Source organism: Anaerostipes sp. MSJ-23 (assembly GCF_018918155.1).
Lineage (GTDB): Bacteria > Bacillota > Clostridia > Lachnospirales > Lachnospiraceae > Anaerostipes.
On sequence record NZ_JAHLPY010000002.1, the window covers coordinates 173,015 to 230,685 of the forward strand.

A 57,671-nucleotide genomic window follows, 5' to 3' on the forward strand; every position below is an offset into this window, starting at 1 on the left:
ATAATCAGTGGGATGCAAAGAGAGCACAAAAAGCTTCTGCATTGGTATTAAAACAGTTGGAAAAAAAGCTTGATAAAGAAGTAAATTCTACTTCGGAAACTTCGTTTATTACAGATACATACAAAAAAATGAAAACAGTGAAAATCGGTGGATATGAATACATTGGTTATCTTTCGATTCCATCTGCAGGTTTAAATCTTCCAGTTATGTCAAAATGGAGTTATGCGGGCCTTAAAATTGCACCAGGAAGGTTTTCTGGTTCTGTTTATATGGACAATATGGTCATCGCAGGGCATAACTATGCAAGACATTTTAGTCCAATTAAATGGTTGGCTATTGGAAGCAGTGTATATTTCACGGATATGGAGCATGTTGTGTGGAAATATAAGGTTGTTACAAGAGAAACTTTGCAGCCAGTACAGGTAAAGGATATGACGATAAAAACGAAAAAAGATAGTTGGGATCTTACACTGTTTACCTGTAATACAGGAGGACAAACAAGATGTGCGGTACGATGCATTAGAATTCGTTAAAAAAAGTAGGCGTCAGAGTGCTTTATTTTAGTCGCTGGGTATCCTACTCTACGAAAAGCTTTTTATTAAAATAAGATAGGTTTGAAATTCTCCTATCGGATATATTGAAACCTTTCATATATTTTAGGTTACAACTATAAAATCAATCAATTTATGATTTCCCATGTTATGCATAAATTGCAATGTATAATAAGTATTCAGCAGTACTTTTTTCCTTTCATAATTGATGAGATAATTATGGTCGCAGTTGTGATCACAAACTGATTTTTATTTTATAGAAAAGAAAACATTTTTTGTTTTATCGTCAAGAACTCTGGTCAAAATCGTTTTCACCCCTCAAAAAACGTAGAGACTTGCGATATTTTTCGTAGAGGAGGATACTCAACGAAAAAATAGAATAGGAGTATAAGTATATCATAATATACTTGTTGTAAGGGATTAAAATGAAAAAAAATTTAATAGGGAAAAGATTTGGAAAACTTGTGGTAATAGAACCAACAGATCAAAGAAAAAACGGGTATATGATCTGGAAGTGTCACTGTGACTGTGGAAATGATATTCTCGTAGATTACCGTAAATTAATGTGTGGAACAGCCATGGATTGTGGATGTTCGTCAATAAAGGGTAAAGTTGATTTAAGAGGCAGACGGTTTGGAAAGCTTACGGCGATTGTACAAGCAAATAAGACAGATCCAAAAGATGGGTGGATTTGGATCTGTCGATGTGATTGCGGAGCAATAATAGAAATACCAACACGTCATTTGACCAATGGACGGCGTAAAAGTTGCGGCTGTCTTAGTAAACCACCATTAAAAAAGTATGTTGGAAAAAAATTTGGTAATTTAACGGTGCTTCACTATGCAGGAAAAAGAAAAGGTTCTCATTTTTGGCATTGTCGTTGTGATTGTGGAAATGAATTAGACGTTCAGCAGTCAAATCTGCAAAATGGACACACAACAAGTTGTGGATGCAACGTCGATATTAAGAAAAATATTCATTTTGTAAATGGAACGAGCGTGGAAGCAATTCGCTCAAAAAAATTAAATAAAAATAATAAGAGCGGTGTTCGTGGTGTCTATTGGAATAAGAAAACCCACAAATGGATAGCGCAAATAACATTCCAGGGAAAAACAAAGAGTCTTGGAAGTTATCAGACATTAGAAGAAGCTGCTGCTGTAAGAAAAGAAAAGGAGGATTTTTTGTTTGGCGAATTTCTAGAGTGGTATGATCGACAGGAAAAAAAGAAATAAAGGTAAAACTTAATCAGACATAAAGTTCTTTAAATAGTTTATTAAAATAATCATTTGTAATTTGTTACAAAAATAATTCTTTTCCATGTTTTATATTTATGCAGTATTTGGTATTTAACTTTGTGTTGCACAAAGCTGTATAATAAATCTAGATCGATCGATTTATTTAAAAAAACGCAGGGAAAAATAAATACAAATTTTGAAAGAGGTCAAAGGAGACAATACAAGAAAAGTTGTTTCTTTTGACCTTTTTTTGGAGGTAATGGATATGGAATTTTCAAGAGTTGATATTGTAACCAGTATGAGTAAATTATCTGGATTAAAAGAAGCACTGAATAAATTAAAAATCAGTGGGATGACGGTAATGCAGGTGATTGGCTGGGTGTAGAAAAAGGAACTTATGAGTATGAAAGCAAATAGAATGAGAAAATGGAATTGCTTCCGAAGCAACTCATAATGGTTATTGTTGAAAATAATAAAATTGAAGAACTGATTGAACTTGTAAAGAAAGAATTATATACAGGGCATATTGGAGATGGAAAAATATTTATATCTCCGATTTCTAATATTATCAGGGTACGTACTGGAGAGACAGGAAAAAATGCATTAGAGTAAGTGGGGAACGAAGAATGAATGAGAAGAAACTTGGATTTCCAAGTGTGTTAGCTGCTGGAGTAGGACTTATTGTGGCAACAAGCAGCCTGATGTCATTAGGACAAGGGGCAGGAACCATCGGAATGACGTTTGCGATTGCGATGGTGATTGCCTGCGGAATCAATATATGCAGTGTAATGTCTATTTCCGAATTAAATGCGATTATGCCAAATCTTACAGGTGGTTTGGCACAATATACCTTAGTAAGTATGGGACCGTTTGTAGCAATTGTATCCATGACTGGAGGATATTTGCTATGCAACATTATTTCTGCAAGTGTGGAATGTGCTATGTTTGGAAATTCTATTAATAGTGTTTTTCATACTGGAATTCCATCCAGTGTTTTATGCATTATTATGTTGGTCGTTATAACATTGGCAAATTTAAGAGGAATTGATATTTTTGCAAAAATCCAAAATGTTGTAGCTTATAGTTTGATAGGGTCGTTAATTTTGATTGGCTTCATTGGCTGTTTGAGGGCTGGAACTCAGACGGAAATAAATCAGGCGTGGGCTCTTAGTGAAAATCCATCGGATATTATGTCTATGGTAGGATTAGCTTTTTTCCTTTTTATTGGTTCTGAATATGTTATTCCAATTGCCAAAAGTGTCAAAAATGAAAAGAAAAACATTCCAGCAGGAATGATCGCAAGTTTGCTTGTTGTATGTTTCATGCAGTTCATTATTATGTTGGGGATGCATAATTACACACCATGGAATGAATTGGCAAATAACAGTTCACCACATATTTTCTATGGGACTTCAGTTTTAGGAAACGTAGGAACCGTGTGGATGATATTGGTTTCGGTTTTAGCTGTTGTTAGTACAACAAATTCTGTAATTAGCTCATTATCTTTTTTGTGCACTGGAATGGCAAAAATTGGATTATTACCACAGATTTTTTTAAAAAGAAATAAACATGGCGCACCATACATAGGAATTTTTACAATTAGTGGATTCATGATTTTGATTAATGTTTTAGGATTATCAACAGCAAAACAGATATCTTTTGTAATTTTAGTAGGGTGTGTTTATTATATGCTTTGTTATATTATATCGAACATAAATGTCCTGATATTTCGAAAAAGATTTCCTACTGTTCCAAGAAATTTTAAGACATCATTAGGTATAATAGTGCCGTTGATTGGAATCATTGGAAATATTTTTATGATTATGCATATAGATGGGAATGCAGATGTAAGACGGAAAATATATGGAGTTTGCATTATCTTGTTTGTAATTTTAAGTATATATGCTATTTTATGGATTAAAAAGGTTATGAAGAAAAAATTATTTGAAACATATGAAATAAAAGAGGTTATGGCAATGGAGCATGAGTTATATTTAGCAGCGCATAATTGCAACCAAAAAGAAAAGAATGTGTAGCGGTGCATATTCTTTCAAAATGTATATTTATATACTATAAGAGTGTGGATAAAAAGGTTGATAGGATACTTGCGACAAACAAAGGTAAATTGGCGCTTGTCAGTTTATAATAGGGTATGGTATCATATGAAATTGCAAGAAATATAAAATATATTAGTGTGATGAAAGAAAAGGACCTTAAATATAATGAAAGTAACATTAAAAAGAATACTGGCAATTGTAGTAGTTTTATGCGTGATGATAACACTGGTTTTATATCATGAGAGTAGAAGAACAAAAGAAAATATTCAAAAGCAAAATACTATTATGATAAGAAATACATCACCATTTGAGCTTAGAAATATCAAAGTGAAATTCAATCATACCTATGTGGAAAAAGTAGAGAAAATCAAACTAGGAGAAAGTATAAAAGTCAAAATTCCAGAAAACAGAGTTTATGTTGTAAATATTGAAATTAGTGGTGATACGGATCAAAACCGTTCATTTTCGAAACAACTTTGTGGAAGCATTGGCGATAATACTTGTATTACCGTGTCTCTTGGCGATGATATGAAACCTAGTATTTCATCGAACATTTTTAATAAGTAGGAGAGACAGTACAGTTTTTAGCTGTACTGTTTTTTGTGTATTAGGAAATATGTGATATACTTACGATAACAATAGTATTTAAAACGAAGGTATGAGGTAGAGTATATGTCAACAGTAGAGAAGAATCGTTTTAGTGAATTACTGGAACAACTGATCAATATGTCTGAGGTAAAAAATGCTTCTATTGCCAAAGCATTGCAGTATGATGCCAGTTATATCAGTAAATGGATTAGTGGACGTATGATGCCAGCAGAAAAGACAAAGAAAAAAGTTCTGACAGGGATCAGCCATGAGATTGTAAGACAGAGTACACAAGATGGGTTAGAAAATTTATATTCTAATTATCAGGTAACATTTCCAGAAGAACTTGAAAAGGTTATTTATGATAATCTAGAAATCGAATATGATTATGTAATGGATCTACAGAAAACGTGTGGTACATCGATTGCGCCAAAAGTTAATTTCTTTGTTGAGCTGAGTCCTGCTCAGTATATTACGAAAATGCGTCATCCAGTTTTGCGTAGAGTCAAAATGCTTCACATTATGGCAGAGATGGATCTATTGCTTTTGAATCATGAATATAGGCTTCAAATTATGCAGGGAGATATTCATAGAGAATTGCATCATACATATCCAGATGTGCATTTTTCACTGGTGATTGATTTATCGGAAGATAAAATTGATGATATTTATGATCCAATTTTTCTGATGAATATGCTTTCAGCGATGTCTCAGGTTGATTTTCATCTATATAAGAATATACAAGCATCTGGGAAAATGGTATTTACAGTGAAAGATGATTTTATGATTAGTGGCATGCTGGTAGATCCGAATAAATGTATGTCTGTTACGGTAAGTAGTGATTCAGCAAATTGTAATGCTATTTTTTATAATATTCGTGATCTTTGTATAAGAGAAGCACTTCTTTGCCGTAGAGAGACAATGGAAAAGATGATTGTACATTATGATTATATGCATTCGATGCTTTCCTTGAACCAAAGATGGGTTATTGGACATATGACAGAACATTTTCTGCCAGAAGATTTATTTGAAGAGCTGTTAGAAAAGGTAAAACAACAAAAAGGAAAAGAATTTCGTTATGAAAAGGAAATTCGTTATGTTCATACACTTACAAGGAAGGCGTTAGAAGAGGCCAGATTTGATATTTTAATTTACAGTCAGGCATTTTTAAATCTTGCTGTGGAAAGTGAGTTGGATTTCTTCGATTATAAAATTCGTCTGACATTACAGCAGAGAGAACGTTATATTGGACATTTGCTGAAGCTTTGTTCAGAGCAGAAAAATTTAAGGTTTAAATTAATCTATAAGCAGTTGATGCCGGATTTTCAATATCATGTGAATCAATGTGTATTCCTTTCGGATCAGTTTTCTTATTTAAGATTGAGTACATACAATGGACATAATAATCTTGCTGTTTTAAATCATCCAGACATGCAAAGGATTTTTGATCGCTTTTTTGATATTATGTGGGATGATAAAAATGAAGATATTCTGTCAGACTCTGATCAAATTTATTCCTTTATTTGCCATATGATTCAAAGAGTAAATATCATTTCTGAAATTTAAATAATACAGGATACAAAAAATCGGCTGTTTGTAAGGAATTCTCGTCTCTTTCAAACAGTTGATTCATTTTTGAGAATAAAAATCAATAAACGCTTTTTTTTTGTCAAGTTGATTCCACTGAGTTCCTGATTTTTTATGTTATACTTGCAGTCAGCGTATTTTGAATATAACAATGCGAACAATGGAAAAGTTAGAATAGGGGGAACTTTTATGAATCAGAAAATGACAGGAAAGCCAAGCGTTGACCGTCCGTGGATGCAATATTATCCAAAAGAGTTAATAGATGGACTTTCCATTCCAAAGGATACAATCTATGAATATTTAATGAAACGATGTCCAGGAGAGGATGTTGTTGCGATTCATTATTATGGAAGAGAAATTACATGGAAAGAAGTAAAAGAACAGACAGAAAAAGTAGCGCGTTCGTTGAGAGCCATTGGGTTTGGTGAAGGGGATGAAATCCCAATGTTTTTAAGATCCGCTCCTGAATTCATCTACCTTTTACTGGCAGCAGAGAAAATTGGGGCGTCTTTACTTTGCCGCGATAATACCATTGAAGAAAATGTAGAAGCCGTAAAAAAATCTGGAGCAAAGATGATTATTGCACACGATTTTCTTTCTCATGAAGATTTTAATCAGTATCGTTCTGGAGCAGGAGTTCGCGGAGCTGTTTTATTGAGTCCAATTCGCAGTGCAGATAGAACACAAATTCCGGATTACTGTTGGGATTATCTTGATTCTTTATATACAGATCATCCAGCTTATGGACCATGTACACTTTCTTGGGATGAATTTTTAGAGCTTGGAGAGAAATTTACAGGTAAAGTAGAAGCATCGAAGGATATTGATCGTCCATTATTCCGAGCATATACAAGTGGATCGACAGGACCATCCAAACAGGTGATTCATTCCGCACATACAATGATCGGAACGATCCATCAGATGAATTTTTATGGTGCTTCCGATGAATTCCGTCCAACATGGATGGTGACAATACTTCCACCAGCTTTGGTAGCTGTTGTGGTTTCTATGGTTTTGGTGCCGCTTGCATCGAATAAATTATTAATTTTATGTCCGTTTGTAAAGCCGGAAGATGTAGATCTTGAGATGATGCGTTATCGTCCAAATTGTTGGCCATTGATTCCAATGTTTGTTGAACTTATTATGAGAAATGGACGTGTACCGGATGATTATGATATGTCACATTTAATGGCGGCTGGAGTAGGGTGTGAAGCTTATAATAACAATCAGTTGGCAAGAGCACAGAAATTTTTGAATGATCATAATTGTAAGGCGCGTCTTACAACAGGTTATGGATGTAGTGAGGCAGGTTCTAATATGGCTCTTCCAATGATAACATCACATCCAGCTGGAAATGGAAATGTTGGGATTCCAATGCCATTGACAACCATTTCAGTTTTTAAACCAGATACAGATGAAGAGCTTACTTATGGAGAATTGGGAGAAATCTGTCAGTGTGGACCTGGAACAATGATTGGATATGACAATCCAAAGGAGACTGCAAAAGCAATTAGAATTCATTCGGATGGTAATCGTTGGCTCCATACAGGAGATATTGGATATATGAAGGAAGATGGAACGCTTTTTGCATTAACAAGAGGAGAAGCACCTCGTTATGGAGGTGGAGATTTGGCAACATTACCAATGGAAAATCTTTTAGCGGATGCGAAAATTCCAGGAATCGATGATGAATTTTTTGTAATTCTTCCAGATGAAGAGCATCATCGCTGCTTTGTTCCGTATTTATTTGTTGTTCTAAAAGATGGATATACATTGGATGATGTCAAAGAAGGAGTAAAAGATGCTCTGGAAAATTATATGCAGCCAGTGGATATTATTGTGTTACCAGAACGTCCATTCTTCCATTTTAAAACAAATCGTATTGGATTAACTCGAGATATCCAGGCAGGAAAGTTTAAAAAGGAATAAAAAATAATAATGTGTATTTTAAAGTGGGAGTTCTCTGTAATTTAATTACAGAGGGGCTCACAAGAAAAAAACTAGGGCTATCGTCTGAAACGCCAGGGATGCGGACATCTAAATTTGCATATTGGGGGAACATGTGAAGATATAAGAGATGAGACTGGTGCCTTTATGAAAAAATTTTAAGTATTATAAAGAAAAGTTCAGGCAGAATTTCTGCCTGAACTTTTTATTTTGCATACAATTTTACAAGTTCGATCATTATGTTAACGCTTTGATCCATGGCTTCGACGGTAATATGTTCATATGGGCCATGATAAGCGTGGCCACCAGTGCCAAGATTTGGGCATGGAAGTCCTTTGAAACTTAATTGGCAACCATCGGTACCGCCTCGAATTGGAAGAATTAGTGGTGTTACATGGGCATTTTCACAGGCAAGTTTTGCATGATCAATAAGGTGCATACATTCCTTGATGATTCCTGCCATGTTGTAATATTGGTCTGTAATTGTTAGAGAAACTGTACCATTTCCCCATCTCTCATTAAGATTTTTTTCGATGAGGCGTAGGGTTTGTTTTTTTGCTTCAAAGAGAGAAGAGTCATGATCTCTGATGATATAGTGAAGATTTGCTTGGCTGACATCACCGGACATGCTAAGAAGGTGGTAAAATCCCTCGTAATCTTCAGTTCCACGTGGTGTTTCCATCGAAGGAAGCGCGTTATTAATTTCCATGGCTACAAGACATGCGTTAATCATTGTATTTTTTGAAGATCCAGGATGAACATTGAAACCTTTAATGTGAAAATCGGCTTTGCATGCATTGAAATTTTCATATTGAATTTCTCCTTCGGTATCACCATCCATGGTGTAAGCATAGTCGGCTCCAAAGGTTTCGATGTTGAAATGGGATGCCCCACTTCCGATTTCTTCATCTGGGGTAAATGCTACGCAGAGTGCTCCATGGGGAATATTTTCTTTTTGAATTAGCTCAATCATAGTAAGAATTTCTGCAATTCCAGCTTTATCGTCGGCCCCAAGGATGGTTGTTCCATCGGATGTAATTAATGTACGTCCTGCCAAGGTTTTTAAATGAGGAAAGATTTTTGGAGATAAAACGAGGCCGCTATTTCCAAGAGGAAGTTCTTTTCCATCATAGTTCTTTGTAATGATTGGATGGATATCGTGATTACAAAAATCAGATACCGTATCCATATGTGCGATAAATCCAATGGTTGGTCGATCTTCATAACCACTGGTTGCTGGAAGTTTTCCATATAAATAACATTGATCGTCGAGTAAAATATCGCAAAGACCAAGATCATTCATTTCTTCTTTTAGGAGATTTGCAAGATGAAACTGACATTTAGAAGATGGTATTGTCTTGCTGTTTTCATCACTTGGTGTTCGTATAGCAACATAATTTAACAGTCGTTCATAAGCTTTCATAAATAGGTTCCTTTCTAAGTTTTTTGTTTATCATAGCACATTCGAACAAAGATATAAAATTTTGGATAATATTTCAATGTTTGAACTTTCATTGACTTTATGAAAAAATGATCCTAAAATACTTAGGACCCTAAGTATTTACGAGAGATAGGAAAGGAGGATAAAGTGGAAACAGGAAAGATTATTAATCGGATTTCCAACCGTTTGCAACGCTGTTCTAGATCGATACAAAATGCAGTTGGTATCGGTCAGGCACAAGCGAATGTTTTGAAGTTTATTTTAGTAGAATCGCCTCTACGCGCGATTTATCAGAAAGATATTGAAAAGGAATTTGGACTTCGGCCGCCGACAGTAACGGAGATGCTTAATGTGTTGGAAAAGAAAGAGTATATCAAAAGAGTACCGGATGAAAATGATGGAAGACGCAAGAAAATTATGTTTACAGATAAGGCAGTGGCAATCAAAGATGTTTTGCGTAATCAAGTAGAGACATCAGAACAAGTTCTTCTACAGAACATTACGCCAGAAGAACATCAGCAGTTTATGAAAATTGCACAGAAAATGCTTGCAAATTTGGAACATTACAGATATTAAAGGGAGAAAAAGATGGATGATAATGAATTAATGGAAAAGATGAAGGTTCCCAAAGCAGTAGCTAAAATGGCAATACCAAGTGTAATCAGTAGTTTGGTCACTGTTGTTTATAATATGGCAGATACTTTTTTTGTAGGACAAACAGGGGATCCGCTTCAGGTAGCAGCAGTCAGCTTAACGAATCCTATTTTTATTTTATTTATGGCTTTTGCTAATATGTTTGGTATGGGTGGAAGTGCAGCGGCATCCATTGCTATGGGTGAAAAAAATGAAAAGCGTATGAAGAATGTTTCTTCTTTTATTACTTATGCATCTCTGGCGGTTGGGTGTGTATTTGCGATTCTTTTACTTTTATTTTCAAGACCCATTTTAAATATTTTCGGAGCAAATCAGCAGACGTATTGCTATGCGTATGGATATCTATTTCATATTTCTTATGGAGCACCTTTTATCATATGGTCTGCGGCAGCAAGTTTTGTTGTTCGTTCAGAAGGTGCAAGCAAAGAGGCTATGATTGGAAGTATGATTGGAACGATTGTAAATATTGTGTTAGATCCGATTCTAATTAGTGGATTTCATCTTGGAGCAGCAGGGGCAGCCATTGCAACAACCATTGGAAATATATTAGCCAGCATTTATTATATTTGGTATTTTGTAAAGAAAAGCAGTTTCTTCTCTATTCATATAAAATATTTTCAATGTAAAGATAAGATTTTAAAAAGTGTGTGCAGCAGTGGACTGCCAACAGCAATTTTCTCTATGTTAATGAGTTTATCTACGATTGTTTTAAATCAGATTCTTGTAGCTTATGGAAATGAACCAGTGGCTGCGATTGGAATTGTATTTAAAGCCAATATGTTTATTACTTTCTTACAGATGGGACTTGCTAATGGGGTACAGCCATTGTTTGGTTATAATTTTGGATCGGGAAATGTAGAACGCTTTCAAAGTGTGGAACGTTATACCAAAAAATGCTGTTTGATTGTTGGAATTCTTGCGACTGCTTTGTTTTTTATTTTTCGTGTACAAATTCTACAGTTATTTATTCAGGATCAAAAGGTTATCCATTATGGTGTTTCTATGTTAATTGCTTATATGATTTCCGGACCAATAATCGGACTCTTATTTGTAAATATGAACTGTATGCAATCGATTGGAAAAGCATTTCCAGCAACAATTCTTTCAATATTAAGACAAGGACTTTTGCTAATTCCATTATTATATCTGTTGAACTTTTGCTTTGGATTAAATGGAGTTATTTACGGACAAGGTTTGACAGATTATATTGCGGTCATTTTATCTGCAATATTATGGAAAAGATGCAGGAAAGCGCTTGGTAAAAATCAATGTTGACAGAAATTTAAGTTTTCAGGATAATGTGTTTATACCATAGGAAGTATAAGTATTGGAGGTAAGAGATATGAAACAATGTATGGATTCAGATAATCTTCATCGAAGATTGAAAAAAATTATTGGACAAGTACAGGCTATTGATCGAATGATTGATGAAGATATTCCTTGTGAAGATGTTTTATCACAGATGAATGCAGCAAAATCTGCACTTCATAAATGCGGACAGATTGTGTTAGAAGGGCATATTAAACACTGCGTCAAAGATGGGATAGAACACGGAGATGCAGATAAAACAATTGAAGAATTTACAAAGGCAGTAGAAAGATTTGCTAATATGGGGTAAGGCATCCTTTGCCAAGGGTTGGATGTTTTAAACATAGTAGTTTTATCCTAAAAGATTCTTTAAATAATGAAAAAATAACCAAAAAACAGCCATATAGTCACATTAGCATTTAGCAAATGATTAAAATCATTTATTTTGGCACTGTTACGTGTGATTTTAAATAAAAGTGTGCTGCTATTTGGTTATTTTTTTCTTTTCTTGACAACCAATACCCCTATGGGTATAATGCACCTATACCCCGTATGGTATATAAAGGAGGCTTAAAATGAAAATTTTAATGAAGAAGTTAGAAGGAATTTTGGAGATTGGCGGAAGGAAGAGAGAGATTGGATTCCTTGTTGTTTCTGGTGTTGCTCTTTTGTGTAGTTTGTTTCATTTGTTTCCTTCCGGGTTAGATCCTGCGTGGATATCGATTGTTCTTTGTGGAATTCCAATTATTTTAGAAGCAATCATCGGACTTGTCATGGAGTTTGATATTAAAGCAGATGTTCTTGTGTCACTTGCGCTGATTGCTTCTGTTTGTATTGGTGAAATTTTTGCTGCTGGTGAGGTTGCTTTTATTATGCAAATTGGAGGGCTTTTGGAGGAGCTTACGGTAGCAAAGGCTAGAGCTGGGATTGAAAAGCTTGTACATTTGACGCCACAGACAGCAAGAATACTTTACAAAGATCAGGAAAAAATGATTCCGGCAAAGCAAGTATGCATTGGTGATAGAATTCGGGTGCTTCCGGGGGAAATGATTCCTGTGGATGGAGTAATTGTATCTGGACAGACTTCGATTAACCAGGCAGTTATGACAGGAGAATCTCTTCCGGTAGATAAGACAATTGGAGATAAAGTCTCTTCTGGAACCGTAAATCAATTTGGTGTATTTGAAATGAAGGCAATGAAAGTTGGAGAAGATAGTTCCATTCAGCGTATGATTCGTTTGGTTCAGTCTGCGGATGCTGGGCAAAAATTGTAAGCCTTGCAGACCAGTGGGCAACATGGATTGTTGTGATTGCTTTGACAGCAGCGGTGTTGGCATGGCTTTTTTCTGGAGAAATTATTCGTGCTGTCACGATTCTTGTAGTGTTTTGTCCATGTGCGCTTGTTCTTGCAACGCCAACGGCAATTATGGCAGCAATCGGAAATGCTACAAAACATGGATTTCTTGTTAGAGAAGGAGATGCCTTAGAACGCCTTGCAAAGGTAGAAAAAATCATGTTTGATAAAACAGGAACATTAACCTTAGGACATCCACAAGTGATTGCAGTGGAAACTTTTCAAGATCTCGTGAGTAAAAAAGAAATTTATACTTATGCAGCAGCTGCAGAAAAACTGTTAGAGCATCCACTTGGCAAGGCTGTTGTTTTCTGCTATGAGATGAAATACGGAGATCATTTAATGGAAGCTACTGATTTTATGATGATACCTGGAAGAGGAATCACGGCAAAAATTAATGGTAAAATAGTGTTGGCGGGAAACGAGAAACTAATGGAGGAGCACCATCTGATTTTATCTGAGAAAATGAAACAAACAGTGCAAAAATTTTTAGATAAGGGTTCCACTGTAATCTATATTGCGCTAGACCAAAGGATACAAGGAATTCTTGCGCTGGCAGATACGATGCGAGGACAAAGTAAAAAAATGATCGATGAACTGAAACCGCTCCATGTAAAACCGGTTCTTCTAACGGGAGATCATAAAAATGTAGCAGAAAATATTGCGGCTCAACTTCGTATTACAGAATTTTGTGCGGATTGTTTGCCAGAAGATAAATTAAATTATATTGATCACATCCAGAAAAAGAAGCAGGCAGTTTGTATGATTGGAGATGGGATCAATGATGCACCTGCGTTGAAAAAAGCAGATGTTGGAATTGCTATGGGAGGTGTTGGAAGTGATATTGCCGTTGATGCAGCGGATATAGCACTTGTGGCTGATAAAATAGAAGAATTGCCGCATCTTCTGGCATTGTCAAAGAAAATGATGAAAAAGATTAAACTAAATTTAACATTTTCTCTTACTTTAAATTTTGTGGCCATTATACTTGCCATTACTGGAGTTCTTCATCCAGTGGTAGGAGCCTTAGTGCACAATGTGGGGTCTGTATTTGTAATCATAAATTCAGCATTATTGTTAAAATGGAGGATGAATTGACTTAAATTTTTGGTTTCTTCTATATAAATAGTTTTCTTGTATTTTTCTTTGTTTCAGGATAAGATAAGAAACATATAAGAACGAGGAGGAATATCAATGAATTTTGGAATCATAGGTTTTGGAAGAATTGCCAGAAAGTTTGTACAAAGCATTGAAGCAATACAGGGAGTTGTTTCAGCGATTGGATCTAGATCCATGACATTGGATGATCCTTATCTAAAAAAACATCCGCAGATCAAGATTTATCGGGATTATGAACAAATGCTCTGTGATAGTGACATTGAGGCGGTTTATATTGCGTTGCCGCATAAATTTCATAAAAAATGGATTTTAAAGGCACTCGATCATCATGTTCCGGTTTTGTGTGAAAAACCGTTAGTACTTTTTGCAGAAGAGGTGGAAGAAGTCAGGCAGAAAATGAGAGAAACGAAGACATTATGTGTGGAAGCGTTAAAAACAAAATTTAATGATGGATATGATCAACTAAAAAAAGATTTGGAAAAAATTGCACCTGTGCAAAAAATATATGCAAATTTTTGTTCAGATTCGCTGGATATGCCAAAGACTTGTTTCCTCTTTGACCCACAACAGGGGGGTGCGTTAAATGATATCGGAAGTTATATCCTTGGTTTTATTCTTGGAATTGAGACATCGGAAATTGTGGATGTAAAATCTGAGCAAAAGATGGTAGATGAAATTAACTATTATTTTAAAGCAGAGATTACATTTGCAGATGGATGCCTTGCAACGGCAGAAGGAGCAATTGATCGCAAAAAGAAACGAATGGCTATCATTGAAGGACAAAATGGAACAATTGAAATACCAGATTATAATCGAATCATGGATTATAAAATAGAACAAAAGGATGGTGTTGTTATTCACCGACATTTTCCGTTTGATGGAAATGATATGACAAAAGAGATTGAAGATTTTATAAAGGATGTCGAAGAAGGGAACATAGAAAGTAAAAAACACTCTATGGATGATACAAAAGCAATTTTAACGCTTTCGGCCTATATTGCATCAAAGAAAAAAAGAAGCTGACATAAAGCAGCTTCTTTTTTGAGAAAATTAATCAAAAATAATCAATGCCATAAATACAAGATCAGTATCTCCAGTATTTACAAGGCCATGTCCGCATCCATCTGGTGTAAAAGTAACATCACCGGCTTTTACAGACCTTTTTGTTCCATTGTCATCATATTCACCTTCACCAGAAAGAATGTAATAAGTTTCACTTTCATTGTGATGTTCATGGTATCCGAGAGAACAGCCTGGTTCAATCGTAACCTGTGCATAAAGACCACATTTTCCATTTAATTCTTTCTCACCAAGAATATGTTTGATGATTACATGTCCTTTTCCACCGCACATATTTTCTACGCGTTCTGTTTTCATAATGTTCACCTCATTTGTTAGTAAGTATTATTATGGATTGATAGTTTCGAGAGCTGTTTATATTAGCTCTTGAAATGTATTATACGCCTGAAAGGCGAAAAATTCATCTTTGAAATAAGAAATATCTTATGGAAAAAAGACGCTTTGTTATACTAATTTGTGAATTTATTACGAATTTATTACAAAACTATTTACAAAGCGTAAAAGATGTGTTATATTAGACTTACTTAAGAAACAAATTTATTGGGAGGGACATTTCATGCACCGTAAGATATACTCCAGAGCCATTGTTTGCATGCTTACTTTGGCCATGTTACTTACATTTACAGGATTCAAAAAGCAGACAAGTGTTTATGCTGCTTATACAAGATATGTTACAGCAGATACATTGTCAATCCGAGAAAAAGCAAGTGCAAGTTCAAAAAAACTTGGAGCTTATAAAAAAGGTACAAAAATCACATGTTATGGAAGTACAGGAAACTGGACAGAAGTAAAGAATAATGGAAAGACAGCATATGTTTGTTCTAGTTATTTATCTTCTACAAAACCATCTGCTACTTCAAAAGGTCAGCAGGTTGTAAATTATGCAAAGAGATTCATTGGAAATCCATATCGTTATGGTGGTACAAGCTTAACAAATGGAATTGATTGTTCAGGATTTACACAGGCCATTTATAGACACTTTGGTTATAGTATTCCGAGAACATCGGGAGAACAAAGAAGTGCTGGAAAAAAAGTCAGCTGGTCAAATAAAAAACCAGGAGATTTGATTTGTTATTATGGTCATGTAGCAATTTATGCTGGAAATAATACCGTTGTACATGCAAGCAGTAAAAAAACAGGAATCAAAACTACATCTCCTGCGAATTACCGCTCCGTAGCAAGTGTAAGAAGAATTGTAAAATAATAAAAAAAGATAAAAAAAGGGAAACGTCATCCAGAATGCCGTTTCCCTTTTTCTCTTTAATTTCAAGATAGTACATGCTATAATATCCATATTGGATGCAGACGGAGGTAAATTTCAATGATTTCAGAAGAAAAAGTAAAGATCATGACAGAAATGGCCCGCTATGAAAAAAAATATGGAGAACGAGATTTTCATATCAATCGTTATCGGGAAGAAGATTACATTCGCCTGGAAACAATTAAGATGAGTATTGCACTGACGGTTGCATTCTTAATTATACTTACCATTTTATGTTTGTCTCAGTTGGATGTTTTGATCGTTATGTTAAGAAAAGGAAAGTTTCTTTTTGCCTTATTAAGTATTTTAATTATTTATGTTATCATTTTCCTTGCTTATCTGCATTTTACAAAGAAAAGAGCAATCAGGGATTATGAAGAAGTAGAAGCAAGGATTAAAATGTACGATAAATATCTGGAAGAACTGCTTCGATTATATGAAGAAAAAGAACATGAGGATGTAAGTCCTAGCATTGATCCGGAGGAGCAAGATGATGGAACAACTATTAATATATAGAGAGCGTTTTTTAAAATTGCTAGCATCTAAAGGAAAATATATACAGTTTCTGGGAAGATTTCTCGGGGGAATAATCTTATTTTATGTGGTAAATCAAACATATGGGCAGATTCATTTACTTGGGCAGCCATTTATGATTCTTATTATGGGTCTTATTTGTGTGTTTGTACCAACTTCTGTTATTTTTATCATGTATCATCTGATTGTGTTATTGAATCTTTTCAGTATTTCCATAGAAATTGCAATTGTTTATCTGGTTTTGATTGGATTATATATTTTGATTTACCAGAGAATGTTTGTAAAACAGGAAATTTTATTTTTAATGACAATAGGTGCTTTTTATTTTCATATACCAGCAATCATGCCTCTTATTACAGGTGTTTTTGCTGGATTGATTGGATTACCAGCTATTTTAATGGGTGGTTTTTTCTATTATTTTGCAATTGTCATACAAGAATCTTTGCTTCAGGTAGGAAATGGAACAGTAAATGCACATCTTTATAATCTTGTTTTGCAAGGAACAACGAGAAATAAAGAATTATTACTTTGCCTGTTCGTTTTTGTCCTTGTTGCAGCGGTTGTTGCTGGAATTCGTAAACTTCAGGCTTCTTATGGATGGTATATTGCTATTTTCGCTGGCGGAGTTGTTTATATGCTTGTTATGTTGATTGGCGGTTACTTTGTAAACAGCGATGTAAATATCATTTCGGAAATCTTGATGATTCTTTTATGTATTGCAATCGTAATGCTTGGTCAGTTTTTGTATAATGTCATTGATTATACGCGAGAAGAAAACTTTGAATTTGAAGACGAAGAGTATTACTATTATGTAAAGGCGATACCAAAGATCTCTGTGGCAGAAGAAGAGTTTAATGTCACACAGATTACAGTGCCTGCAAGAAGATTTAACTTAAAACGAAAAGAAAAACAAGAGCATGATGAGGGAGAAAAATCTTGAACAATTTTTTAAGTGAACTTGAAAAATATGCATATTGGTCATCTGTGTTAAAAATGAGCTGGAATGATGTGATTGATATTCTGCTTGTCAGTGTTCTGATCTATCAGATTATTAAATGGATCAAGACAACAAGAGCATGGGTATTACTTAAGGGAATTCTTTTGCTTTTATGTATTGAGCTTGGCGCATATTTGCTGCAGCTTCATACAATTACATGGATTCTTGCCAATACAATGAGTGTTGGAATAACAGCAGTTTTAATCGTATTTCAGCCAGAACTTCGAAATGCGTTGGAACAGCTTGGAAGAAAAAACTGGGTTTCTGGAATTTTTTATACGGAATCGAACCAGATGAATGAAGGCTATACGGCAAGAACACTTCAAGAAATATCCAGGTCAGCAATTGAAATGGGAAAAGTAAAAACTGGAGCTTTGATCGTTCTTGAAAAGGAAGTTATGCTTGGAGAGTATGAGAGAACCGGAATACCGATTGACGCTAAAGTCAGCAGTCAGCTGTTGATTAATATTTTTGAAAAAAATACACCATTGCATGATGGTGCAGTTATTATCCGAAATAACAGAGTTGTATCAGCAACATGTTACCTCCCATTAAGTGACAGTGTTGAGATTGGAAAGGAACTTGGAACAAGACATCGGGCAGCAGTGGGGATTAGTGAGGTCTCTGATAGTATTACTGTAATCGTATCAGAGGAAACTGGAGCAATTTCGATTGCAAAAGAAGGAAAAATTCTTCATGATTTGGATCCTCAAAAACTGAGAGATGAACTTTCCGTTCTGCGGGAAGAGAAAGGAAGCAGTAAAAAGTTCAAACTCTGGAAAGGACGGAATCGAAATGAAAGAAAAGATAGAAAATAATTTACTTTTAAAAATATTTTCTGTAGTTTTTGCTTTTCTGCTTTGGATGTTTGTTATGAATACAGATAATCCGGTAATCACAAAAACATTTACAGATGTGCCTGTGGATATGTTAAATGAGCAGGTATTGGATGAATTAAATCAGACCTATAAGATACAAAGTGGAGAGACGGTAAGTTTTAAAGTAAAAGGAAAGAAAAACATTATAGACCGTTTGAAAAAATCTGATTTTCGTGCAACGGCGGATGTATCCTCTATGTCAAGTGTTCACGCGATTTTGATTAAAGTCGAAGCTTTGCGTTATAAGGGGCAGTTAGATATCGACACGGGAGGTGCAACGGTAAAAGTAGCATTGGAAGATCTTAAAAATGATCAAATACCGGTTGTTGTTAAGATCAAAGGAAGGCCAGCAGAAGGATATACGGTGATTAGTCAGACGGCAACACCAAATCTGGTTTCGGTGTCAGGCCCCAAAAGTGTGATTAATCAGATTGATCGCATTGTTGCAACAGTTGATGTTACTGGTGTAAAAAAAGATGTGACGATGAATCAAAAGATTAAATGTTATGATGCTGATGGAAAAGAAGTTAGTCAGGATAGGATCAATCTTGATACGAATAGGATTAAAGTAAAAATCGGCCTTGCTAAAACAAAAACCGTACCAGTGTCCGTAAAGACCAAAGGTAAACCGGCAAAAGGATATGTTCTTGGAAGTATCGATTATAATCCTACTGAACTTGAAATTACTGGAAATTCGGATGATCTTGCGAAGGTTCATACGATTGAGCTTGCAAATCTTGATATTAGTGATAGCACAAAAAGTATTGAAAAGACCATTAAGGCATCCGATGTGAAGTTACCGGATGGCATTTCTTTTGTAAAATCTACAGATAAGATAGGAAATATCGTAATCAGAGCAAATATTGAAAAGAAAAAGAAACGGACACTTTATATTAAGACAAATCAAATTCATTTGATTAATAATACAAAAAATTATAAGGTAACCTTTGCAAATGAAACAATTGAAGTTCAGATCAGTGGATTGCGTTCGGTTGTTGATAAGGTTATGGCAAAAGACCTGAATCCGAAAATTAATATGGAACTGTTTGAACCAGGTACACATACGGTTCAGGTTCAGCTTACAAAGATTGCTAATATGAGCATTGATGGAAATGTAAGCGCAACAATTACAATAGAGTAGGAGATTATAAAATCAGTATGGAAAAAATGTTATCTGTTGTATTACCGGCATATAATGAAGAACAGATGATTCAGAAAACTGCAGATACGCTTCATGATATTTTGACAAAAGAACATATACCATACGAGCTTGTATTTGTGAATGACGGTTCAAAGGATCAGACGTGGAATAAGATTTTAGAGAAAAAGAAGGTTGATCCACATATAAGAGGAGTTTGTTTTTCTAGAAACTTTGGAAAAGAGGCAGCAATTTCAGCTGGGTTAAGCCAGGCACAAGGGGATTGTGTAGCAGTCATGGATTGTGATCTTCAACATCCGCCGGAAACTCTTGTTACAATGTATGAATTGTGGGAAAAGGGATTCGAAGTAGTAGAAGGCATCAAATCTTCTAGAGGAGAAGAAAGTCTGGTGCATAAAATGTTTGCAAAGACTTTTTATAAATTGATCAGTAAGGCAACTGGAATTGATATGTCTAGGGCATCTGATTTTAAGCTTTTAGACAGAAAAGTTGTAGATGAATATTTAAAGTTACCAGAGCGAAATGTATTTTTTCGAGCTTTATCTTCTTGGATTGGATTTTCTACGGCATATGTGGAATTTGATGTTCAGGAGAGAGAGGCAGGGCATTCCAAATGGTCTTTCCGTTCTCTTACCAAGTATGCAATAAATAATATTACATCATTCAGTGCAGCACCGATGCAGATTGTAACCTTTTGTGGATTTATTTTCTTTGTGTTTGCTTTGATATTGACAGGTCAGTCGTTATATATGTATTTCTCAGGAGATGCAGTGAAAGGATTTACAACGATTATTTTGCTATTATTACTGATTGGAAGTATTTTGATGTTCAGTCTTGGTGTAATTGGATATTATATTTCTAAAATTTATGAGGAAGTGAAAATGCGGCCTCGTTATATTATCTCGGATATTACAAAGTCCAAACAATAAAAAAGCGGGATTTCTTTTAAAAGAAATCCCGTCGTTTTTTTAGAATATGTCGTTTTGATTTCACTTTTTCATGCTGAACACGATCGGAAGAAAATCGTTCTTTTTGAATTTTTGAGTGTTTCCAATCGCTCGCCTTGATCCATTGTTCATAAGGATGCATTCTTTGATGCTTTTTGATGGTGTTGCGTTCTCGATGATAAGGGGTAAACATTTCTTCTTTTTTCTTAAGTGCGGTCGTTTTTTGTGGTTTCAGAGAAGCAACTGCCTGATGGTTCCAGTGATAGATGCCAAAATAAGAAAGTTTTTTAAAATCATGATGTTTTTTAGCTGACTGGGTAACAATAAGAGATGTATTGATATGGTGCTGATGCCCATATTCTCCATCTGGATTATGCGTGGCAATTTCCACCCAGTTTTTATAAGAAAGAAAATAGTCAACATCTTTTTCGATCTGTTTTTTATAAGGCTTCCATGAAATTCGGTGTTTATGTTGAAAATCTGGATAGTTTAACATGATACTTGGGGTATTAGTTACTTTCAATGCTTTTTTAAATTCCCGGTAACGACGGTAGTGGTAAGTTTTTCCATTGGTTAAACATACAACTAGATAGCGGTGCTGTGCAAGGTGTGCGCCACCCCATAAACTTTCGTCATCTGGATGTGCAACAATCATGATCCGATCAACGCCTTTAAGATCAAGACGGGACATACATTTGTCATTCGCCTGATCATCTAGATAAGGCTCTTTTGGCATATAAATGCAAAGTATTGCAACTGCCAGGGAGAAAATCAGAAATACCTTTTGTGATTTATCGAATTTCATAAATAAATCCTTTCGTTTGTCATGGGCGGAAACCCACTACCTTTCGGTGATGGGTAGTTGACAGGCTATTGATCTTTGTTTGAGTGGTTTGTATGTCGAAATACAAGTAATTTACTAATGAAGTAATTAACAAATACAACGATAAATTGAGTTTCAATTTTAGCGACCATTTTTGATTGGTGAAGAACTTCTACACATAAAGGGACACCGCCGACCTCGATTACAAGAGTAACAAGACGTCCAAGGACAAAACGGCAAAATTCGTGGAAGCTTTCTAAAAAAGAATTTGTTTTTGATTGAAAGACATAAAGCTTGTTCACAAAAAATGCAAAGCATATGGAAATGGCAACAGAGAAAAAGTTACCAATTTTATAATCCATATGGCATGGGCCTTTTAAAATTGCAAAAGCGATAATATTAACGAGGGTTGTCATTCCGCCAAAAAAGAGATAGCGGATTCGTGGGTCGTAATAAAGTTTCTTAATTAATTTTAACATAACCTACTCCTTTTCCTTACATATAACTAACATCTTAAGACATTTTTTAAGAATTTTCAACTATGACATGCTATAATACAAGAAGTACAAAGGGATAGGAGTAAAAAAGAGTATGGGTAAAAAGCAAAAAAGAAGGAAATGTTTTCTATTATATACAGGATTTTTTTTGATGATGTGTGTGGTATCCTTTTTTCCGTTTTTTGCAGAGGGAAAGAGTTTCATCTGGGGAGCTGGAATTGAAGATGGATTAAGCCAGCATTTTACATCCCTCGCTTATTATGGTCGGTGGCTTCGAGAGATTGTGGAGAGTGTTCTTTCTGGACATCCTCATATTCCGATGTGGAATATGGGAATCGGATATGGAGCGGATATTATTTCTACATTGAATTATTATGCAATTGGGGATCCACTAAATCTGCTTTATGGTTTTGTCCCATGGAAGGATACGGAGATCATGTATCATGTGATGATTATTCTTCGAATGTACTTGGCAGGGATTGCATTTATACTTTATTGTATAAAAATGAAAAAAAGGACGTATGGGACTGTCATTGGGGCGGTTGCCTATGTATTTTGTGGTTTTTGTTTTCGGCTTGGAATACGACATCCATTTTTTTTGAATCCAATGATTTATTTTCCATTGCTTTGCATGGGAATTGAAGAGATCTATATGTCGGCAAAGGATACAAAGATTTTTAGAGGAACAACAAGGCCGTTTCTTTTTATTTTGTCAGTCGCTCTTTCTGCCATAAGTAATTATTATTTTTTATATATGCTGACTATTTTTTCTGTCATTTATGCATGGATCCGATTTTATAAATATGTAGAAACAGATAGGATCCATAAATTTTTTCTAATCATTAGAAATTTCGCAATTTATTATATGATAGGTATTTCTATGGCAGCGATTATTTTGCTACCTTCTGTGATAGGATTTCTTGGCAACGGAAGAAATGCAGGAGTGGATCTTCAAACGCTGATCGTTTATCCAGCAAAATTTTATATATTGCTTCTTAGTAACGTTGTAGGTTATGGAAATGCAGGAAATAATACGAATATAGGGTATCTTCCAATTGCAGGAATTGCAATTTTATTTGTCCTGTTTTCTGAGAGAATGAAGCATAAAAAATATCGATTATGCTTTATTGGATGTATTATCGCGCTGGCATTACCTGTGTTTGGTTATATTTTCAATGGACTTTCTTATGCAAGCAACCGATGGAGCTTTGTCGTTAGTTTTATTGTGGCACTTTTGATTGCAGAGATGTATCCACGGTTTTTTATGATGACGAAAAAACAGAAAATAGGAATTGGAAGTTCTATTGTTATTTATAATGTATTTATTTTTCTATTAAATATTTCTGGAGATGAAAAAATCAGCTGTAAGGGAAATCAGGTAGCTGGAATTTTGCTTTTCATTTTTTATGGACTCTTTGTATGGTTTCAGGCAAAAGGATGGGATAGCCGCAAGATGTTAACGAGGGTTTTGATTGGAGCGGTTGTGATCATTTCTGCGGGAGTTCATGGATACTACAGATTTAGTAGTAAACAAAAAGGATATACAGAAGAATTTTTAGATTATCATACAGCCAATCAGCTTTTAAGAAGCAAAGATATTCAGCTGTTAAAAAGTATGAAGAAAAAGGATACGTCCCTTTATCGTGTCCATGCGCAGGGATATCCATACAAAAATTATGGATTGTATGATGATTTAAATACGATTAGTGGTTATTACAGTATTACATCAGCAGATGTGACGGATACAGTGAATAGTTATCAGACTCTTGGAATGCAGTATGCTGATAAATACTGTGGGGTAGATCAAAGAACTGGTCTCTTAAGTCTTTCTGGTGTGAAGTATATTACAGCATATAATCAAGAAGATATACCGGATGGATTCACCAAGATAAAAACAAAAGGAAATATTACACTTTATAAGAATAAAAATGCGCTTCCATTTGCTTATGCCTACGATCGGGCAGTGACAAAAAAACAATATGATCGGGCAAATGGTGCGGAAAGAGAGCAGATGATGCTTGATCATATAGTGCTTGACGATGTTCCACAATATTTGAAAGATCATAAGAATGAAAAGAAAATATCTGGTGTAAAAGTAACAGATGTCTCATGGAAAATGAAAAAACTTGTGATGCTAGGAAGAAAAAATAATTTGGAAGTGATGCTTCCTTCGGATAAAACAAAGGAAACATATCTTTATTTTAAAAATCTTATATATAATGACTCTGCAAGTCATGGCAAGGATATTGTCATGGGTGGAAAGAAATCGAGTAAGGGAATTCGGATTGAACAAAAGGGAGTTTCTCAGAAGATTTATATTCAGAGTCGATTTAATCCTTACTACTTTGGAAGAAAAGATTATATAGTGAAATTAAACGGTAATTTTTCTGGACAACAGAAAATAAAAATGGCATTTCTTTCTCCGGGAACGTATCAGGTTGAACAGGTTCATTTAATTGAGGCAGATAAAAAACAGATTTTGAAAAAGCTTCAGGAAAGAAAAAAGAATAAAGCTAAGAATATCAAATATCATGATAATCAATTTGAAGCAAAGATTTATCTGCAAAAGAGAAAGATGTTATGCATCACGATTCCTTATTCAAAAGGATGGGAGGCAGAAGTCGATGGAAAGAAAACTCCAATTTTGAAAGCAAATGGAATGTATATGGGAGTTTCATTAAAAAAAGGGAATCATAAGATTAGGATGACTTATAGAACACCTGGGCTCAAAGAGGGAATGTGGATGAGTGTTTGTGGATGGATTGTTTTTTGTACAGCTTATTATATCTATCGGCGAGAAAATTGCAAATACCAGTCCTGAATGATATAATTATTACAACTGTGACAAAATTCAGAGACATAAAATAAAAAAGAAGAAGGAGGAGATAAGAAAGGAAATTTGAAAACAAACGATAAGGATGAGAAAGTTGTAAAAACTGGGTGGTTGTGATAGAAGAAAAGAAATAGAAAAGGATATAAAAGTTTGTGAGTAAATATAAGTTTAAAATTTTAAAATTAAATGTCATTAATAATAAAAAATTAAATGTGGAAATTGAAGTAAAAGGAAGTTTCCAGGCAGTCATACATTCACCCAAAATTGCATTGTTTTTTGACAATGGAAAAGAAGTACGAAGAATTCCGATGCTGGTAAAATCGTATTATCCGAAAGAAGATATGGATCGATTTATTCTTTTTGGGGAAAATCAATATTTGATGGATTATTTGTTCTTTCATGATAAGGCGGCAAAAGACTTTAAACTTTACTTTGAATTCATTTACGGGAATGACAGAGTACATAAGATTCCTTTTGAAATCACAGAAAAACGTTTGACGCAGAAAGATGAGAATAACTGTTATGAAATTAAAGTTTCAGAGGATCATACAGAACTAATTTTTCATAATACACAGACGGGAAATGCTGCAAGAGCCAGTATGTTTCCAGTCGTAGTTTCTGGGTTATGGAAGTTTTTAATGGCAATTGTTTCTGTTGGATTGCTTCCGGTATTTTTGATCGAAAGTATTCTTGTTTTGTTTAAATTCCCGATCAAATCCCCGGCAAAAGCAAAAATAGGAAGCGTGCCAAGAAGATTATTCAATCATACGCGTTGGCGCTGTTGTGCATTTTGCAATATGAATCTTGGATTAAAACAGTTCCGCTTAAGAACATTTCAGTTGATTTACAAAATCTCCTGTAAAAGAAAGATCAAAGAAAACAGAATTTTATTTTTGTCCAATCGAAGAGACGATCTGTCAGGGAATTTAGAGTTTGTATATGATGTACTAAAAGAAAAAGATGATCTGGAATTTGTATTTTTGCTTGACTCTGAAGCAGATATCCGTCAAAAGATTTCTGTATCCATGATGTTGAAGCTTGCAAAATATTTAGCAACTTCAAAAGTAATTCTGGTAGATGATTATTATTTCCTTTTATACCGTATTGGAATTAGAAAGGAAACAAAACTATTCCAGTTATGGCATGCATGTGGTGCATTTAAGACTTTTGGATTTAGTAGGGCAAGACATATTCAGAAATTAAAACAACAGAGAAATTCTGCACATAGAAATTATGATTATACAATTGTAAGTTCGAAAGAAATTGCTGATTTCTATGCAGAAGGTTTTGGTATTTCTGTAGAAAAGGCAAAACCAACTGGAATTCCAAGAACAGACATATTCTTCCAGGAAGAATATAAAGAAAAGAAACAAAAGGAATTTTATGATAAATATCCTCAATTTAAAGATAAAAAGATTTTGATGTTTGCACCAACTTTCCGAGGAGAAGGAAAAATTAGCGGACATTATCCAGTTGAACGTTTTAATTTAAAACAGGTATATGAAGCATTAGGTGGAGAATATGCCATTATTGTAAAACATCACCCATTTGTGCAGGATCGTAATGAGATTCCAGAAGAATATAAAAATGATATTCTGGATTTATCTGAAGAGGCAGAAATCAATGATCTTCTCTTTGTGACAGATCTGCTTGTGACAGATTATTCTTCTGTTATTTTTGAGGCATCACTTTTGGATATTCCAATGTTATTTTATGCCTATGATTTGCATGAATATATTTCTAGTAGAGGATTCTATTATGAATACGAATTGTTTGTTCCTGGAAAAATTGTTCAGAGTGAACGTGCAATGTTAAAAGCATTAGAGAAAAAAGATTTTGAGGAAGAAAAGATCGCAAAATTTAAGACAAGATTTTTTGATGATCTTGATGGAAAATCATCGGAGAGGGTAGGTAAGCTAATTTTAGATTCCATGAAAGAGTAGGAGATATTTTGACATGAAAAAACTATTAGTTCGAGCAGGAATGACCCCCTATGATGTAGTAGAGCCAGGAAAAATTATTCTGGATAATTTAGTAGGTGACAATACAGGTAATCTGATTTATCAGTATGGCATTTTTCGTGCATTAACAACAGAAAATCAGGAATTAGTTCCAAATGGATACCGTTATGTTGGTGAAAAATATGCAGATGAGATTAATCAGAATTATGCTGGGTATGTTATGCCATTCGCGGATGTCCTACGCCCAGATATGAAAAAATTTTTTGAAAGAATTACGAGACTGATACGAAAATTAAAAGTACCAGTTGTTGTGGTTGGGATAGGACTAAGAGCACCATTTCATGAAGATTTAAAACATGGATTTTCTTTTGATGCAGAGGCAAAGGCGTTTTTAAAGGCCGTTTTGGATCATTCAGCGATCATTGGAGTTCGTGGAGAAATCACAGGAGCCTATTTAAAATCTCTTGGATTTCGAGAAGAAATTGATTATACGGTGATTGGGTGTCCATCCATGTACACGTTTGGAAAAGACATTAAGGTAAGGAATCTGGATTTGCAGCAGACATCTAGAATATGTGTCAATGCATCTGTGGTGGCACCGAATAAGGTGAATTTGTTTTTGCGAAAAGCAATGAGAGAAATACCAGATCATTATTTTCTTCCACAAAGACTTTTAGAAATGAAAATGGTATTTGCCGGAGAACCTTATGTTCATCAACAAAAACATGCAGAGGATTATCCAAACGATATGCTTGATTCACTTTACAAAGAAAACAGAGTAAGATGTTTTGGAAATGCAGTTTCATGGTTTGAGTTTTTAAGAAATTCAGATTTTAGTATCGGTGGAAGAATGCATGGAAATATTGCGGCAATTCTGTCTGGAACACCAGCACTTTTAATCCCCCATGATGCAAGGATGAAGGAGCTAACAGAATTCCATCACATTCCACACATCTGGGCAAAGGATTTAAAACCAGATGCAGATATTTTTGAAATTGCAAATAACATGGATTTTCGTTCAATATTAAAGGATCATGATAAACATTTTGAGGCGTATGTGAAATTTCTTGAAAAAAATGGACTGGAACATATTTTTAAAGATGGAAACAATCCGGAAATTTCTCCGCTTGATCAAAAGATTAAAGAAGCTCATGTCCCATATAGTGAAATTGATACTGTGTATGGACATACGGCAGAAGAAAGATTTTTAAGGACACAATCTTTTTATGTTGCAAGGGAAGCGATGGAAAATGAATTAAAAGATATGATAGATAAAACAAAAATCGAACTTGCACATAGAAATAATTTACTCAAAAGTAAACCAGTCAATTATGCAGTTAAAATTCGTGAACTGCTTGGAAAAAGTACTGGTGTCCCTTTTAGTGAATAGTTGAATTTATATGGATTTTGCGGTAGAATACGGTAGACAGACAAATGCAAAATAAAACGAGGTGTAATATGATATTTGGAGTAATTTTAGCTGGTGGAATTGGAAGTAGAATGGGGAATGTGGAAAAACCAAAACAGTACCTGAATCTGGGAGGAAAACCAGTGATCGTTCATACGGTAGAGAAATTTTTTGTAAATGATGCGTTTGATAAGATTATCATTCTGTGCCCAGATAGTTGGGTAAACCATACGAAAAATTTGATGAAAAAATACTTACATGGGGATGAAAAAATCGTTGTCATTGAAGGTGGAAGCACAAGAAATGAAACAATTATGAATTCTATTCAGTATATTGATGAAAATTTTGGAGTAGATGATGATACGATTATTGTTACACATGATGCAGTAAGACCTTTTGTTACACATCGTATTTTAAATGAAAATATTGCGGCAGCTAAAGAATATGGTGCATGTGATACAGTAGTTTCAGCAGCAGATACGATTGTGCAGAGAACAGAGGAAGGAACAATGATCGCAGATATTCCAGATCGTTCTAGAATGTGTCAGGGACAGACTCCTCAGTCTTTTAAAGCTGCAAAAATCAGAGATTTGTATAACTCTCTGACAGCAGAAGAAAAGGAAACTTTGCCGGATGCATGTAGAATCTGTGTTTTAAAAGGAGAACCAGTGTACTTGGTAGAAGGTGAAGTGTTTAATATGAAGATCACATATCCATATGATTTACAGGTAGCTGAAACATTGGTAAAAGGAGAATATTAAAATGTTAAATACGGTATATCGTCTGACGGCTCCGCGCCGTTTTGAAGTGCAGTTTAATGACATTGATCTTTTTGGTGAACAGATCGTTGTAAGACCTACATATCTGTCCATCTGTAATGCGGATCAGCGATATTATCAGGGAAAAAGAGCTCCAGAAGTATTGAAAAAGAAACTTCCAATGGCTTTGATTCATGAAGGAATTGGAGAAGTTGTTTATGATCCCAAAGGAGAATTTAAGCCTGGAGACAACGTTGTTATGATCCCAAATACTCCAGTGGAAAAAGATGATATGATTGCCGAAAATTATTTAAGAAGCAGTAAATTCCGTGGAAGTGGATTTGATGGATTTATGCAGGATAATGTAGCACTCGACCGTGACCGTGTTTTATTATTGCCAGAAGGTATTAATCAGAAAGTTGCTGCATTTACAGAAATTATTTCTGTTAGTGTACATGCTTTAAGGCGATTTGATGAAATCGCTCATAAACGTAGAAATAGAATTGGAATCTGGGGAGATGGAAACCTTGGTTATATTACATCGCTGCTTTGTAAAAGTATGTTCCCAGATACGGAAATTTTTGTTTTTGGTGTACATGAAGAAAAACTGGAAGATTTCTCTTTTGTCGATGGTACTTGTCTGGTAGATAAAATACCAGAAGACTTTTCAATGGATCATGCAATTGAATGTGTTGGAGGAGAAGGATCACAGTCTGCAATTCAGCAGATTATCGATTATATTAATCCAGAAGGAACGATTTCAATTCTTGGGGTATCTGAGTATCCAGTTCCTGTTGAAACAAGAATGATTCTTGAAAAAGGTCTTCGTATGTTCGGAAGCAGTCGAAGTGGAAGAGCAGATTTTGAAAAAACAATTGATATTTATAAAAAGAATCCGGAAGTTGTAGAATATCTAAGCAACATTGTTGGTGCTGTTGTTAAAGTCCGTACAGTCAAAGATATGACAAAAGCATTTGAGATGGATATTCATAAATCTTACGGAAAAACAATTATGAAATGGGAAAAATAAACATAAATCGGAGATTTCATCATGAAAACATATATAGAAAATTTTAAAAAGTATCGGTTTTTGCTTTGGGAGCTCGTAAAAAAAGGGGTAAAACTGAAATATCGTCGCTCTTATCTTGGAATTTTATGGACTCTGCTGGAACCATTATTTACAATGATCGTACTGAGTGTTGTATTTGGAACACTGTTTAATAATAAAGACCCGCACTTTCCAGTTTATATCCTTTGTGGAAGACTGATGTATAGTTTCTTTTCGTCTGCAACAAATGGAGCGATGAAGGCAATTAGGACGAATGCTGGAATGATCAAAAAGGTTTATGTACCAAAATACATTTATCCATTGTCCAGCGTATTATTTAACTATATTATTTTTGCAATTTCACTGATTGTACTGGTAGCAGTTGCGACTGTGCTGAAAGTATATCCAACAATTTATTTGCTTCAGGCGATTGTGCCATTAATTTTGTTGCTTTTTACAGCATTTGGAGTTGGTATGATTTTATCAACAATGGCGGTCTTTTTCCGTGATTTGGAATATTTATGGTCTGTAGGACTGATGATGATTATGTATGCATCTGCTATTTTCTATAAACCAGAAAAACTGCTGAAGTCTGGATTTGGATGGATCTTAAAATGTAATCCACTTTATCTTTTAATCCATAATTTCAGACAAGCAGTTTATGGAAGACCAATGAATATGCATTTTCTGGCAGCATCGGTTGTATTTGCAATCGTTAGTGTTATTGTCGGACTGATCTTTTTCTATAAGAAACAGGATCAATTTATTTTGTACATTTAGGAGGCAGTCATGGCAAACAAAGAAGTATTAAGAGTTGAACATGTCGGCATGAAATTTAACTTAAGTCAAGAAAAAGTAGATGATTTAAAAGATTATGTAATCAAATTGATCAAAAGACAGCTTTCTTATAATGAATTTTGGGCTCTTAAGGATATTAATTTTTCATTAAATAAAGGAGACCGTCTTGGAATTCTTGGATTAAATGGGGCTGGAAAGAGTACCCTGTTAAAAGTGATTGCCGGGGTTTTAAAAGCAACAGAAGGAACCGTAACAAGTAAAGGTAAAATAGCACCACTTTTGGAACTTGGAGCTGGTTTTGATCAGCAGTATACCGGACGTGAAAACATTTATTTGTATGGTGCAGTTCTTGGCTTTTCAAGAAAATTTTTGGATGAAAAGTTGGATGAAATTATTGAATTTTCTGAACTTGGAAAATTTATTGATGTACCAGTTAAGAATTATTCTTCTGGTATGAAATCAAGACTTGGATTTTCAGTTGCAACTTTGGTAGAACCGGATATTCTGATCCTGGACGAGGTATTATCTGTGGGAGATGCTAAATTCCGTAAAAAGAGTGAAGCAAAGATTATGAGTATGTTTGACAAAGGGGTTACAGTACTATTTGTATCACATTCTTTGGAACAGGTACAGCGTCTGTGTAATAAGGCAATTCTTTTGGAAAAAGGACGTATTATTTCCCGTGGATCAATTGAAGAAGTAAGTGAAATATATGAACAAAAAACGAAATAGGAAAGGTACAAAAAAGCACCATGAGAAAAGTGATTACCTATGGAACATTTGATTTACTGCATGCAGGACATATTAATTTATTAAGAAGAGCAAAAGAACTTGGTGATTATCTGATTGTTGTTGTTTCAACGGATAAGTTTAACTGGGAACAGAAACAAAAAAAATGCTATTTCAGTTATGAAGAACGGAAAAAGCTGGTAGAAGCTGTCCGTTATGTAGATTTGGTAATTCCGGAAACAAGCTGGGAACAGAAAATTTCAGATGTAAAAGAATATCATGTAGATGTATTCGTCATGGGAGATGACTGGAAAGGAAAATTTGATTTTCTGAAAGAATACTGTGAAGTTGTATATCTTCCAAGGACGGAAGGAATTTCAACAACAAAGATTAAACAGGATCTTGGAATCATTGGCACAAGTAGCCAGGATGATGATCAGTAAGCAGGTAGAGTATGAAGCAGCGGATAAAAAATTTAACGGTCATATTATATAAATTATTGTATCGTTTTGTACCAACAAATAAGAATATCATTATTTTTCAGAGTAATAACGGCAGAAATTATACAGGCAATCCAAGATATATTTATGAAGAAATGGTGCGGCAAAAACTGGATAAAAAATATAAATGTATCTGGTTTTTGCTAGATACTTCCATTCGAATTCCAGGAAGATGTAAAAAAGTTCGTAATAATTATCTACTTTATTTTTGGTATCTGATGCGAGGCGGAGTTTGGGTGTTTGATAGCAGACAGCCGTTATATGTGAAGAAAAAGAAACAAACACTTTACATTCAGACATGGCATGGAACGCCTTTGAAGAAATTGGCACTTGATATGGAACATATGGATATTAGTGGAGATACGGATATTTACGAATATCACAGACAATTTTTCGTAACATGTAAAGAATGGGATTATTTGATTTCACAAAATCAATTTTCAACAGAAATTTTCAAATCATGTTTTGCATTTAAAAACCGTCCGATCCTGCAGATTGGTTATCCGAGAAATGATATTCTGATCAGAAAAAATCGCAAAGATAAAATTGAACAATATAAGAAAAAATTAAAGCTTCCTATGGATAAAAAGATTATTCTTTATGCTCCAACGTGGAGAGATAATGAGTACTCCGAGGCTGGAAAATATAAGTTTGCATCGAAACTTGATTTTGATCTGGCAAAGGAAGCTCTTTCTGATGAATATATTTTTATTGTGAAATATCATTATCTTGTATCAGATCAGATTGACTGGACACCATATAAAGGATTTGTATATACATTCGATGAAACAAAGGACATCGCATGGCTTTATCTTGTATCAGATATATTGATCACTGATTATTCGTCCGTTATGTTTGATTATAGTCTTCTTCATCGTCCGATGTTTTTCTTTGCGTATGATCTGGAAAATTATAAAGAAAATTTAAGAGGATTTTATTTTGATTTTGAGGCAGAAGTGCCAGGCCCAATTTCACAGGATACAAGACAACTGATTTGTGACATTAAAAATTATAAGGCAGAAGAATGGGAAGAGAAATATAAGGTTTATCATGAAAAATTTAATCATGTAGATGATGGACATGCTTCCGAAAAAGTAATTGATGTGATAAAAAAACATACTGTGTGAAAAAAAACAACAGGAGGATGACGTAGATGGTTACGATTCTTTTAGCAACGCTGAACGGAGAGGATTATTTAAAAGCTCAGCTGGAATCTATTGCAGATCAGACATATGGCAATTGGCAGCTGGTTGTTGGTGATGATGGATCGACAGATCATACATTAGAAATTCTGGAGGAATTTAAAAATGAATATCCAGATCAAGTAACGATTTTTAAAAATGATCCACCCACAGGAAGTGCAAAAAGCAATTTTATTCATTTACTGCAAAATGCCCATGGACCACATTTTATGTTTTGCGATCAAGATGATGTATGGAAAAGAGATAAAATTTATCTAACAATGCAGAAAATGGAAGCTCTGGAAACAAGATATGGAACAAAGACACCAATTCTTGTGCATACAGATCTTTCTGTGGTAGATGAAAACCTGGAAATGGTTGCAGAATCTTTTTTTCAATATGCGAATCTTCCGAGACGTATTTTTTTAAACCAGTTAATGGTGCAGAATTCTGTAACAGGATGTACCGTAATGATCAATCGTTGTTTACAGCAATATTTTTTACAGCCATTGCCTGTTTCTAAAATTATTATGCATGATTATTGGGCAGCGTTGATTGCGAGAGTATTTGGTAAGATTGGATTTGTGAATGAGCCGACAATGTACTATCGTCAGCATGGACATAATTCTGTTGGAGCAAAGGGATCTAAAAATCCAAAATATTTGTATCGTCATTTAAAGGAAGGAAAAAATCAATATCGTCGAATGATGATTGAGTCGATGGAGCAGATTCAGGAATTTGTAGCTACTTATGGAGAAGAAATAGAAAACTTAGATACGTATGAACTTATGGAGTCTTATGGAAATTTATATTATAAAGGAAAAATAAAGAGATTATCATTTTATAAAAATAACCATGTGATAAAAGAAGGAAATCTTCGTAAGCTGATGCAGTGGATTTGGGGATAAGGAGTACCATGAAAAAGACAGTCAATTTAATTGTAAAATATTTTATTATGTATCTGTCATGTCTGTTTCCAAGAAGTAGAAAAATCTGCATCTTTGGCGCGTGGCTTGGGAAGCAGTATGCAGATAATTCAAAATATCTCTTCCTTTGTGCACAAAAACATTCAACAATGCGTCCCGTGTGGATAACAAAGGATGCTTCTATATGCAAAGAAATCCGCAGACAGGGATATGAAGCATATATGTTTCATAGTTTGAAAGGAATCTTTTTGCAGCTTCGTGCAAAATATGCGATAGTTAGCAATGGAATTAGTGATGTCAATCATACATTTATGGGAGGAGCCATTTATCTAAATTTATGGCATGGAGTACCATTGAAAAAAGTAGGGTATGATGATGATAAGACGGTAAATTGGGAAAGTCGTGGACAAAAAATTCGTAGAGCGATTCATAAAATACCTCTTGGGAAAGAATATGTAGTAGCAACAAGTCAGCCATATGCAAAAATTTATGAAAGTGCCTTCAAATGTCCCTCGTCAAGAGTGATTACCCTTGGGCAGGTCAGAAATGATATTTTCTTTGATGAAGAAGGATATTTTTTACCAAAACATCAATTAAGAAAAGCGGCCAAAGGACGTAAGATAATCTTGTATACACCAACGCACAGACAAGAAGGAAAAGAGAAATTTCCTCTGGAAGAAAATTTTGATTTTGAACGTTTGAATCAATGGTGTAAGGAGAAACATGCTGTTTTTGTTATACGGCTTCATTTTTATCATCAGAAGGAAACCTTAGATTTATCTATGTATTCTAATATTTTTAATATTACAGAGAAAGAGATGGATATTCAGGAACTTCTCATGGATACGGATTTGCTTATAACAGATTATTCTAGTACTTATATTGATTATCTATTATTAAATCGTCCATTGATGTTTTATGAGTTTGATTATGAAGATTATTTGATGAATGATCGGGAAATGTATTATCCTTATGAAGAGGTAACACCTGGATATCATGCTCGTAATTTTGATCAATTTATGGAAGAACTGGAACGTATTTCTCAAGGAGAAGATCAATTTAAGGAAGAACGTAAAAAAGTTTGCGATCTCTTCTATTGTAAAGAAGGACAAAAAGCTATTGGTGAAACCTTATTAAAGATTATGAAACGGTTATAAAAAACAGCCAAAATCATAGATTCCAAAAGAGTTAGACTTTATAATCTAACTCTTTTGGAATTTTATAATGGTTGTTTTTTTATTCGCCAACACGAGAAATAATTTTCTGATTAATTCGTTCTAGCTCACTGCTGACCTGGTAATTTTCTGTTCCAAACAAATATTTATGGGCGCGGATGACATTTTCTTTTAAAGTTGTTGGAAATCCATAATAAGTACCATAGTATTTTAATTCTTTCTGATCCCAAGGGAATCCCTGCTGATCTTTGATATCATATTTGGCAACGGAAAGGAACATATTAAATAGTTCATCCTGACTCATATTGGTTTTTACCTCAGGTAGTACAGTATCCATAACAGATAGCATCTTTGTTGGATTCTTTTTTCCTTTTTGGAAAATCTTTTCAAGGACTTCTCTCTGTCTTCCGGCTCTTGCAAGATCACCTCCGGCAGTATAACGGATTCTTGAGTAGGCGACCGCTTGATTTCCATCTAGTGTATAAGTACCTGCAGAAGGAATGGTTGCAGAGTCTCCACCATTTAAACGGTTCATGTCTTTGATATAAGCATTTAAGTTCTTTAAAATGCTCTGATCAATATTTACTTCAATACCACCTACAGCATCTACAAGATTTGCGAGTACTTTAAAGTTTACCGTTGCATATTTCTCGATATTTAGATCCAGATTACGGTTGATTGTGCTGATAGCAAGTTCTGGACCGCCCCATGAATAGGCTGAGTTGATTTTATTGTATCTTCCATTAATACTTACAAATGTATCACGATAAATGGAAAGAAGTTTTACTTCTTTTGTGTCATTTTTAATACTAACGACGATGATAGAGTCCGAACGATTTCCACGGTCTGACATGCTGCCAGTCTGGGAGTCGATACCAAAGAAAGCATAGTTTGTATAGTTGTTCATGTTCGAATCTTCATTTGTAGTAACAAGTTTGCTTTCATCGAGCTTGGATGTATTTACTTTTCCCAGTTTTTTGTAAGCAGTAAATACAATTGCTGCAATAATGACAGCAATGATAACCAAAAGGAAAAGTATTTTACGGACAGGGTGTCTGCGTTTCTTTTTTTTCTGTGTTGACATAAAAAACCTCCTAAAAGTAAAGGACGGCGATCACCGTCCTTTTTAATAAGCATTTTTGTTTATGAATCCTTTAAAGAATGTAAGGAATAAGATCTTGATATCAAGACCGAGTGACCAGTTTTCAATATAGTATAGATCATGTTCAATGCGGCCGCGTATGGATGTATCTCCACGAAAACCATTGACCTGTGCCCATCCGGTAATGCCGGGGCGTACTTGATGTTTAATCATATACCGAGGAATTTCTTCTTTAAATTTTTCAACAAATTGTGGGCGCTCTGGACGTGGTCCAATCAGACTCATATCGCCCCTTAAAACGTTCCAAAACTGAGGAAGTTCATCAAGACTGGTCTTTCGTATAATTCTTCCAACGGGTGTTACACGAGAATCGTTTTTGGTTGTCCATCCTTTTGCCTCTTTTTTTGGATCTTGTACGCCCATTGATCGGAATTTGTACATTTTAAATGGTTTATTTCCAAGACCAATGCGTTCTTGAGCAAATAAGATAGGACCAGGTGAACTTTTCTTTACAAGAATCGCTACGATCAACATAATTGGTGAAAATAAGATCAAGGCAACAATGGAGCCAATAATGTCGATCAGACGCTTGATGATTCGGTTTAACGTATTTGTTAAAGGGACATTTCGAATATTGATGACTGGGAGTCCATCCAAATCTTCGGTATAAGGGTTCGTGGAAATAAAGTTATAATAGTCGGGCACAAATTTTGTATGAACACCGGATTTCTCACAAATAGCAACGATATTTTCTAGTTTATTATATTCGTTCAAGTTTAGCGTAATTGCTACCTCATCTAGAGAAGTATGATCTAGATAAGAAGCAAGATCATTCAGTGTTCCGATTTTTTTGATGCCACGGTATTCAAAATTATCGCTGACAGTATCATCAAAAATTCCATGGACATAAAGTCCCCAATGTGGGTTGGCTTTGATACGATCGATATAGGCAGCAGCAGAAGTACTGAAGCCAACAAAGACCGTGTGCTTGATATTATGTCCACGCTGACGATTGATTTTTAAGGTTTTCCGAATAATATATCTGGAAATAACGCCAAAAATAAAATTGATTACAAAAAATAACAAATATAAAGATCTTGGGAAATTGCTAATCTGAAAGATTGTGATCACAAAAGCTGCAATACCAAGACCGATCGCATTTGCCTTAAATAAATTGATCAGTTCTTTACTTCCACGTTGATAGCGTTTTGGTGTATATAATCCAAAAGATGCATATAATATAAGGATGACAAACAATGCAACGATCAATGGAAATTGATAATATTTGATTGGGAACGGATATTTGTTGTATTCAAAAACATCACAGTAAAATCGAATCCCTAAAATCGGTCCTTCATGAAATCGAAAATAATAGGCTGCAATACCGGACAAATAAATACAAGCAGCATCAATCAATACATGCAGTCTGTTTAAATAGGTTTGGTTTTGTTTAATCATGTGAATACTCCTTTTACTTGATTTTTATTATAAGGTAAAAACACAAGGAGTACAATGGAAAAATATCTTAGGTTTTTCTTATTTTTATTGATTGTTACATTAGAATGGAATTCTTATTTTTATAACAGTTCGGACACAATTTTAACACAATTATTGGGTATATTGAAAACAGATTAAATAATAAAGGATACAAAAGGAGGAAAATCTCATGAATGAATATAAGAATGACCAGTGGACAACTGCTGATCAGTGGCGAGAAGAAGAAAAAAAAGAATCGCCGAAAAAGAAAAGAAATGGAAAATGGTGGCTTCGTATTTGTGGCTCTGCAGTTGCCTTCGGATTAATCGCGGGGCTTGTCATGCAGGGTGTCCAGTATGGATTTTCAAAAGCAGGAGTCGGAACAGATAGTCAGCAGTTAGCAACAACGAAAACAGTTAGTACTTCTTCCGGAGGTAATACAAGCAGTGATCTTTCTGGTGTAGCATCAAATGTTATGCCATCCATCGTTTCAATTACAGGAAAATTCGAAAGTACAACGCAGAGCTGGTTCGGACAGCAAAGTAGTGAGTCAGAAGGTGCTGGTTCTGGTATCATTATTGGAAAAAAGGATGGAAAACTTCTAATTGTAACAAATAATCATGTAGTAGAAGGAGCAAAGACTTTATCTGTTGGTTTTGTTGATGGAAAGAGTGTGAGTGCTTCTATTCGTGGTACTGATAGCGATTCAGATCTTGCAGTTGTTGAAGTAAATGTAAAAGATATGAAGGAGGCAACATTAAAGAAGATTGCAATCATTAATTTTGGAGATTCTTCCAAACTGAAAACAGGAGAACAGGCAATTGCCATTGGTAATGCGCTTGGATATGGACAGTCTGTAACAGGGGGATATATTAGTGCTTTGAATAGACAGGTTCAGCTGACAGATAAGACGATGACTTTGATTCAGACGGACGCAGCGATTAACCCTGGTAATAGTGGTGGTGCTTTGTTAAACAGTAAGGGAGAATTAATTGGAATTAATACCGTAAAATATTCTTCTGAAGATGTTGAAGGAATGGGTTATGCAATTCCAATCAATACAGCAAAACCGATTATCAAAAAGCTTATTAACAAAGAAACAATCAAAGATACACAACAGGCATACCTTGGTATTTCTGGACAGACGATTGATAGTTCTATGGCATCCCAGTTTGAAATGCCGTCTGGTATTTATGTACAGCAGGTTGTCAAGGGATCTCCAGCTCAAAAGGCAGGAATTAGCGCAGGAGATGTGATTGTCAAGTTTAATGGAAATGATGTATCAACAATGGATGCATTGAAAAATAAGATTTCTAATACAAAAGCTGGAACAAAAATAAAAATTACATTAAAACGTCAGAATCAAATGGGAACTTATAAGTCTCAGACAGTCACTGTAACTCTTGGAAAGAAATCAGAAGCATCTACAAGCACACAGCAGAGTCGAAGCAGTAATTCTTCAAATTCAAATGGAAGCTCAAATAGTTCCAATAGTTATGGAAACAGCTACGGAAACAGTTATGGAAGCAACTATGGAAGCAGTTTCGGAAGCAGCGATGATTTTGATCAGTAAAAAAGATTGAAAAAACTTTATAAGAAAGTTAAAATAAAGTGGACAGTAAAAGCACTGTCCACTTTTTTGGGAGTAAAATATGGTATTAATTGAAATTGAACAGGTAAAAAAATTTATGGCTGGATTTCTTGGAGGCAATTTATTTGACGATTTTCTTATGAATGAGGGAAAGTTATCGATGAATATTGCATATGAATTTAATGGGAAAGTTTTAAAGGAGTTTTATGATACGGAAGAATGGGAGCAGTATCATTCTTATGATTATATACCGTGGAAAGAGGAGAAGCAAAAAATCTTTTCTCTTGTAAAAGGGAAAAAAACTCCATTATTTTTTCAATTTATTATGATGTTGAAGCCAGAAGAAACACAAGAATTTTTATTAAAATATAATCTAGCAGTCAGACAAGAAGAAATTGCTGGACTCTTTTTGAATATTCTTTATGATAGGAAGATGTTGAAATGTACAAGCGGGGTATCAAGAAGAACATTTGTTATGGATCATTCTCTGGAAGAAGCATGGGATATGGAAGTAAAAGAACGCTTAAAGGAGCTTATGTAATTGAAATGGATGAGTGGAATCTGTCGAGGGATACTGATCGGTGTGGCAAATATTATGCCTGGCGTTAGTGGAGGAACTTTGGCAGTCTCTATGGGAATTTATGACAAATTGATTTATGCAGTTACACATATGAAAGAGGACTGGAAAAGTAGTTTTAAAATTCTTTTTCCGATTGGAATTGGAGCAGGAATAGGTTTTTTGATGCTTTCTTATGCAATCAATTGGATGTTTTTTCAATATCCAGTTCAAACACGTTTTTTATTTATTGGTCTTGTTTTTGGAGGGATGCCAGAAATTCTTAGATATATCCGAGAGGAAAAGATAAAACTATCATATCTAATGATGATGATAGGCTTTTTTGTATTAATAGCAGGGATTCCAATGCTGAAGGCATCAAAGGCAATGGTAGTGATAGATTTGTCAGTTTTCATGGCCGTTAAATTGTTTGGAATTGGATTTCTTGCTGCGGCAACTATGGTGATACCAGGTGTTAGTGGATCTGCTATTTTGCTTTCTATAGGATATTATCATCCACTATTAAATGAAATAACAAAGTTTATTTATGGATTTCTAAATATGGATCTTTTGAAAATATATCGTGGGATGTTAATTCTATTACCTGTAGCTTTGGGTGTGGTGATAGGAATCTTATTGATTGCAAAAATTGTAGAATATCTTTTTTGTCATTATCGAATGTTATGTTATTGGGCAATTTTGGGACTCATTTTAGCATCACCTGTCGGAATTTTATCAGGAATGCAGAAACAATCTGTTGATATTTTCACAATCTTTATGTCATTTCTTCTTTTTTTTCTCGGAATTTTTACTGCAATTGAGCTTGGAGAAAAAGAATCCTAGTTTATGTATTTCATTTTGTGTAGGAATATGATAGAATAAGTAGTAATGAATACTAGATTAGAAAGTTATAAAAAGGAGATACGAATATGAGTTTTCATATTGTGTGTGATAGCTGTACGGATTTAACACCAGAAGATTTTGAAAAAGGATGTTATTCTTGGATTCCATTGACATTATTAGTTGACGGAGAAGAAATTATTGATGATGAAACATTTGATCAGGCATCATTTTTAAAAAAAGTAGCAGAAAGTAAAGGAGAAGTTAAGTCTGCATGTCCGGCACCAGAAAGTTATATGGCTGCCTACGGAAAAGCAGATGATATTTATGTTATAACATTATCCGCGGAATTAAGCGGTTCTTATAACAGTGCAGTTTTAGGAAAAAATCTGTATGAAGAAGAAAATGGAAAGAAAAATATTTATGTATTTAACTCCAGAGGAGCTTCTACAACACAGCTTTTGATTGCTCGTAAAATTTATGAATATGCGTCTGCAGGTATGGAATTTCAAGAAGTAGTGGATAAAATTGAAGATTATATTTCAACACTTCGTACGTACTTTGTATTGGAGACGCTGGAAGTGCTTCGAAGAAATGGACGTCTTTCTAGATTATCGGCGACAATTGCCAGCGCATTGAATATTAAGCCAGTTATGGAAGGAACAAGAGACGGTGTGATTCAGAAGTTGACACAGGCAAGAGGTACAAAGAAAGCACTATCAAAAATGGTAGATAGTTTTGTTCAGGAAGGAAGAGATTTATCGGATCGAGTCCTTGCAATTGCACATTGTAATTGTCCGCAAAGAGCTGAGTATGTAAAACAGCTTATAGAAAAAAGCTTGAAAGTAAAAGATATCATTATTATTGAGACAAAGGGTGTTAGCAGTTTGTATGCCTGTGATGGAGGAATCATTGTTTCTTATTAATGAATAAAAATAAAAAATATCAGAGAATCCTGCTTTGGTGGGATTCTTTTTTTGTTGCTGAAGTGACTCGCCACAAGCGGAGAATTCTGTAAAACAGGATTCTTTCTTGTGATTTTTTTAACGTGATTTTGCACAAAATTTAACAGGAATGTTAGGAAATTAACGGTGTTTTTGAACAAAAGTCCTTGTTTTTTAGGAAAACATTGCATATAATGGGACCAATATCTCATTTTAATAAAAAACATTAATAGAAAAAGAATAAACTATAGGAGGAATTAATATGAGTCGTTTGGAATTACTGACCCCTAATCAGTCACAGCTGGTTGTAGAAGGTCTTTATAAAGACTTGGAACGAAGAATCGAGTCCAGTCCTCCGGGATTATGTCCGGTTGATATTTCAAGAGCTTTTCTCGAACTTTGCCATGCACAAAGCTGTGGAAAATGTGTTCCATGTAGAGTAGGACTAGGACAGCTCAAAAATCTGATTACCGATGTACTGGATGGAAAGGCAACCATTCGCACTTTAACAGCAATTCGAGAGACAGCACAGTCTATTATGGAGTCAGCAGATTGTGCGATTGGATATGAAGCTGCCAATATGGTATATAAAGGTGTGATTGGCTTTAAAGATGATTATCTGGAACATATTATGTATCATCGATGTTTAAGTACATTAAAACAGCCGGTACCATGTGTATCTAGATGTCCGGCAAGGGTTGATATTCCAGGATACATTGCGCTTGTTCGCGAAGGAAGATATGAGGATGCTATTCGTCTGATCCGGAAGGATAATCCATTTCCGACAACCTGTGGATTTATCTGTGAGCATCCGTGTGAGGCGTTATGCCGTAGGAATATGATTGATGATTCGGTGAATATTCGTGGATTAAAACGAATGGCAGCCGATGCTGCTGGATATGTGGCACCACCGAAATGTGCATCATCAACAGGAAAAAATGTAGCTGTCGTTGGAGGAGGACCGGGAGGTTTGAGTGCAGCTTACTTTCTTCAACTGATGGGACATCAGGTAACCGTTTATGAAATGCTTCCAAAGCTTGGAGGAATGCTTCGCTATGGAATTCCAAACTATCGTCTTCCGAAAGAACGTTTGGATGATGATATTCAAGCGATTCTTGATACCGGTGTAAAAGTAGATTGTGGAAAAGTAATAGGAAAAGATTATTCGATCGTGGATTTAAAAGAAAAATATGATGCAGTTTTAATTACGATTGGTGCCAGTACCGATAAGAAACTTGGTCTGGAAGGAGAAGATGCAAACGGTGTTATCTCAGCAGTGCAGTTTTTAAGAAATGTCGGGTATGGAACTCAGGAAAGTCTGGAAGGAAAAGAAGTCGCTGTCATTGGAGGTGGAAATGTTTCCATGGATGCGGTTCGTACTTCTGTAAGACTTGGAGCAAAAAAAGTTAGCATTGTTTATCGGAGAAGAGTTGCAGATATGACAGCGCTTCCAGATGAAATTGAGGGAGCAGAAGCAGAAGGCGTTGAAATTAAGACGCTAATGTCACCAGCAAAAATTGAAAAAGATGATGATGGGAATGTCAAAGGAATCTGGGTGACGCCACAGATGATCAGTCAGATCAAAGGTGGAAGAGCTAGTGTGAAACCAACAGGAGAAAAAGATATTTTTATTCCATGTCAGTGTTTGATTGTTGCCATTGGACAAGATATTGAGTATCAGCACTTTGAGGAAGCTGGTGTGCCGGTCCAAAGGGGAAAAATTAACGTAGAAAAATTTGGCGGATTTGAAGAAATGCCGGGTGTATTTGCTGGGGGAGATTGTGCAACTGGCCCGTCTACGGTAATTTCAGCGATTGCAGCCGGAAAAGTTATTGCTGCAAACATTGATGAATACCTTGGATATCATCATGAAATTTCTGCAGGAGTGGAGATACCGGAGCCATGTCTTGAGGATAAACCACCTTGCGGAAGAGTAAATCTGACAGAAAGAGAAGCTGGAGAAAGAATCCACGATTTTGAAGGAATTGAAAATTGTATGACATCAAAAGAAGCTTGCCAGGAAGCATCTAGATGTTTGCGCTGTGATCACTTCGGTTATGGAATATTTAAGGGAGGGAGGAAGACGAAATGGTAAATATTACAATTAATCGTCAGAAAATTTCCGTTCCAGAAGGGACAACAATTATGGAAGCAGCAGCATCCATTCATGTTCCGATACCAAAACTTTGCTATTTAAAAGATATCAATGAAATCGGAGCCTGTCGTGTCTGTGTAGTAGAAGTTAAAGGGCAGGATCGTCTTGTAACTTCATGTAATAACGTTGTAGAGGATGGAATGGTTATTTACACAAACAGTCCGAAAGTTCGAAGAAATCGTAAACATACGATAAAAATGATTCTTTCGCAACATGAAGCACAGTGTGTTGCCTGCGTTCGCAGTGGAAACTGTAGTCTTCAGACTATTGCAAATGATTTAAATGTTGTGGATACACCATATAAAAAGGAACTGGTTGTGCAGGAATGGGATGAAAGATATCCTCTGATTCGGGATGCAAATAAATGTATCAAGTGTATGCGCTGCGTACAGGTTTGTGATAAAATTCAGGGAATGTATATTTGGGATGTATCTGGAACAGGTTCAAGAACAACCGTTGGAGTATCTGGAAATCGTGATATTCAGAGAGCCGACTGTGCACTTTGTGGGCAGTGTATTACACATTGTCCAACTGGAGCTTTAAGAGAAAGAGATGACACAGAAGAACTGTATCGTGCAATTGAAAAAGAAGATACCATTGTTGTTGCTCAGATTGCACCTGCCGTACGTGCAGCATGGGGAGAATCTTTGGGACTTTCAAGAGAGGAAGCAACGGTGCAAAAAATCGTAGATGCATTGAAAAGGATTGGTGTTGATTATGTATTTGATACAACATTTTCTGCTGATCTTACGATTATGGAAGAAGGAAATGAATTTGTAGAACGTTATACAAAGGGAGATTTAGATGTACATCCAATGTTTACTTCTTGCTGTCCGGGTTGGGTCCGTTTTCTAAAATCCCAGTACCCTCAAATGACAGGCAGACTTTCTGGTGCAAAATCACCACAGGAAATGTTTGGTGCCGTTATGAAGACAGCCTTTGCAAAGCATATTGGTGTGAAACCAGAAAGAATTTTTGCAGTATCTATTATGCCTTGTCTTGCGAAGAAAAGTGAGAGAGAAGCTTCTTTATTTTATAAGGAATATGCCGGACATGGGGTAGATTGTGTGTTAACGACAAGAGAATTAGATCGTTTGATTCGTGCAGATTATATTGATCCGAAGACTTTAGAAGATATACCGTTTGATCAACCATTTATGGAGGCAACTGGTGCCGGTGTGATTTTTGGTGCAACTGGAGGTGTTATGGAGGCAGCACTTCGTTCTGCTTATTATCTAATCACTGGAAAAAATCCAGATGCCGATTTATTCCAGGAGATTCGTGGACAAAAGAAAAGCGGATGGACAGAAGCAGAATTTGAAATTGCGGGAAATAGAGTGTCTGTTGCGGTTGTTAGTGGACTTCAAAATACAAGAGTACTGATGGAAGCCATAAGGAACAGAGAGGTACATTACCATTTTGTAGAAGTGATGGCGTGTCCTGGTGGTTGTTCCGGAGGTGGAGGACAGCCAATCCATGAAGGAAAAGAGCTTGCAGCAAAAAGAGGAGAAAATTTGCATTTCCTTGATCAACATGCGGCAATTCGTTTTTCACATGAAAATTCAGATATTAAGCGACTTTATAAAGAATTCTTTGATGCACCTGGTTCTAATAAAGCACATCAGCTGTTACATACAGAACATAAAGCATAAGTATTGGATTGTTTTAATATTTATAAAAAATTGCCAGCAGATATATCTGCTGGCAGTTTTTGTTTGACGTTATATTCTGTTAAAATTCAATGCCGGCTTTTTGTCTTGCTTTTTCAAGAACACCAACAACGGTTACAGATTCTTCTAGAAATTGATGAGCTGTTTCATAATCCTTTTCATCAATCACACGGGCAAAATCTATGAATTCCTGTGTCATACGGTGATGATTTTGTGGAGCTTTGAAATCTTCTGTAATCGTAGCTCGTACCATGGCGCCTGCGGCATCTTTTACTTTTTCTTTGATATTGTCATCTGCATATATAGTAGTAAGTTCGGATGCAATGTTTGGTTTACTGTCAATTTTCATAAATCCCTTCTCCCCTTGAATGGAAATAAAACCAGGACTGTCAGAATCTTTGCTTCCAGTGCAAACAGCGGAAAATCCATGATAGATAAGAATTAGGGTTCCTGAAGTATCGACACCGTTTGGTCCAATATTTGGATAATATTCTACATCTTTGGGTTTTCCGAATAGTCCAATGCAATAATGAATGTTATATACATTGATATCGTATAGGGCACCGCCATAATATTCGGGGTCAAAAGAATGGGCAATATCTCCATTCAAATAAGCATCATAGCGGCTGGAATATTGGGAATAATTGCATAGAGCCATGCGGATCGGTCCCAATTTTGAAAGATTTTTTTTCATTTCGTAAAATACATCGTTATGAAGAACTGTGACAGCCTCAAAGATAAAAAGTTGTTTTTCTTCTGCGATTTGTTGTAGTTCCTGAGCTTCCTTGTAAAAGCCGGTAAAAGGTTTTTCAAGAATTACATTTTTTCCATGAAGAAGCGCTTTTTTTGCATAAGGATAATGAGCGCTATTGATTAGACCAATATAAACGGTATCAGCAGCAGTTTCATTGAGTAATTTTTCGTAATCTGTATAGATTTCTGGAATGTGATACTGGTTAGCAAAAGATTCTGCTTTTTCTTTGCTATGAGGTCTGGCAAAGATAGCAGTTTTTTCAATTGTTTTTACCGGCTCTATTGCAAAAAGTGCATCTGCAATGATTTTACCGGTTCCGATAAATGCAAGTTTCATGATGATCCTCCAATATGGAAATTAAATTTTAAAATAACGATAAGTTTAGTATAACATTGTGTAAATAATATATCAATTGAATCAGCATGATTTGTTCTTTATAAAATAGGGATATCGATCGAACAGGATACTTGTGTTTGAGTTAAACAATAAATACTGTGAAAGAAATAAAAAATTTGTGCAAATTTTGGAAAGAATGACAACTTGTGTACTATTCTTTGTACATTTATTTACAGAATTCAGTTTTTTCGATATAATATAGCCTAATAGGCTGAAAAGAACAGCCGGTTAGTGATGAGAAACACCATAGGAGGAACAACCATGAGTAAAATTCAGATGACTACGCCGTTAGTTGAAATGGACGGAGATGAAATGACAAGAATTCTTTGGAAAATGATCAAAGAAGAACTGTTACTCCCATTTATTGATTTAAAAACAGAATACTATGATCTCGGATTAGAGCATAGAAATGAAACAAATGACCAGGTAACATTTGATTCTGCAGAAGCGACAAAGAAATATGGGGTTGCCGTAAAATGTGCGACAATTACTCCGAATGCTGCACGTATGGATGAATATAACCTGAAAGAAATGTGGAAAAGTCCAAATGGAACGATTCGTGCCATTCTTGATGGAACGGTATTTCGTGCTCCAATTACAGTAAAGGGAATTGAGCCAACGGTAAGTAAATGGAAGAAACCAATTACAATTGCAAGACATGCCTATGGTGATGTTTATAAAGGTGTTGAAATTAAAGTTCCAGGAGCTGGAAAAGCAGAATTGGTATTTACTGGAGAAGATGGAACGCAGATCCGTGAAACTATTCATGATTTTGATGGACCTGGAGTGATTCAGGGAATGCATAATATTGATAAATCTATTGAAAGTTTTGCAAGAAGCTGCTTTACTTATGCACTTGATACAAAACAGGATTTATGGTTTGCAACAAAAGATACGATTTCTAAAAAATATGATCATACATTTAAAGATATTTTCCAGGAAATTTATGATGCAGAATATGCAGCTAAATTCGAAGCAGCAGGAATTGAATATTTTTATACATTAATTGATGATGCAGTAGCACGTGTTATGAAATCAGAAGGTGGATTTATTTGGGCGTGCAAGAACTATGATGGAGATGTTATGAGTGATATGATTTCTTCTGCATTTGGTTCTCTTGCAATGATGACTTCTGTACTCGTATCTCCAAAAGGATATTATGAATATGAAGCAGCACATGGAACTGTACAGCGTCATTATTATAAATATTTAAAAGGAGAAGAAACCTCTACAAATTCTGTTGCAACGATCTTTGCATGGACAGGTGCCCTTAGAAAACGTGGTGAAATCGATGGAAATAAGGAATTAATGGAGTTTGCAGATAAACTTGAAAAAGCAACATTGGATACAATTGAATCTGGAACGATGACAAAAGACCTTGCACTGATTACAACGCTTGAAAATGTGAATGCGGTAAACAGTGAAGGATTTATCAAAGCAATTGCAGAAAGATTAAAATAAGCTGTTTAACTTCAACTAAGTAAAACGAAGGTAGCGGGAGAAATTGTGAAAGTAACTTAACGGCAGTGGTGGGCGAAGAAAAATCGACATGCCCAGCTGATATAAGGTCAAGCATAGTCGGTATGAAGTTGACATATCAGGCTCAGTGAAATTACCGACTGTGAGTTGAAACAAAATAAAAAAGAAAAAGACCGGGATGTGAAAAAAAGAAACATCTCGGTTTTTTAACGTAATCTTTACCTTGTCATGATACAACAGTTACATAAAACTCATATAATGAGCAAGAATCATCTTTTGAAAACATTTTTCAAGAGAAAAATAAGAAACATGTAGAAGGAGAAAGATTATGAAAGGTAATTGGAGAAAGCAGATCGTAATTAGCGCTTTGGCGATTACACTTGCGGCAGGAAATGCAGCTTCTGTATTTGCAAGTGCAGCACCGGATGGAAAGACAGATGCATCTGTTATGGCGGAGCAGATGGGACTTAGCAACCAATATAAGAGTTGGAAGAATGAATGGAATCGTGTAAAAAATGATTGGACACAGGTTTCTTTGACGCCTGGAAAAAATGCAACAGAATTAAATTTTGCCTGGTATACACCAAAGAAAACAACGCAAAGTAAGACAGATCAGATAGTAGAAGCAAAAGTAGCAAAAGTTTCCGAAGGGTCCGAAAATGGAAATGCTCCAAAGTTAATCATTGGTGAAGGACGCAACATGAAAAATGCAAAAGTCTATGAAGCCAAACAAACAGAGGTGGCTAATGAAACAGATACAAAAGGCGGTACTTATTATACGAATAAGGTAACGGCAGCAGGCTTAAAGGAAAATACGACATATTATTACAGCTATGATAATGGAAGTGGATATACAAAGCCAGCAGCTTACACAACAAAATCAGCAAAAAATTTCAGTTTTGTATTTGTAGGAGATCCACAGATTGGTTCCTCCAATGAATTAAAAGGTTCTGATTCTGAAGAATTTTATAATGCACAGTCGGATGCAGTTTGTAATGATGCTTTTAACTGGGCTTCCACATTAAATGCAGCAATGCAAAAGACTGGAAATAAAGCAAGTTTTGTTGTGTCCGCTGGTGACCAGATTCAGACAACAAAGAAAAAAGCACCAAACAAAGATGCTGCAAAGAGTGAGATTGAATATACAGGATATTTAAGTCCTGATATTTTAAAATCTCTTCCAGTTGCAACAACTGTCGGAAATCATGACGCGGATAATCAAAATTATACCTACCATTTTAATCGTCCAAATGAAAGTAAACTTGGAGATAATGGAGTTACTGGCGGAGATTATTATTTCAAATATGGGAATGCTCTGTTTCTTATGTTAAATACACAAAATTCCAATGTGGCAGAACATAAACAGTTTATAGAAGAAGCCGTTGCAAAAAATAAAGATTGCAAATGGAGAATTGTTACACTTCATCAGGATATTTATGGATCTGCAGAGCATTCGAATGAACCAGAAATTACGAATTTGAGATATCAGTTGACACCATATTTTGAAGCAAACCATATAGACGCAGTTTTGACAGGACATGATCATGCTTATTCACGCAGTAAAATGATGTTGCAAGATACACAGTCAGAGATTGCAAAAAATTATAGCAGCGATGAATTTAAAACACAATTAACAAAAGATATGGATGCAGGAGAAAATCCGGAAACAAGATATGAAGCACCTGCAAATATCAAAAATAATACAACAGATAAAGGTGAACAAAAATATTTGTCTTACTTAAAGAGTGTTATGGATGATAAATATGTAGAGAAGGTAGAAAAGGGAGACTCTGTTTTGAATCCAAAAGGAATTCTTTATATGACTGGTGGTTCTTCTTCTGGAAGTAAATATTATGATCTTGTACCAAGAAAACAAACCTATATTGCAGCACGTTGGCAGGAAGATATTCCAACATACTCTATTGTGGATGTAACAGACAAGACTTTAACAATCAATACTTATCGTACAGATAATGACCAGAAGATTGATGATACATTTTCTATTGTAAAGAGCAGTGATTCAAAGAAAAATGACACAGTTGCACCAAAGAAAGTATCGATTTCTTTAAAATCTTCTGCAAAGAAGAAAGTTGTTGTAACAATTAAAAAAACAACGGAAAAAGTTTCTGGTTATGAAATTTTGTATGCTACAAATAATAAATTTGAAAAAGCAAAAAGAAAGAGCACAACAAAAACAACTTATACATTGACATCCTTGAAATCCAAAACGAATTGTTATGTAAAAGTTCGCGCTTATAAAAATGTCCATGGTAAAAAACTGTATGGTTCTTACAGTAAAGTTATGAAAGTCACTGTGAAGTAATGAGAGCAAAACAGATCAAGGGAGGATGCCTGCTCATTGCAGGCATTCTTTTTCTTCTGTTGTTTTTTTCATTTCGTGGAATTGAAAAAACAAAACTGCTGGACACAGAAGGAAGGGTCTTTGAAAAGGCAGAGGTAACAAAGATTGTTTCAGATAATGTATCAACAAGTGGAAGCGGAAAGCAGACGGTACAGTTAAAGCTGTTGTCAGGAAAACATAAGGGAAAAGAAGTGGAAGCAACAAGCTCTTCCAGTTATCTTTTTGGTGCCAAATGTAAAAAAGGAATGAAAGTTATTGCAATTGTCAACGAATCAAGAGGAGAGTTGGTTACATCTGTCTACAGCGTAAATCGTGGGCCAATGATTTGGCTTATGGTTGCACTCTTTGTAGTAATTGTTATTCTTGTTGGCGGGAAAAAAGGAATTTCTTCGATTCTTAGCTTGATTTTTACAATGCTTTGTATTTTCTTTCTTTTTCTTCCAATGATTTATAAAGGAATTTCGCCGATTTTAGCAGCTATTTTTGTTGTCATTTTTACAACGATTGTTACGATGTGTATGGTGGATGGAATTACAAAGAAATCGATTGCAGCGATGGCAGGAACTATTATAGGGGTTGTTTTTGCAGGAGTTTTTGCTCTTGTTTTTGGAAGAGTTACTTCCATTAGTGGTTATAATGTATCAGATATAGAAAGTCTTGTTTATGTAGGTGAAATGACGGATATTCGGATTGGGGAACTGCTCTTTGCAGGTATTTTGATTGCGGCTCTTGGCGCTGTGATGGATGTTGGGATGTCGATCGCTTCTACGTTAAATGAATTAAAAGAACAAAATACAAAAATGACAGCGAAAGAATTGTTTCAGTCTGGCATGAATGTCGGACGTGATATGATGGGAACAATGACGAATACGCTAATTCTTGCCTTTACTGGAGGATCAATTAATACGTTAGTATTTATCTATGCCTATCATTACGAATATCAGCAAGTCATTAATATGTATTCTGTTGGAATTGAAATCATGCAGGGGCTTTCTTCAAGCCTTGGAGTAATTCTTGCAGTGCCGTTTACATCATTAATTGCCGCAGTACTTCTTGGAGAAAAAAGCACAAAAATAAAATAACAGAAAAAAAGACTCCGCATAAAAACGAAGTCTTTTTTTATGAAAGATAAAAAGGGAGAACTTTTTATTTTTTCTTTGTACTTAAAGTTTTATTTGCAGACCATGCAGAGTAAATAGTTTTATTTTTGCCATTTACTTTTACAGTCTTGTAGCTGCGAACTCTTACATAGTATTTTTTGTTCTTTGTAAGTTTCTTTAATGTAGTAGAAGTAGCTTTTGCATTTGCTTTTACTGTTTTAGCACCTTTGAAGGAGTTTGCTGTTGCGTACTGTACTTCATATCCTGTGATATCTGTTACTTTGCTCCAAGAAGCTTTCAGAGAAGATTTTGTTGCAGCACTTAATTTTACTGTTGTTTTGGAAGGAATAATGGTATAAGAGAGAGTCTTAGATCCACTATAGTTTCCTTTTAATGTAACTTTTACACTATAAACACCAGGTTTTTTGCTGTCTTTTGCATAAGAAACAGAATAATCTGCTGCTTTCAGAGTATTTCCAGCGCTATCTTTTACAGTAACGGCAGGTTTTTGATCTTTTTTATTGTATGTCAAAGTTGTTTTCGCTAACTTAATGTTAGAAACTTTATTAATTACAACTGTTGATTCTTTTCCACAAACAGAGCATTTTTTAGAAGCGCTTCCATCTTTATCAGGAGTCGCTTTTACTGTTACAGCAGTTGTTTTATAATCATGAAGTTTTAAAGCATCCATAGCTGCTGTTAAGTGTTGCTGTGCTTCGTTAATGTTTCCAGAATAATAAGTTTTTGCTGCAAGAGCATCTTCAGCTTCTCCAAGTTCTAACTGGAAGTCTGCCCATTTATCTTTTTGACTGTCAGAATCGCATAAGTCATCGGTTGTCAGAGCTTTTGCTTTTGCAACTGTTGCTTTTAAATTATTAACTTCTGCAGTTGTTGCAAAGGTGTGTTTTGCAATGTTGGTTGTTTCTACTTTTACATTGAATGTTGAATCTTCGTATCCAAGAGCATAAACGGTTAATGTCCAATATCCAGTACCATCATATCCTTTTGGTAACTGACAACGGATAGAATCTGTTAAACCAAGCTGGATTCCCTTAGATTTATGCATCCAGTTATCAGCTGCAAATTTTGTTCCATAAGTTGCAACTGCTTTTTTGTAAGTGCTGTCTTTTCCATAATAAGTCCATTTGACAGCCTGCATCTTATCACCTAAAGCGCAGTAACCGTCACCTGTTAAATCCACACGGAGAAATTCACCATAAGATCCTTTACCATCTTTTACAGTTGCAGTAACATTTTCTGCTTTTTGTAATGCTTCTGTTGTACCAGAGTCTTTACCTGTCTGTCTTGCTCCGAAAGAGAAAGATCCATCAGCATTTTTTGTGGCAATTTTTAATCCATTCGTATCTTTCGTTACGTTCGCTGTCAGAGAATATGATTTTAAGACACCTTCTGCAAATCCACCAACTAAAGTTCCAGCATTTTCAACAACACTATATTTTGCTTTGAACGCTGCGTAATCAGACGCCTTTACAGCAACTGGAACATATTTCAGGCCGTATATTTCATAATAATCCATGTCATGAGTTTTACCAGCAGCATCTGTAATTGTACCATTATTAAAAGTAACTTCAGATCCGTCGGTTAATACAATAGTCTGTCTATCTTTCCAGTAAGAAACAGCGTACTGATTACCATCGGTAGTTTTGATGGTAGTATTACACTGGAAGCTTCCACGATGCAGTCCATGACTTTTTGTAGCTCTCGTGACAGCATCATATCCGCCCTTGTCTAATTCATTATGTGAATCTGTAACATTAGAGGAGCCAGTATTTCCGGCTGCATAAACCTGTTCTGCTTTCCAATATTCATTCCATGTAAGTCCTGCATAGCAGTATACATAGTCATCACTCTGTTCTGCTGCTTTTACGATTCGTGGTGCATTGAAAATGCTGCCTGTGATTGGGCAGGATGTTAATACCATAGCACCTGTTAACGCAAAGGCAAATGCTTTACCAATTACTCTTTTTCGCATAGTATAATTCCTCCGTAAAATAATAATAGCTTGTAAAAAAGTTAGTACATTCTAACTAATGAATATGATAACATAGCTCAGTGACGTGTACAATGAAAGTTATTGATAAAAAATATCAATAACTTTACAACAAAGTTAAAAATTGTAATTCTTCTTTTTATGAAAAAAACTTTCATTTATAATAAAGAGAGAGTAAAATGTAAGAATTCTGAAAGATTTATATAGAGAAAAAATACAGAAACGACTGATAGGATAAAAATAAGGAAAAGTTAGGAGGATATTATGAATCAACCAAAAATTCTGGTGGTCGATGATGATAAGGAAATCGTCGGAGCAATCAAGAAACGTCTGGAGATGGAAGACTATGAGGTATTTGCAGCATATGATGGGTTGGAGGCAATGGATTTTTTGATGGAGAAGGAAATTCAACTTTTGATCATCGATGTTATGATGCCTAAAATGGACGGTTTGTCAGCAACAATGAAAATCAGAGAAAGTAAAAATATTCCGATTATTATTTTGTCCGCAAAAACGGAAGAGAGTGATAAAATTTTAGGCCTTTCTATGGGAGCTGATGATTATATAAGTAAGCCATTTCGTCCGGATGAACTTGTTGCAAGGGTAAAGTCTCAGTTAAGGCGGTACTTACAGCTTGGCAGCATGATAAAACAGGAAGAACATAAAAATCAGATCGTGAATGGAGGACTTATCCTGGATACAGATGGAAAGAGGATTCTCGTCGACGGAGAACCAGTGAAACTAACAGCAACAGAGTATAAGATTCTTCATTTGCTAATGCGTAATCTGGGAAGAGTTTTTTCTGCGGATGAGATTTATGAGAGAGTTTGGGAAGAAGAAGCTTATGCAGTGGAAAATACAGTGATGGTTCATATCCGACGGATCCGAGAAAAAATAGAAATTGACACAAGAAATCCAAGATATTTAAAGGTGGTGTGGGGTATTGGATACAAAATGGAAAAAATGGCTTAATTTTATTGCAGTTTTTATTGTGATTATTATCATGTCTGTGACAGGAATTTATGGTGCGATAGAGTGTAATAAATTGGGAATGATTGATGGAACAGTTTCTTTGGATTCTCTGGAGGATAGTCGGGAGAGTCTCTTTTCAGATACTGCATCGGCATTGATTTTTCAATGGGCATCAGAAAAACAGGGAGTTGCAAATAGTACTACATATAAAGGAATATTTGGGGAAAAAGAATTAAAAGAGATTCTTCGCGGTGCAGTTGTAGAAGCAAAATTAAAAATCAAACCGTATGGGAAAAAAATGAAAACGATTCAGGAAACTTATGGGGCAAAAAAGGCCGATTATCAGGGAGGAAAAATTACGGGTATTCGAATGGAAAGAGATACATCCCAAAAAGTAAAATCGGATGGAAGTTTTACAGATACACAGACAGAAGATGATGGGGGTGCAGAAGCTTTTTATCGTTTTTCTTCTATATATAGTGAGTCAGATCTTTCGGTGAATATTCCAGAGGAATTATTGATTAATAGTGATAAAAAGCAAAGGCTGGAAAATGGAACAATTACCGTAAAATTTACAAAACAATGTATAAGAAACATAGAAACATATTATAAGGAGCGTCAAAAAGAATTACAAAATATTATAAAAACGGCGATTGTTTTAGCAGGAATAGAATGTTTTGGATCAATATTACTAATCATTTTGTTTGCACTGCAGGAGAGACGTACTAGATTTTTTGCAGGGATTGATCGAATCTGGTGGGAAGTGATAGCAATGCTTGTATGTTCTGTGATGATTGCTGGTGGTACGTTGTTTGCAGCTGTGTTTTACTTTAGCAGGCAGTACAGCAGCAGCTCTGGGAATACAATTCAGACAAGTACAGTTGTTGAAACATTTATGATTATTTCTTTTATGGTGATTCCATGTATTGTGGCAATTTTTGCAGTTTGTGTGCAGACAACGGTATGGCGGATCAAACAGAAAAAGCTTTTGGATACAACATTATGTTTTGGATATTTTCGTAAATGGTATCGTTTATCAAAAGAGAGAAAAAGACTGGAATATGAGGCAATGTCTTTTTCAAAGCAACATGAAAAGGATAGAATAAAACAGTATCGAACGGTCAGAAAGATTTTGATTGTATTTATATTTTTGAGTATTTGCGCAATACCATATTTCAGTTTCTTTGGTGTTGGGATGGCTATTCTTGGCGTGGCTGCCGTTCGTTGTCTTATTCGATATTCTGAGCAATATGCAAAAGAACAGAAAAACCTTTGTAAGCTGATCGATCAGATCGATCGGATTTCCAATGGAGAGCTGACAGCACAGGCAGATATTCCGAAAGGAACTATTTATTATGATTACAGCCAGAAACTTTCTAACATTGGAAATGGAATGGAAAAGGCGCTACAAGAGCAGATGCGTGGTGAAAAAATGAAAATTGATCTGATTACGAATGTTTCTCATGATCTAAAAACACCGCTAACCTCTATTATCGGATATGTGGATCTTCTTGGAAAAGATGAAACATTATCACCAGAATCCAGAGATTATGTTCAGATTTTGAATAAGAAAACAGAGAGATTAAAAAATATTATTGCTGATCTATTTGAGCTTGCAAAAGCAACGAGTGGTGATATGAAAGTAAATTTGGAAGAAATGGATATGAGAAGATTGATGGAGCAAACACTTGCTGATATGGAGGATAAGATTCATCAGGCAGGTTTTATTATTCGATTTGAATGCCATGCAAAACAGACAAAATTTATGGGAGATGTCAATCGTATGTATCGTGTGGTACAAAATGTAATGGAAAATGCATTGAAGTATTCATTGAAAGGAACCCGTATTTTTGTTGATATTTATGAAGATCCAAAGAGTTTATGGATGGAAGTAGTGAATACGGCCTCCTATGAGATGAATTTTACAGAAGAAGAAATTATGGAGCGCTTTGCCCGTGCAGAAAAGTCAAGAACAAGCGAGGGAAATGGACTCGGGCTTTCAATTGCAGACAGTTTTACAAAAAATTGCGGAGGCAGTTTCAAAATTTCGATTAAAGGGGATCAGTTTCGAGTGAAGATTATTTTTGATAAAATAAACAATGAAAAGAAAAGATGATTCATAGAGAAGAACCTTCATGGACACAATTTTTTAAAAATGGTATACTATCCATAAAGTTTGGTTGAAAGGGTTGGAACATGAAGAGAAGATTATGGTGCCTGCTTCTTATTTTATCGATGGTTTTGATGGTCGGATGTAATATTGATGGGAAGAAGCAGGAAACAACGAAAAAAACAGAGGATTTGGATGAAGCGACCTTAAGAGGGATGGCAAAAGATATTACAAAAGAAATGTCATTAAAGAATAAAATTGGGCAGTTATTTATGGTTTCTGTTTATTCTCTGGATGAGGGGGAGACGAAGGAACAGATTCGCGTGACAGAACAGATGAAGGCAACATTGAAAAAATATCCAGTTGGTGGGATTGTTATGTATTCTAAAAATATGAAGAATGCAAAACAGACAAAAAAAATGATTCAGGATTTTCAAAAAATTTCATATATTCCATTATTTATTGCAACAGATGAGGAAGGTGGAAGTGTAGCAAGAGTTTCTTCCAATAAAGAGATGGGGGTAATTCATTATCCAACAGCGAATGAAATTGGAAAGACTTACAGTAGTAAACAGATTACACAGATGGGGAAAAATCAGAGTCAGCAGTTAAAACGTCTAGGATTTAATATGAATTTTGCTCCGGTTGCTGATGTATTAACGAATAAAAATAATACGGAGGTTGGAGATCGATGTTTTGGAAGTAATGCATCCGATGTAGCCGACATCATTTCTAATCTTGTAAAATCTATGCAAAAACAGCAGATTTCTGCAGTGTTAAAACATTTCCCTGGAAGTGGTGATACATGGGGGGATACGC

At 35.2% G+C, this 57,671-nt stretch carries 51 protein-coding genes (2 of these 51 running past the window's edge); 43 read left to right on the forward strand and 8 right to left on the reverse strand.

Going from position 1 to position 57,671, the window contains the following annotated elements:
• The 8 genes from KQI71_RS02740 to KQI71_RS02775 form a co-directional block, all read left to right on the forward strand.
• Nucleotides 1–533, forward strand: the 3' portion of a protein-coding gene (locus KQI71_RS02740) for a sortase (protein WP_216433854.1). Its footprint begins 76 nt before the window's first position; the window shows 533 of its 609 coding nt (coding positions 77–609); its start codon lies off the left edge, out of view; it ends in the stop codon at nucleotides 531–533.
• Nucleotides 534–976: 443 nt separating this feature from the next.
• Entirely contained in the window at nucleotides 977–1,783 is an 807-nt protein-coding gene (locus KQI71_RS02745; protein WP_216433856.1) for an AP2/ERF family transcription factor, read from the forward strand.
• A gap of 268 nt (nucleotides 1,784–2,051) precedes the next feature.
• Entirely contained in the window at nucleotides 2,052–2,171 is a 120-nt protein-coding gene (locus KQI71_RS02750; RefSeq protein WP_216433858.1) for a P-II family nitrogen regulator, read from the forward strand.
• A gap of 41 nt (nucleotides 2,172–2,212) precedes the next feature.
• A complete protein-coding gene (locus KQI71_RS02755) occupies nucleotides 2,213–2,398 on the forward strand; it encodes a P-II family nitrogen regulator (RefSeq protein ID WP_256442113.1) in 186 nt (61 codons plus the stop codon).
• Nucleotides 2,399–2,412: 14 nt separating this feature from the next.
• Nucleotides 2,413–3,822 (forward strand): APC family permease, encoded by a 1,410-nt coding sequence (locus KQI71_RS02760; RefSeq protein WP_216433862.1) that lies wholly within the window; start codon nucleotides 2,413–2,415, stop codon nucleotides 3,820–3,822.
• A 186-nt stretch (nucleotides 3,823–4,008) separates the two neighbouring features.
• Nucleotides 4,009–4,410, forward strand: coding sequence for a DUF5300 domain-containing protein (locus tag KQI71_RS02765; protein ID WP_216433864.1), 402 nt, complete (start codon nucleotides 4,009–4,011; stop codon nucleotides 4,408–4,410).
• Nucleotides 4,411–4,515: 105 nt separating this feature from the next.
• Complete coding sequence (locus KQI71_RS02770; protein ID WP_216433865.1) at nucleotides 4,516–5,997, forward strand: hypothetical protein; 1,482 nt, start codon at nucleotides 4,516–4,518, stop codon at nucleotides 5,995–5,997.
• A gap of 210 nt (nucleotides 5,998–6,207) precedes the next feature.
• Nucleotides 6,208–7,947 (forward strand): class I adenylate-forming enzyme family protein, encoded by a 1,740-nt coding sequence (locus KQI71_RS02775; RefSeq protein ID WP_216433867.1) that lies wholly within the window; start codon nucleotides 6,208–6,210, stop codon nucleotides 7,945–7,947.
• 223 nt (nucleotides 7,948–8,170) lie between these two features.
• Here KQI71_RS02775 and pepT read toward each other — a convergent pair whose 3' ends face one another.
• Nucleotides 8,171–9,388 carry a peptidase T gene (pepT, locus tag KQI71_RS02780; protein WP_216433869.1) on the reverse strand — a complete coding sequence of 406 codons (1,218 nt, stop codon included), beginning with the start codon at nucleotides 9,386–9,388 and terminating at the stop codon, nucleotides 8,171–8,173.
• Nucleotides 9,389–9,553: 165 nt separating this feature from the next.
• Between pepT and KQI71_RS02785 the strand changes: the two genes are divergently transcribed.
• From KQI71_RS02785 to KQI71_RS02805, 6 genes are all read left to right on the forward strand, one after another.
• Nucleotides 9,554–9,982 (forward strand): MarR family winged helix-turn-helix transcriptional regulator, encoded by a 429-nt coding sequence (locus KQI71_RS02785; RefSeq protein ID WP_216433871.1) that lies wholly within the window; start codon nucleotides 9,554–9,556, stop codon nucleotides 9,980–9,982.
• Nucleotides 9,983–9,994: 12 nt separating this feature from the next.
• Nucleotides 9,995–11,335, forward strand: coding sequence for an MATE family efflux transporter (locus tag KQI71_RS02790; RefSeq protein ID WP_216433873.1), 1,341 nt, complete (start codon nucleotides 9,995–9,997; stop codon nucleotides 11,333–11,335).
• A 67-nt stretch (nucleotides 11,336–11,402) separates the two neighbouring features.
• Nucleotides 11,403–11,678 (forward strand): metal-sensing transcriptional repressor, encoded by a 276-nt coding sequence (locus KQI71_RS02795; RefSeq protein WP_216433875.1) that lies wholly within the window; start codon nucleotides 11,403–11,405, stop codon nucleotides 11,676–11,678.
• 265 nt (nucleotides 11,679–11,943) lie between these two features.
• On the forward strand, nucleotides 11,944–12,642 hold the full coding sequence (locus KQI71_RS12765; RefSeq protein WP_330655230.1) for a P-type ATPase: 699 nt from the start codon (nucleotides 11,944–11,946) through the stop codon (nucleotides 12,640–12,642).
• Nucleotides 12,643–12,674: 32 nt separating this feature from the next.
• A complete protein-coding gene (locus KQI71_RS12770; protein ID WP_330655232.1) occupies nucleotides 12,675–13,820 on the forward strand; it encodes a heavy metal translocating P-type ATPase in 1,146 nt (381 codons plus the stop codon).
• A gap of 96 nt (nucleotides 13,821–13,916) precedes the next feature.
• Complete coding sequence (locus KQI71_RS02805; protein WP_216433876.1) at nucleotides 13,917–14,864, forward strand: Gfo/Idh/MocA family protein; 948 nt, start codon at nucleotides 13,917–13,919, stop codon at nucleotides 14,862–14,864.
• A 27-nt stretch (nucleotides 14,865–14,891) separates the two neighbouring features.
• Here the strand turns inward: KQI71_RS02805 and KQI71_RS02810 are convergent, their stop codons facing one another.
• Nucleotides 14,892–15,218 (reverse strand): cupin domain-containing protein, encoded by a 327-nt coding sequence (locus tag KQI71_RS02810; RefSeq protein WP_216433878.1) that lies wholly within the window; start codon nucleotides 15,216–15,218, stop codon nucleotides 14,892–14,894.
• Nucleotides 15,219–15,477: 259 nt separating this feature from the next.
• On the opposite strand from KQI71_RS02810, the gene KQI71_RS02815 reads away from it, so the two are divergent.
• The 6 genes from KQI71_RS02815 to KQI71_RS02840 all read left to right on the forward strand — a co-directional run bounded on the left by KQI71_RS02815 (nucleotide 15,478) and on the right by KQI71_RS02840 (nucleotide 20,679).
• Nucleotides 15,478–16,125: a C40 family peptidase gene (locus KQI71_RS02815; protein WP_216433880.1), complete on the forward strand. Its 648-nt coding sequence runs from the start codon at nucleotides 15,478–15,480 to the stop codon at nucleotides 16,123–16,125.
• Nucleotides 16,126–16,242: 117 nt separating this feature from the next.
• Nucleotides 16,243–16,698 carry a hypothetical protein gene (locus KQI71_RS02820; protein ID WP_216433882.1) on the forward strand — a complete coding sequence of 152 codons (456 nt, stop codon included), beginning with the start codon at nucleotides 16,243–16,245 and terminating at the stop codon, nucleotides 16,696–16,698.
• 85 nt (nucleotides 16,699–16,783) lie between these two features.
• Nucleotides 16,784–17,656: a hypothetical protein gene (locus KQI71_RS02825; protein WP_330655233.1), complete on the forward strand. Its 873-nt coding sequence runs from the start codon at nucleotides 16,784–16,786 to the stop codon at nucleotides 17,654–17,656.
• Between the two features lie 53 nt (nucleotides 17,657–17,709).
• Nucleotides 17,710–18,531, forward strand: coding sequence for a diadenylate cyclase CdaA (cdaA, locus tag KQI71_RS02830; RefSeq protein WP_216434190.1), 822 nt, complete (start codon nucleotides 17,710–17,712; stop codon nucleotides 18,529–18,531).
• Complete coding sequence (locus KQI71_RS02835; RefSeq protein WP_216433884.1) at nucleotides 18,509–19,732, forward strand: CdaR family protein; 1,224 nt, start codon at nucleotides 18,509–18,511, stop codon at nucleotides 19,730–19,732. Before cdaA ends, KQI71_RS02835 begins: the two co-directional genes overlap by 23 nt.
• 17 nt (nucleotides 19,733–19,749) lie before the next feature.
• Nucleotides 19,750–20,679 (forward strand): glycosyltransferase family 2 protein, encoded by a 930-nt coding sequence (locus KQI71_RS02840; RefSeq protein ID WP_216433886.1) that lies wholly within the window; start codon nucleotides 19,750–19,752, stop codon nucleotides 20,677–20,679.
• A 16-nt stretch (nucleotides 20,680–20,695) separates the two neighbouring features.
• On the opposite strand, the gene KQI71_RS02845 is transcribed toward KQI71_RS02840, so the two are convergent.
• A complete protein-coding gene (locus tag KQI71_RS02845) occupies nucleotides 20,696–21,502 on the reverse strand; it encodes a PIG-L family deacetylase (RefSeq protein WP_216433888.1) in 807 nt (268 codons plus the stop codon).
• A 65-nt stretch (nucleotides 21,503–21,567) separates the two neighbouring features.
• Complete coding sequence (locus KQI71_RS02850) at nucleotides 21,568–21,999, reverse strand: GtrA family protein (RefSeq protein ID WP_216433890.1); 432 nt, start codon at nucleotides 21,997–21,999, stop codon at nucleotides 21,568–21,570.
• 112 nt (nucleotides 22,000–22,111) lie between these two features.
• Between KQI71_RS02850 and KQI71_RS02855 the strand changes: the two genes are divergently transcribed.
• From KQI71_RS02855 to KQI71_RS02905, 11 genes are all read left to right on the forward strand, one after another.
• Complete coding sequence (locus KQI71_RS02855) at nucleotides 22,112–24,838, forward strand: YfhO family protein (RefSeq protein WP_216433892.1); 2,727 nt, start codon at nucleotides 22,112–22,114, stop codon at nucleotides 24,836–24,838.
• A gap of 164 nt (nucleotides 24,839–25,002) precedes the next feature.
• The gene (locus KQI71_RS12775; protein WP_216433894.1) at nucleotides 25,003–26,793 is read left to right on the forward strand and encodes a CDP-glycerol glycerophosphotransferase family protein; all 1,791 of its coding nucleotides are present in this window, start codon (nucleotides 25,003–25,005) and stop codon (nucleotides 26,791–26,793) included.
• Nucleotides 26,794–26,806: 13 nt separating this feature from the next.
• On the forward strand, nucleotides 26,807–28,201 hold the full coding sequence (locus KQI71_RS02865; RefSeq protein WP_216433895.1) for a polysaccharide pyruvyl transferase family protein: 1,395 nt from the start codon (nucleotides 26,807–26,809) through the stop codon (nucleotides 28,199–28,201).
• 68 nt (nucleotides 28,202–28,269) lie between these two features.
• The gene (locus KQI71_RS02870) at nucleotides 28,270–28,980 is read left to right on the forward strand and encodes an IspD/TarI family cytidylyltransferase (protein WP_216433897.1); all 711 of its coding nucleotides are present in this window, start codon (nucleotides 28,270–28,272) and stop codon (nucleotides 28,978–28,980) included.
• A 1-nt stretch (nucleotide 28,981) separates the two neighbouring features.
• A complete protein-coding gene (locus KQI71_RS02875; RefSeq protein WP_216433899.1) occupies nucleotides 28,982–30,007 on the forward strand; it encodes a ribitol-5-phosphate dehydrogenase in 1,026 nt (341 codons plus the stop codon).
• A 21-nt stretch (nucleotides 30,008–30,028) separates the two neighbouring features.
• A complete protein-coding gene (locus tag KQI71_RS02880) occupies nucleotides 30,029–30,805 on the forward strand; it encodes an ABC transporter permease (protein ID WP_216433901.1) in 777 nt (258 codons plus the stop codon).
• A 9-nt stretch (nucleotides 30,806–30,814) separates the two neighbouring features.
• Complete coding sequence (locus tag KQI71_RS02885; RefSeq protein ID WP_216433903.1) at nucleotides 30,815–31,555, forward strand: ABC transporter ATP-binding protein; 741 nt, start codon at nucleotides 30,815–30,817, stop codon at nucleotides 31,553–31,555.
• 20 nt (nucleotides 31,556–31,575) lie between these two features.
• The gene (gene tagD / locus KQI71_RS02890; RefSeq protein WP_216433905.1) at nucleotides 31,576–31,995 is read left to right on the forward strand and encodes a glycerol-3-phosphate cytidylyltransferase; all 420 of its coding nucleotides are present in this window, start codon (nucleotides 31,576–31,578) and stop codon (nucleotides 31,993–31,995) included.
• A gap of 11 nt (nucleotides 31,996–32,006) precedes the next feature.
• Nucleotides 32,007–33,179: a CDP-glycerol glycerophosphotransferase family protein gene (locus tag KQI71_RS02895; protein ID WP_216433906.1), complete on the forward strand. Its 1,173-nt coding sequence runs from the start codon at nucleotides 32,007–32,009 to the stop codon at nucleotides 33,177–33,179.
• Nucleotides 33,180–33,205: 26 nt separating this feature from the next.
• Entirely contained in the window at nucleotides 33,206–34,141 is a 936-nt protein-coding gene (locus tag KQI71_RS02900; protein WP_216433909.1) for a glycosyltransferase family 2 protein, read from the forward strand.
• Nucleotides 34,142–34,149: 8 nt separating this feature from the next.
• The gene (locus tag KQI71_RS02905; protein WP_216433910.1) at nucleotides 34,150–35,316 is read left to right on the forward strand and encodes a CDP-glycerol glycerophosphotransferase family protein; all 1,167 of its coding nucleotides are present in this window, start codon (nucleotides 34,150–34,152) and stop codon (nucleotides 35,314–35,316) included.
• Nucleotides 35,317–35,395: 79 nt separating this feature from the next.
• Here KQI71_RS02905 and KQI71_RS02910 read toward each other — a convergent pair whose 3' ends face one another.
• Together KQI71_RS02910 and KQI71_RS02915 are read right to left on the reverse strand one after the other, a co-directional pair.
• Nucleotides 35,396–36,418, reverse strand: a complete 1,023-nt coding sequence (locus tag KQI71_RS02910) for an LCP family protein (protein ID WP_216433912.1) — start codon at nucleotides 36,416–36,418, stop codon at nucleotides 35,396–35,398.
• 42 nt (nucleotides 36,419–36,460) lie between these two features.
• Nucleotides 36,461–37,894, reverse strand: a complete 1,434-nt coding sequence (locus KQI71_RS02915; RefSeq protein ID WP_216433914.1) for an undecaprenyl-phosphate glucose phosphotransferase — start codon at nucleotides 37,892–37,894, stop codon at nucleotides 36,461–36,463.
• Between the two features lie 208 nt (nucleotides 37,895–38,102).
• On the opposite strand from KQI71_RS02915, the gene KQI71_RS02920 reads away from it, so the two are divergent.
• The 6 genes from KQI71_RS02920 (at nucleotide 38,103) to KQI71_RS02945 (ending at nucleotide 45,650) form a co-directional block, all read left to right on the forward strand.
• Nucleotides 38,103–39,485 (forward strand): S1C family serine protease, encoded by a 1,383-nt coding sequence (locus KQI71_RS02920; RefSeq protein ID WP_216433916.1) that lies wholly within the window; start codon nucleotides 38,103–38,105, stop codon nucleotides 39,483–39,485.
• 79 nt (nucleotides 39,486–39,564) lie between these two features.
• Nucleotides 39,565–40,044, forward strand: coding sequence for a DUF5721 family protein (locus tag KQI71_RS02925; RefSeq protein WP_216433918.1), 480 nt, complete (start codon nucleotides 39,565–39,567; stop codon nucleotides 40,042–40,044).
• Between the two features lie 9 nt (nucleotides 40,045–40,053).
• Nucleotides 40,054–40,902 carry a DUF368 domain-containing protein gene (locus KQI71_RS02930; RefSeq protein ID WP_253287913.1) on the forward strand — a complete coding sequence of 283 codons (849 nt, stop codon included), beginning with the start codon at nucleotides 40,054–40,056 and terminating at the stop codon, nucleotides 40,900–40,902.
• 86 nt (nucleotides 40,903–40,988) lie between these two features.
• Nucleotides 40,989–41,825 (forward strand): DegV family protein, encoded by an 837-nt coding sequence (locus KQI71_RS02935; protein WP_216433923.1) that lies wholly within the window; start codon nucleotides 40,989–40,991, stop codon nucleotides 41,823–41,825.
• Between the two features lie 280 nt (nucleotides 41,826–42,105).
• Complete coding sequence (locus tag KQI71_RS02940; RefSeq protein ID WP_216433925.1) at nucleotides 42,106–43,938, forward strand: NAD(P)-binding protein; 1,833 nt, start codon at nucleotides 42,106–42,108, stop codon at nucleotides 43,936–43,938.
• Nucleotides 43,932–45,650, forward strand: a complete 1,719-nt coding sequence (locus tag KQI71_RS02945; RefSeq protein ID WP_216433927.1) for a [FeFe] hydrogenase, group A — start codon at nucleotides 43,932–43,934, stop codon at nucleotides 45,648–45,650. The genes KQI71_RS02940 and KQI71_RS02945 overlap by 7 nt, the downstream gene beginning before the upstream one ends.
• 79 nt (nucleotides 45,651–45,729) lie before the next feature.
• Here the strand turns inward: KQI71_RS02945 and KQI71_RS02950 are convergent, their stop codons facing one another.
• Nucleotides 45,730–46,758, reverse strand: coding sequence for a Gfo/Idh/MocA family protein (locus KQI71_RS02950; protein WP_216433929.1), 1,029 nt, complete (start codon nucleotides 46,756–46,758; stop codon nucleotides 45,730–45,732).
• 321 nt (nucleotides 46,759–47,079) lie between these two features.
• Between KQI71_RS02950 and KQI71_RS02955 the strand changes: the two genes are divergently transcribed.
• From KQI71_RS02955 to KQI71_RS02965, 3 genes are all read left to right on the forward strand, one after another.
• Nucleotides 47,080–48,279, forward strand: a complete 1,200-nt coding sequence (locus tag KQI71_RS02955) for an NADP-dependent isocitrate dehydrogenase (RefSeq protein ID WP_216433931.1) — start codon at nucleotides 47,080–47,082, stop codon at nucleotides 48,277–48,279.
• A gap of 346 nt (nucleotides 48,280–48,625) precedes the next feature.
• Entirely contained in the window at nucleotides 48,626–50,620 is a 1,995-nt protein-coding gene (locus tag KQI71_RS02960; RefSeq protein WP_216433933.1) for a purple acid phosphatase family protein, read from the forward strand.
• Nucleotides 50,620–51,741, forward strand: a complete 1,122-nt coding sequence (locus KQI71_RS02965; RefSeq protein WP_216433934.1) for a YibE/F family protein — start codon at nucleotides 50,620–50,622, stop codon at nucleotides 51,739–51,741. The genes KQI71_RS02960 and KQI71_RS02965 overlap by 1 nt, the downstream gene beginning before the upstream one ends.
• 64 nt (nucleotides 51,742–51,805) lie before the next feature.
• On the opposite strand, the gene KQI71_RS02970 is transcribed toward KQI71_RS02965, so the two are convergent.
• Nucleotides 51,806–53,752 (reverse strand): penicillin-binding Tp47 domain C-containing protein, encoded by a 1,947-nt coding sequence (locus KQI71_RS02970; protein WP_216433936.1) that lies wholly within the window; start codon nucleotides 53,750–53,752, stop codon nucleotides 51,806–51,808.
• Nucleotides 53,753–54,034: 282 nt separating this feature from the next.
• Between KQI71_RS02970 and KQI71_RS02975 the strand changes: the two genes are divergently transcribed.
• From KQI71_RS02975 to KQI71_RS02985, 3 genes are all read left to right on the forward strand, one after another.
• Nucleotides 54,035–54,742, forward strand: coding sequence for a response regulator transcription factor (locus tag KQI71_RS02975; protein ID WP_216433938.1), 708 nt, complete (start codon nucleotides 54,035–54,037; stop codon nucleotides 54,740–54,742).
• Nucleotides 54,714–56,858 carry a histidine kinase dimerization/phospho-acceptor domain-containing protein gene (locus KQI71_RS02980; RefSeq protein WP_216433940.1) on the forward strand — a complete coding sequence of 715 codons (2,145 nt, stop codon included), beginning with the start codon at nucleotides 54,714–54,716 and terminating at the stop codon, nucleotides 56,856–56,858. The genes KQI71_RS02975 and KQI71_RS02980 overlap by 29 nt, the downstream gene beginning before the upstream one ends.
• 80 nt (nucleotides 56,859–56,938) lie before the next feature.
• Nucleotides 56,939–57,671, forward strand: the 5' portion of a protein-coding gene (locus KQI71_RS02985; protein WP_216433942.1) for a glycoside hydrolase family 3 protein. 473 nt of this gene lie beyond the right edge of the window; the window shows 733 of its 1,206 coding nt (coding positions 1–733); the start codon lies at nucleotides 56,939–56,941; its stop codon lies off the right edge, out of view.

Excerpts from the sequence above, each read along its gene's own strand:
- KQI71_RS02745 (WP_216433856.1), top strand. The coding sequence starts at position 977 with ATGAAAAAAAATTTAATAGGGAAAAGATTTGGAAAACTTGTGGTAATA.
- KQI71_RS02750 (WP_216433858.1), top strand. The coding sequence starts at position 2,052 with ATGGAATTTTCAAGAGTTGATATTGTAACCAGTATGAGTAAATTATCT.
- KQI71_RS02755 (WP_256442113.1), top strand. The coding sequence starts at position 2,213 with ATGGAATTGCTTCCGAAGCAACTCATAATGGTTATTGTTGAAAATAAT.
- KQI71_RS02760 (WP_216433862.1), top strand. The coding sequence starts at position 2,413 with ATGAATGAGAAGAAACTTGGATTTCCAAGTGTGTTAGCTGCTGGAGTA.
- KQI71_RS02765 (WP_216433864.1), top strand. The coding sequence starts at position 4,009 with ATGAAAGTAACATTAAAAAGAATACTGGCAATTGTAGTAGTTTTATGC.
- KQI71_RS02770 (WP_216433865.1), top strand. The coding sequence starts at position 4,516 with ATGTCAACAGTAGAGAAGAATCGTTTTAGTGAATTACTGGAACAACTG.
- KQI71_RS02775 (WP_216433867.1), top strand. The coding sequence starts at position 6,208 with ATGAATCAGAAAATGACAGGAAAGCCAAGCGTTGACCGTCCGTGGATG.
- pepT (WP_216433869.1), bottom strand. The coding sequence starts at position 9,388 with ATGAAAGCTTATGAACGACTGTTAAATTATGTTGCTATACGAACACCA.
- KQI71_RS02790 (WP_216433873.1), top strand. The coding sequence starts at position 9,995 with ATGGATGATAATGAATTAATGGAAAAGATGAAGGTTCCCAAAGCAGTA.
- KQI71_RS02795 (WP_216433875.1), top strand. The coding sequence starts at position 11,403 with ATGAAACAATGTATGGATTCAGATAATCTTCATCGAAGATTGAAAAAA.
- KQI71_RS12765 (WP_330655230.1), top strand. The coding sequence starts at position 11,944 with ATGAAAATTTTAATGAAGAAGTTAGAAGGAATTTTGGAGATTGGCGGA.
- KQI71_RS02805 (WP_216433876.1), top strand. The coding sequence starts at position 13,917 with ATGAATTTTGGAATCATAGGTTTTGGAAGAATTGCCAGAAAGTTTGTA.
- KQI71_RS02810 (WP_216433878.1), bottom strand. The coding sequence starts at position 15,218 with ATGAAAACAGAACGCGTAGAAAATATGTGCGGTGGAAAAGGACATGTA.
- KQI71_RS02815 (WP_216433880.1), top strand. The coding sequence starts at position 15,478 with ATGCACCGTAAGATATACTCCAGAGCCATTGTTTGCATGCTTACTTTG.
- KQI71_RS02820 (WP_216433882.1), top strand. The coding sequence starts at position 16,243 with ATGATTTCAGAAGAAAAAGTAAAGATCATGACAGAAATGGCCCGCTAT.
- cdaA (WP_216434190.1), top strand. The coding sequence starts at position 17,710 with ATGAGCTGGAATGATGTGATTGATATTCTGCTTGTCAGTGTTCTGATC.
- KQI71_RS02835 (WP_216433884.1), top strand. The coding sequence starts at position 18,509 with ATGAAAGAAAAGATAGAAAATAATTTACTTTTAAAAATATTTTCTGTA.
- KQI71_RS02840 (WP_216433886.1), top strand. The coding sequence starts at position 19,750 with ATGGAAAAAATGTTATCTGTTGTATTACCGGCATATAATGAAGAACAG.
- KQI71_RS02845 (WP_216433888.1), bottom strand. The coding sequence starts at position 21,502 with ATGAAATTCGATAAATCACAAAAGGTATTTCTGATTTTCTCCCTGGCA.
- KQI71_RS02850 (WP_216433890.1), bottom strand. The coding sequence starts at position 21,999 with ATGTTAAAATTAATTAAGAAACTTTATTACGACCCACGAATCCGCTAT.
- KQI71_RS02855 (WP_216433892.1), top strand. The coding sequence starts at position 22,112 with ATGGGTAAAAAGCAAAAAAGAAGGAAATGTTTTCTATTATATACAGGA.
- KQI71_RS02865 (WP_216433895.1), top strand. The coding sequence starts at position 26,807 with ATGAAAAAACTATTAGTTCGAGCAGGAATGACCCCCTATGATGTAGTA.
- KQI71_RS02870 (WP_216433897.1), top strand. The coding sequence starts at position 28,270 with ATGATATTTGGAGTAATTTTAGCTGGTGGAATTGGAAGTAGAATGGGG.
- KQI71_RS02875 (WP_216433899.1), top strand. The coding sequence starts at position 28,982 with ATGTTAAATACGGTATATCGTCTGACGGCTCCGCGCCGTTTTGAAGTG.
- KQI71_RS02880 (WP_216433901.1), top strand. The coding sequence starts at position 30,029 with ATGAAAACATATATAGAAAATTTTAAAAAGTATCGGTTTTTGCTTTGG.
- KQI71_RS02885 (WP_216433903.1), top strand. The coding sequence starts at position 30,815 with ATGGCAAACAAAGAAGTATTAAGAGTTGAACATGTCGGCATGAAATTT.
- tagD (WP_216433905.1), top strand. The coding sequence starts at position 31,576 with ATGAGAAAAGTGATTACCTATGGAACATTTGATTTACTGCATGCAGGA.
- KQI71_RS02895 (WP_216433906.1), top strand. The coding sequence starts at position 32,007 with ATGAAGCAGCGGATAAAAAATTTAACGGTCATATTATATAAATTATTG.
- KQI71_RS02900 (WP_216433909.1), top strand. The coding sequence starts at position 33,206 with ATGGTTACGATTCTTTTAGCAACGCTGAACGGAGAGGATTATTTAAAA.
- KQI71_RS02905 (WP_216433910.1), top strand. The coding sequence starts at position 34,150 with ATGAAAAAGACAGTCAATTTAATTGTAAAATATTTTATTATGTATCTG.
- KQI71_RS02910 (WP_216433912.1), bottom strand. The coding sequence starts at position 36,418 with ATGTCAACACAGAAAAAAAAGAAACGCAGACACCCTGTCCGTAAAATA.
- KQI71_RS02915 (WP_216433914.1), bottom strand. The coding sequence starts at position 37,894 with ATGATTAAACAAAACCAAACCTATTTAAACAGACTGCATGTATTGATT.
- KQI71_RS02920 (WP_216433916.1), top strand. The coding sequence starts at position 38,103 with ATGAATGAATATAAGAATGACCAGTGGACAACTGCTGATCAGTGGCGA.
- KQI71_RS02925 (WP_216433918.1), top strand. The coding sequence starts at position 39,565 with ATGGTATTAATTGAAATTGAACAGGTAAAAAAATTTATGGCTGGATTT.
- KQI71_RS02930 (WP_253287913.1), top strand. The coding sequence starts at position 40,054 with ATGAGTGGAATCTGTCGAGGGATACTGATCGGTGTGGCAAATATTATG.
- KQI71_RS02935 (WP_216433923.1), top strand. The coding sequence starts at position 40,989 with ATGAGTTTTCATATTGTGTGTGATAGCTGTACGGATTTAACACCAGAA.
- KQI71_RS02940 (WP_216433925.1), top strand. The coding sequence starts at position 42,106 with ATGAGTCGTTTGGAATTACTGACCCCTAATCAGTCACAGCTGGTTGTA.
- KQI71_RS02945 (WP_216433927.1), top strand. The coding sequence starts at position 43,932 with ATGGTAAATATTACAATTAATCGTCAGAAAATTTCCGTTCCAGAAGGG.
- KQI71_RS02950 (WP_216433929.1), bottom strand. The coding sequence starts at position 46,758 with ATGAAACTTGCATTTATCGGAACCGGTAAAATCATTGCAGATGCACTT.
- KQI71_RS02955 (WP_216433931.1), top strand. The coding sequence starts at position 47,080 with ATGAGTAAAATTCAGATGACTACGCCGTTAGTTGAAATGGACGGAGAT.
- KQI71_RS02960 (WP_216433933.1), top strand. The coding sequence starts at position 48,626 with ATGAAAGGTAATTGGAGAAAGCAGATCGTAATTAGCGCTTTGGCGATT.
- KQI71_RS02965 (WP_216433934.1), top strand. The coding sequence starts at position 50,620 with ATGAGAGCAAAACAGATCAAGGGAGGATGCCTGCTCATTGCAGGCATT.
- KQI71_RS02970 (WP_216433936.1), bottom strand. The coding sequence starts at position 53,752 with ATGCGAAAAAGAGTAATTGGTAAAGCATTTGCCTTTGCGTTAACAGGT.
- KQI71_RS02975 (WP_216433938.1), top strand. The coding sequence starts at position 54,035 with ATGAATCAACCAAAAATTCTGGTGGTCGATGATGATAAGGAAATCGTC.